The sequence below is a fragment of the Pseudomonas sp. xss_2 genome, from assembly GCF_043104195.1.
In the GTDB taxonomy this organism is placed as follows: domain Bacteria; phylum Pseudomonadota; class Gammaproteobacteria; order Pseudomonadales; family Pseudomonadaceae; genus Aquipseudomonas; species Aquipseudomonas urmiensis.
Map to the genome: position 1 here is coordinate 1 of NZ_JBICKL010000004.1, position 52,989 is coordinate 52,989.

Annotated in this window: 42 protein-coding genes and 1 pseudogene; 10 read left to right on the plus strand and 33 right to left on the minus strand. The window is 63.6% G+C overall.

The window, feature by feature from the left end; all coding sequences use genetic code 11:
- Positions 1 to 12: 12 nt before the first annotated feature.
- The 17 genes from urtD to cbiE form a co-directional block, all read right to left on the minus strand.
- Positions 13 to 870, minus strand: a complete 858-nt coding sequence (urtD, locus tag ACF8K2_RS00250) for an urea ABC transporter ATP-binding protein UrtD (protein ID WP_392462973.1) — start codon at positions 868 to 870, stop codon at positions 13 to 15.
- Positions 867 to 1,946, minus strand: coding sequence for an urea ABC transporter permease subunit UrtC (urtC, locus tag ACF8K2_RS00255; RefSeq protein WP_392462974.1), 1,080 nt, complete (start codon positions 1,944 to 1,946; stop codon positions 867 to 869). Before urtC ends, urtD begins: the two co-directional genes overlap by 4 nt.
- Positions 1,946 to 3,433, minus strand: a complete 1,488-nt coding sequence (urtB, locus tag ACF8K2_RS00260; RefSeq protein WP_392462975.1) for an urea ABC transporter permease subunit UrtB — start codon at positions 3,431 to 3,433, stop codon at positions 1,946 to 1,948. The genes urtC and urtB overlap by 1 nt, the downstream gene beginning before the upstream one ends.
- A gap of 138 nt (positions 3,434 to 3,571) precedes the next feature.
- Positions 3,572 to 4,837 (minus strand): urea ABC transporter substrate-binding protein, encoded by a 1,266-nt coding sequence (gene urtA / locus ACF8K2_RS00265; protein ID WP_186555559.1) that lies wholly within the window; start codon positions 4,835 to 4,837, stop codon positions 3,572 to 3,574.
- A gap of 198 nt (positions 4,838 to 5,035) precedes the next feature.
- Positions 5,036 to 6,448 carry a D-serine/D-alanine/glycine transporter gene (gene cycA, locus ACF8K2_RS00270; protein WP_186555558.1) on the minus strand — a complete coding sequence of 471 codons (1,413 nt, stop codon included), beginning with the start codon at positions 6,446 to 6,448 and terminating at the stop codon, positions 5,036 to 5,038.
- Positions 6,449 to 6,643: 195 nt separating this feature from the next.
- Entirely contained in the window at positions 6,644 to 8,008 is a 1,365-nt protein-coding gene (locus tag ACF8K2_RS00275; protein ID WP_392462976.1) for a PepSY-associated TM helix domain-containing protein, read from the minus strand.
- A gap of 57 nt (positions 8,009 to 8,065) precedes the next feature.
- Positions 8,066 to 10,132, minus strand: coding sequence for a TonB-dependent copper receptor (locus tag ACF8K2_RS00280; protein WP_392462977.1), 2,067 nt, complete (start codon positions 10,130 to 10,132; stop codon positions 8,066 to 8,068).
- Between the two features lie 66 nt (positions 10,133 to 10,198).
- Positions 10,199 to 10,636, minus strand: coding sequence for a DUF2946 domain-containing protein (locus tag ACF8K2_RS00285; RefSeq protein ID WP_186555555.1), 438 nt, complete (start codon positions 10,634 to 10,636; stop codon positions 10,199 to 10,201).
- 19 nt (positions 10,637 to 10,655) lie between these two features.
- Positions 10,656 to 11,138, minus strand: coding sequence for a copper chaperone PCu(A)C (locus ACF8K2_RS00290; RefSeq protein ID WP_186555554.1), 483 nt, complete (start codon positions 11,136 to 11,138; stop codon positions 10,656 to 10,658).
- 49 nt (positions 11,139 to 11,187) lie between these two features.
- Positions 11,188 to 11,577: a DUF2946 domain-containing protein gene (locus ACF8K2_RS00295; RefSeq protein WP_392462978.1), complete on the minus strand. Its 390-nt coding sequence runs from the start codon at positions 11,575 to 11,577 to the stop codon at positions 11,188 to 11,190.
- A gap of 246 nt (positions 11,578 to 11,823) precedes the next feature.
- Positions 11,824 to 12,675, minus strand: a complete 852-nt coding sequence (locus ACF8K2_RS00300) for an SPFH domain-containing protein (RefSeq protein WP_186555552.1) — start codon at positions 12,673 to 12,675, stop codon at positions 11,824 to 11,826.
- A 26-nt stretch (positions 12,676 to 12,701) separates the two neighbouring features.
- Entirely contained in the window at positions 12,702 to 13,139 is a 438-nt protein-coding gene (locus tag ACF8K2_RS00305) for an NfeD family protein (RefSeq protein WP_186555551.1), read from the minus strand.
- A gap of 125 nt (positions 13,140 to 13,264) precedes the next feature.
- Positions 13,265 to 13,672, minus strand: coding sequence for a tRNA(fMet)-specific endonuclease VapC (gene vapC / locus ACF8K2_RS00310; RefSeq protein WP_392462979.1), 408 nt, complete (start codon positions 13,670 to 13,672; stop codon positions 13,265 to 13,267).
- Positions 13,672 to 13,902, minus strand: coding sequence for a type II toxin-antitoxin system VapB family antitoxin (vapB, locus tag ACF8K2_RS00315; RefSeq protein ID WP_392462981.1), 231 nt, complete (start codon positions 13,900 to 13,902; stop codon positions 13,672 to 13,674). The genes vapC and vapB overlap by 1 nt, the downstream gene beginning before the upstream one ends.
- 89 nt (positions 13,903 to 13,991) lie before the next feature.
- Positions 13,992 to 14,711 carry a cobalt-precorrin-6A reductase gene (locus ACF8K2_RS00320; RefSeq protein ID WP_392462982.1) on the minus strand — a complete coding sequence of 240 codons (720 nt, stop codon included), beginning with the start codon at positions 14,709 to 14,711 and terminating at the stop codon, positions 13,992 to 13,994.
- A complete protein-coding gene (locus ACF8K2_RS00325; protein WP_186555549.1) occupies positions 14,708 to 15,802 on the minus strand; it encodes a cobalt-precorrin-5B (C(1))-methyltransferase in 1,095 nt (364 codons plus the stop codon). Before ACF8K2_RS00325 ends, ACF8K2_RS00320 begins: the two co-directional genes overlap by 4 nt.
- A complete protein-coding gene (cbiE, locus tag ACF8K2_RS00330; RefSeq protein ID WP_392462983.1) occupies positions 15,795 to 17,006 on the minus strand; it encodes a precorrin-6y C5,15-methyltransferase (decarboxylating) subunit CbiE in 1,212 nt (403 codons plus the stop codon). The genes ACF8K2_RS00325 and cbiE overlap by 8 nt, the downstream gene beginning before the upstream one ends.
- Positions 17,007 to 17,139: 133 nt before the next feature.
- Between cbiE and cobG the strand changes: the two genes are divergently transcribed.
- Genes cobG through cobJ form a run of 4 tightly spaced genes read left to right on the plus strand, consistent with a single transcriptional unit; the run spans position 17,140 to position 21,509 of the window.
- On the plus strand, positions 17,140 to 18,465 hold the full coding sequence (gene cobG / locus ACF8K2_RS00335) for a precorrin-3B synthase (RefSeq protein ID WP_392462984.1): 1,326 nt from the start codon (positions 17,140 to 17,142) through the stop codon (positions 18,463 to 18,465).
- Entirely contained in the window at positions 18,458 to 19,084 is a 627-nt protein-coding gene (locus ACF8K2_RS00340; protein ID WP_368972698.1) for a precorrin-8X methylmutase, read from the plus strand. The genes cobG and ACF8K2_RS00340 overlap by 8 nt, the downstream gene beginning before the upstream one ends.
- The gene (locus tag ACF8K2_RS00345; RefSeq protein WP_186555545.1) at positions 19,081 to 19,815 is read left to right on the plus strand and encodes a precorrin-2 C(20)-methyltransferase; all 735 of its coding nucleotides are present in this window, start codon (positions 19,081 to 19,083) and stop codon (positions 19,813 to 19,815) included. The genes ACF8K2_RS00340 and ACF8K2_RS00345 overlap by 4 nt, the downstream gene beginning before the upstream one ends.
- Complete coding sequence (gene cobJ, locus ACF8K2_RS00350) at positions 19,803 to 21,509, plus strand: precorrin-3B C(17)-methyltransferase (RefSeq protein ID WP_392462985.1); 1,707 nt, start codon at positions 19,803 to 19,805, stop codon at positions 21,507 to 21,509. The genes ACF8K2_RS00345 and cobJ overlap by 13 nt, the downstream gene beginning before the upstream one ends.
- Positions 21,510 to 21,515: 6 nt before the next feature.
- On the opposite strand, the gene ACF8K2_RS00355 is transcribed toward cobJ, so the two are convergent.
- The 9 genes from ACF8K2_RS00355 to ACF8K2_RS00395 form a co-directional block, all read right to left on the minus strand.
- Positions 21,516 to 22,112, minus strand: a complete 597-nt coding sequence (locus ACF8K2_RS00355; RefSeq protein ID WP_392462987.1) for a MarC family protein — start codon at positions 22,110 to 22,112, stop codon at positions 21,516 to 21,518.
- A 172-nt stretch (positions 22,113 to 22,284) separates the two neighbouring features.
- Positions 22,285 to 25,056, minus strand: a complete 2,772-nt coding sequence (locus ACF8K2_RS00360) for a response regulator (RefSeq protein WP_392462988.1) — start codon at positions 25,054 to 25,056, stop codon at positions 22,285 to 22,287.
- 138 nt (positions 25,057 to 25,194) lie between these two features.
- Complete coding sequence (purD, locus tag ACF8K2_RS00365; protein ID WP_186555541.1) at positions 25,195 to 26,487, minus strand: phosphoribosylamine--glycine ligase; 1,293 nt, start codon at positions 26,485 to 26,487, stop codon at positions 25,195 to 25,197.
- A gap of 182 nt (positions 26,488 to 26,669) precedes the next feature.
- The gene (gene purH / locus ACF8K2_RS00370) at positions 26,670 to 28,277 is read right to left on the minus strand and encodes a bifunctional phosphoribosylaminoimidazolecarboxamide formyltransferase/IMP cyclohydrolase (RefSeq protein ID WP_186555540.1); all 1,608 of its coding nucleotides are present in this window, start codon (positions 28,275 to 28,277) and stop codon (positions 26,670 to 26,672) included.
- 79 nt (positions 28,278 to 28,356) lie between these two features.
- Positions 28,357 to 28,677, minus strand: coding sequence for a DNA-binding transcriptional regulator Fis (fis, locus tag ACF8K2_RS00375; protein WP_101316071.1), 321 nt, complete (start codon positions 28,675 to 28,677; stop codon positions 28,357 to 28,359).
- Positions 28,674 to 29,687: a tRNA dihydrouridine synthase DusB gene (gene dusB, locus ACF8K2_RS00380; protein ID WP_186555539.1), complete on the minus strand. Its 1,014-nt coding sequence runs from the start codon at positions 29,685 to 29,687 to the stop codon at positions 28,674 to 28,676. Before dusB ends, fis begins: the two co-directional genes overlap by 4 nt.
- 175 nt (positions 29,688 to 29,862) lie before the next feature.
- Positions 29,863 to 31,209: a DUF3426 domain-containing protein gene (locus ACF8K2_RS00385; protein ID WP_392462989.1), complete on the minus strand. Its 1,347-nt coding sequence runs from the start codon at positions 31,207 to 31,209 to the stop codon at positions 29,863 to 29,865.
- Positions 31,210 to 31,236: 27 nt separating this feature from the next.
- The gene (prmA, locus tag ACF8K2_RS00390) at positions 31,237 to 32,130 is read right to left on the minus strand and encodes a 50S ribosomal protein L11 methyltransferase (RefSeq protein ID WP_392462990.1); all 894 of its coding nucleotides are present in this window, start codon (positions 32,128 to 32,130) and stop codon (positions 31,237 to 31,239) included.
- A gap of 191 nt (positions 32,131 to 32,321) precedes the next feature.
- The gene (locus ACF8K2_RS00395; RefSeq protein WP_186555536.1) at positions 32,322 to 32,720 is read right to left on the minus strand and encodes a ketosteroid isomerase-related protein; all 399 of its coding nucleotides are present in this window, start codon (positions 32,718 to 32,720) and stop codon (positions 32,322 to 32,324) included.
- A gap of 115 nt (positions 32,721 to 32,835) precedes the next feature.
- Here ACF8K2_RS00395 and ACF8K2_RS00400 point away from each other — a divergent pair, with 115 nt between their 5' ends.
- Positions 32,836 to 33,426: a GNAT family acetyltransferase gene (locus ACF8K2_RS00400; protein WP_392462991.1), complete on the plus strand. Its 591-nt coding sequence runs from the start codon at positions 32,836 to 32,838 to the stop codon at positions 33,424 to 33,426.
- Positions 33,427 to 33,575: 149 nt separating this feature from the next.
- Here ACF8K2_RS00400 and accC read toward each other — a convergent pair whose 3' ends face one another.
- From accC to ACF8K2_RS00430, 6 genes and pseudogenes are all read right to left on the minus strand, one after another.
- On the minus strand, positions 33,576 to 34,931 hold the full coding sequence (gene accC, locus ACF8K2_RS00405) for an acetyl-CoA carboxylase biotin carboxylase subunit (RefSeq protein ID WP_186555534.1): 1,356 nt from the start codon (positions 34,929 to 34,931) through the stop codon (positions 33,576 to 33,578).
- Between the two features lie 17 nt (positions 34,932 to 34,948).
- Positions 34,949 to 35,410, minus strand: a complete 462-nt coding sequence (accB, locus tag ACF8K2_RS00410; protein WP_186555533.1) for an acetyl-CoA carboxylase biotin carboxyl carrier protein — start codon at positions 35,408 to 35,410, stop codon at positions 34,949 to 34,951.
- A gap of 100 nt (positions 35,411 to 35,510) precedes the next feature.
- A complete protein-coding gene (gene aroQ / locus ACF8K2_RS00415; protein WP_011535870.1) occupies positions 35,511 to 35,963 on the minus strand; it encodes a type II 3-dehydroquinate dehydratase in 453 nt (150 codons plus the stop codon).
- Positions 35,964 to 36,141: 178 nt separating this feature from the next.
- Positions 36,142 to 37,917 carry a protein-disulfide reductase DsbD gene (locus ACF8K2_RS00420; RefSeq protein WP_392462992.1) on the minus strand — a complete coding sequence of 592 codons (1,776 nt, stop codon included), beginning with the start codon at positions 37,915 to 37,917 and terminating at the stop codon, positions 36,142 to 36,144.
- A 334-nt stretch (positions 37,918 to 38,251) separates the two neighbouring features.
- Positions 38,252 to 38,767 (minus strand): annotated as a pseudogene (locus tag ACF8K2_RS00425) (methyl-accepting chemotaxis protein); the annotation flags it as partial.
- Between the two features lie 1,609 nt (positions 38,768 to 40,376).
- Complete coding sequence (locus ACF8K2_RS00430) at positions 40,377 to 41,993, minus strand: diguanylate cyclase (protein WP_392462993.1); 1,617 nt, start codon at positions 41,991 to 41,993, stop codon at positions 40,377 to 40,379.
- Between the two features lie 249 nt (positions 41,994 to 42,242).
- Here ACF8K2_RS00430 and ACF8K2_RS00435 point away from each other — a divergent pair, with 249 nt between their 5' ends.
- The 4 genes from ACF8K2_RS00435 (at position 42,243) to speA (ending at position 46,478) form a co-directional block, all read left to right on the plus strand.
- Complete coding sequence (locus tag ACF8K2_RS00435; protein WP_186555529.1) at positions 42,243 to 43,310, plus strand: DUF2333 family protein; 1,068 nt, start codon at positions 42,243 to 42,245, stop codon at positions 43,308 to 43,310.
- Between the two features lie 2 nt (positions 43,311 to 43,312).
- Complete coding sequence (locus ACF8K2_RS00440; RefSeq protein WP_392462995.1) at positions 43,313 to 43,849, plus strand: NUDIX hydrolase; 537 nt, start codon at positions 43,313 to 43,315, stop codon at positions 43,847 to 43,849.
- Positions 43,850 to 44,039: 190 nt separating this feature from the next.
- A complete protein-coding gene (locus ACF8K2_RS00445) occupies positions 44,040 to 44,411 on the plus strand; it encodes a translation initiation factor Sui1 (RefSeq protein ID WP_186555527.1) in 372 nt (123 codons plus the stop codon).
- A gap of 153 nt (positions 44,412 to 44,564) precedes the next feature.
- Positions 44,565 to 46,478 carry an arginine decarboxylase gene (gene speA, locus ACF8K2_RS00450; protein ID WP_186555526.1) on the plus strand — a complete coding sequence of 638 codons (1,914 nt, stop codon included), beginning with the start codon at positions 44,565 to 44,567 and terminating at the stop codon, positions 46,476 to 46,478.
- A 75-nt stretch (positions 46,479 to 46,553) separates the two neighbouring features.
- Here speA and ACF8K2_RS00455 read toward each other — a convergent pair whose 3' ends face one another.
- On the minus strand, positions 46,554 to 47,891 hold the full coding sequence (locus ACF8K2_RS00455; RefSeq protein WP_392462996.1) for an MATE family efflux transporter: 1,338 nt from the start codon (positions 47,889 to 47,891) through the stop codon (positions 46,554 to 46,556).
- Positions 47,892 to 48,084: 193 nt separating this feature from the next.
- Here ACF8K2_RS00455 and ACF8K2_RS00460 point away from each other — a divergent pair, with 193 nt between their 5' ends.
- Positions 48,085 to 52,986, plus strand: a complete 4,902-nt coding sequence (locus ACF8K2_RS00460) for an alpha-2-macroglobulin (protein ID WP_392462997.1) — start codon at positions 48,085 to 48,087, stop codon at positions 52,984 to 52,986.
- Positions 52,987 to 52,989: the final 3 nt, after the last annotated feature.

Below are 52,989 nucleotides of genomic sequence, written 5' to 3' on the forward strand. Positions count from 1 at the left end.
AAATGAACGGCTTCAGCGGCCTAGATAAACCTCGATCACCCGCTCATCCGCCTGCACCTGCTCCAGCGATCCTTCGGCCAGCACACTGCCCTGGTGCAGCACGGTGACATGGTCGGCAATGCTGCCGACAAAGCCCATGTCATGCTCCACCACCATCAGCGAATGCTTGCCGGCCAGGCCTTTGAACAGCTCGGCAGTGAATTCGGTCTCGGCATCGGTCATGCCCGCCACCGGTTCGTCGAGCAGCAACAGCTGCGGCTCCTGCACCAGCAGCATGCCGATCTCGAGAAACTGCTTCTGGCCATGCGACAACAGCCCGGCCTGGCGCGCAGCCAACGGCAGCAGGCGCACGGTGCTGAGCACCTCGTCGATGCGCTCTCGCTGCTCGCCCGACAGCCGCGCAGCCAGGCTGGCCCACACCGACTTGTCGGTTTTCAGCGCCAGCTCGAGATTTTCGTAAACCGTCAGCGCTTCGAACACGGTCGGTTTCTGGAACTTACGGCCAATCCCGGCCTGGGCAATCTGGTACTCGCTCATGCGGGTCAGGTCGAGGGTGTCGCCGAAGAACGCCGTGCCGGTATCCGGCCGGGTCTTGCCGGTGATCACGTCCATCAGGGTGGTCTTGCCGGCGCCGTTAGGGCCGATGATGCAGCGCAGCTCGCCGACCCCGATGTACAGGTTCAGTGCATTGAGCGCCTTGAAACCATCGAAACTTACGCTGATGTCTTCCAGGCTCAACACAGTGCCGTGGCGCACCTCCAGGCCTTTGCCGCGGCGCTGGCCAAGGCCGATGGCATCGCGGCCAGCACCTAACTGATCGAACACCGGTTCGAGCATGAACTCGGGGTGTACTGGGGGCACGCCTTTCATGGCTGGCTCCTTTTCTTCAACAGGCCGACCACACCCTTGGGCAGGTACAGGGTGACGACAATGAACAGCGCACCGAGGAAGAACAGCCAAAACTCCGGGAAGGCCACGGTGAACCAACTCTTCATGCCATTGACCAGACCGGCGCCGAGTAGCGGCCCGATCAGCGTGCCACGCCCGCCCAACGCGACCCACACCGCGGCTTCGATGGAGTTGGTCGGCGACATCTCGCTGGGGTTGATGATGCCCACCTGCGGCACGTACAGCGCCCCGGCCAGGCCACACAGGACGGCGCTGAGCACCCACACCAGCAGCTTGAAACCGCGCGGGTCGTAGCCGCAGAACATCAGCCGGTTTTCCGCATCACGCAGCGCGGTGAGCAGCCGGCCAAACTTGCTCACGGTCAGCCGCCAGCACAGGAACAAGCTCGCCAGCAACAAGCCGACAGTGAGCAGGAACAACACCGCCCGGGTGCCTTGCGCGGCGATATCGAAGCCCAGGATGGTGCGAAAGCTTGTAAAGCCGTTGTTGCCGCCAAAGCCGGTCTCGTTACGGAAGAACAGCAGCATGCCGGCAAAGGTCAGCGCCTGGGTCATGATCGAGAAGTACACGCCCTTGATCCGCGAGCGGAAGGCGAACCAACCAAACACCAGCGCCAGCAGGCCCGGCGCCAGCACCACCAGGCACATGGCCCAGGCGAAGTGCTGGGTGCCGGCCCAGTACCAGGGCAGCTCGGTCCACGACAGGAAGGTCATGAAGGCCGGCAGGCTATCGCCTGCGGCCTGGCGCATCAGGTACATGCCCATGGCGTAGCCGCCCAGGGCGAAGAACAGCCCATGGCCGAGCGACAGCAGCCCGGCGTAGCCCCAGACCAGGTCCAGGGCCAGGGCGACGATGGCGTAGCAGAGGATCTTGCCGACCAGCGTCAGGGTATAGGCCGATACCTGCAGCGGGTGATCTGCCGGCAGCAGCGACAGCAGCGGCAGGGCCAGCAACAGCAGGACGACGGCGATGCCGATAGCCAGCGACAAGCGCGGCCCGGCCTTTTGCGTGGCGGTGACAAGCAGTGGCTGGTTCATCAGTCGATTACCCGTCCCTTGAGGGCGAACAGGCCTTGCGGACGCTTCTGGATGAACAGGATGATCAGCGCAAGGATGAGGATTTTGCCCAGTACCGCACCCATCTGCGGCTCCAGCAATTTGTTGGCGATGCCCAAGCCGAAAGCGGCCCACAGGCTACCGGCGAGTTGCCCGACACCGCCGAGCACCACCACCAGGAACGAGTCGATGATGTAGCTCTGGCCAAGATCCGGGCCGACGTTGCCGACCTGGCTCAGGGCCACCCCGCCAAGGCCAGCGATCCCCGAGCCGAGGCCGAAGGCAAGCATGTCTACCCGGCCTGTGGAGACGCCGCAGCAGGCGGCCATGTTGCGATTCTGGGTCACCGCACGCACGTTAAGGCCCAGACGGGTGCGATTGAGCAGCAGCCAGGTCAGCAGCACCACAGCCAGAGCGAAGCCGATGATCACCAGGCGGTTGTACGGCAAGACCAGGTTGGGCAGCACCTGGATGCCGCCCGACAGCCAGGCCGGGTTGGCCACTTCGACGTTCTGCGCGCCGAACAGCAGGCGGATCGCCTGGATCAGGATCAAGCTGATGCCCCAGGTCGCCAGCAGGGTTTCCAGCGGCCGCCCATACAGATGGCGGATCACCGTGCGCTCCAGCGCCATGCCGACCCCGGCACTGACGGCGAAGGCCACAGGCAGGGCGATCAGCGGGTAGAACTCGATGGCACCGGGCAGGTAGCGCTGCAGCAGCACCTGGACCATGTAGGTGCTGTAGGCGCCGAGCATGAGCATCTCGCCATGGGCCATGTTGATCACCCCGAGCAGGCCGAAGGTGATCGCCAGGCCCAGTGCCGCGAGCAACAGGATCGAACCTAGCGACAGGCCGCTGAAGGCCTGGCCGAGCAGCTCGCCGATCAGCAACTTGCGTTTGACCTGGGCCAGGCTGGTTTCAGCCGCGGTGCGTACGCCCGCATCGCTTTCGGCGCCAGGCTGCAGCAGCGCCTCCAGGCGCGTGCGGGCCAAGGGGTCGCCGGTTTCACCGAGCAAGCGCACCGCCGCCAGGCGTACGGCCGGTTCGCTGGCGCCCAGTTGCAGGTTGGCCAGGGCCAGGCCGAGGGCGGCGTGCACAGCGGCGTCGGCTTCGCTGGCGAAGCGTCGGTCGAGAAAGGCCATTTGCGCTGGTTGGGCGCTGCGTTGCAGCTCGCTGGCAGCGGCCAGGCGCACTCTCGCATCGTCGCTGAACAGTTGGTGGCTGGCCAAAGCGTTGTCGATCAGCCCACGCAGGCGGTTGTTCAGGCGCACTTTGCGGGTGTCGTCGGGCGCGATGCGGCCTTGCTTGAGCGAGCTGAGCAGGGCCAGCCGAGTGGGGGCTGGCTGCGCCGCCCAGTCCTGGAGCAGGCGCGCCTGCTCAGCGGGTTTGGCGCTGAGGAAGAATTCGCCTTCGCTGGCCTGGGTTGCCAGGGGCAGCAGCAGGAGCAGGGCGAGCAGAAGTCGATACATGGGGTATCCCTGGACGAGGGTGGTGTATTCATCGCGGGGCAAGCCCGCTCCCACGGAGATTGCACAGGTTTTCGAAACGTGCTCGTCACCTGTGGGAGCGGGCTTGCCCGCGAATGGCCGCGTAGCGGCCACAGCCAATCAGTTACCTTTCACGGCGTAATCTGGCCGCTTGTCATTCCCCGGAATGAACGGGCTCCAAGGCTGCGCCCGCAGTGGCTGCTCGGTCTCCCAGACCACGCTGAACTGCCCGTCATCCTGGATCTCGCCGATCATCACTGGCTTGTGCAGGTGGTGGTTGGTCTTGTCCATGGTCAAAGTGAAACCGGACGGTGCCTTGAAGCTCTGCCCTGCCAGCGCCTCGCGCACTTTGTCGACATCGGTCGATTTGGCCTTCTCGGCCGCCTGCGCCCACATATGGATACCGACGTAGGTGGCTTCCATCGGGTCGTTGGTCACGGCTTTGTCAGCGCCCGGCAGGTTCTTGGCCTTGGCATAGGCCTTCCAGTCGGCGACGAACTTCTGGTTGACCGGGTTATCCACCGACTCGAAGTAGTTCCACGCCGCCAGATGCCCCACCAATGGCTTGGTGTCGATGCCGCGCAGTTCCTCTTCGCCGACCGAGAACGCCACCACCGGCACGTCGGTCGCCTTCAGGCCCTGGTTGGCCAGCTCTTTGTAGAACGGCACGTTGGAGTCGCCGTTGACGGTGGAGATCACTGCCGTCTTGCCGCCTGCGGAGAACTTCTTGATGTTGGCGACGATGGTCTGGTAGTCGCTGTGGCCGAACGGCGTGTAGACCTCTTCGATGTCCTTGTCGGCCACGCCTTTGCTGTGCAGGAAGGCGCGCAGGATCTTGTTGGTGGTGCGCGGATAGACGTAGTCGGTGCCCAGCAGGAAGAAGCGCTGGGCACTGCCACCGTCTTCGCTCATCAGGTACTCGACCGCCGGGATCGCCTGCTGGTTGGGTGCCGCGCCGGTGTAGAACACGTTCGGCGACATCTCTTCACCCTCGTACTGCACCGGGTAGAACAGCAGGCCGTTGAGCTCTTCGAACACTGGCAGCACCGACTTGCGCGACACCGAGGTCCAGCAGCCGAACACCACTGCCACCTTGTCCTGGGTCAGCAACTGGCGGCTCTTTTCGGCGAACAGCGGCCAGTTGGACGCCGGATCGACCACCACCGGTTCGAGCAGCTTGCCATTGACCCCGCCCTTGGCATTGATCTGCTCGATGGTCATCAAGGCCATGTCCTTGAGCGAGGTCTCGGAAATCGCCATGGTCCCGGACAGCGAATGCAGGATGCCGACCTTGATGGTCTCGGCGGCCTGGATGCTCCAGCTAAGGCCCATCGCCGCAATCGATGCGCTGAGGGTAAAAGCCTTGATCAGACTGCGACGCTTCATGTGCTCTCTCCGTTGAGTTTTTTATGGTGTTGGCAACCCGGGAGAGGGCATGTGCAAGGGGTGTGCCCAGTTTTTGGACACGGCAAAGCCGCCGTTTTTCGGGGCTTGCAGAGGTGGGGGTAGAGAAATGAGGTCCAGCTTGGTGCCAGTAGGCCCAGCGTGCACAGGATTGGGGCCGCACAGCGGCCCCACAGGCTTTCAGTCTTGCGCGTTGCTGACAGCCGCACGCGGATGACGACGGCTACGCACGAACTGATAAGTCACCGCCAGGATCACGAACCACAACGGCGTCACGATCAACGCCTTGCGCGTGTCGTCTTCCAGGGCTAGCAGCACCAGGATGCCGGCGAAGAACACCAGGCACACGTAGCACATGAAGCGCCCGCCCGGCATCTTGTAGGTCGAAGCCTGGTGCAGCGCCGCGCGCTGGACGCGGTACTTCAGGTACGACAGCAGGATCAGCGTCCAGACGAACATGAACAGCAGCGCCGATACGGTCGTGACCAGGGTGAACGCCTCGACCACATCAGGGATCACGTAGATCAACACCGCCCCCAGCAGCAGGCAGGTGCACGAGAACAACAGACCATTGGCCGGTACCGCGCGACGCGAGAGTTTCTCGAACGCCTTGGGCGCATCGCCCTCCTGGGCCAAGCCGAACAGCATGCGGCTGGTCGAGAACACGCCGCTGTTGGCTGAAGAGGCCGCCGAGGTCAGCACCACGAAGTTGATGATGCTCGCCGCTGCCGGCAGGCCAGCCAGCACGAACAACTCAACGAACGGGCTCTTGCCCGGCACTACGTCGCGCCATGGCGTGACGGCCATGATCGCGATCAGCGCCAGCACGTAGAACACGATGATGCGGATCGGGATCGAGTTGATCGCCCGTGGCAGGGTGCGTTGCGGATCCTTGGCTTCGGCGGCAGTAGTGCCCACCAGCTCGATGCCGACGAAGGCGAACACGGCGATCTGGAAGCCGGCGAAGAAGCCCATCAGGCCATGCGGGAACATCCCGCCGTCGTTCCACAGGTTGGCCAGTTGCGCGGTGCGCCCGCTCGGCGATTCGAAGCCGGTGATGACCATGTACAGGCCAGTGGCGACCAGGCCGAGGATGGCGACGATCTTGATCATGGCGAACCAGAACTCAAGCTCGCCGAACATCTTCACGGTGACCAGGTTCAGCGACAGCAGCAGCGCCACGCAGGTCAGCGCCGGTATCCACTGGGGCAGGTCAGGGAACCAGAACTGTGAATAGGCGGCAATGGCGACGACGTCGGCGATACCCGTGACCACCCAGCAAAACCAGTAGGTCCAGCCGGTGAAGTAGCCGGCCCAAGGTCCGAGCAGGTCGGCCGAGAAGTCGATGAAGGATTTGTAGTTGAGGTTCGACAGCAGCAGCTCGCCCATCGCCCGCATGACGAAGAACAGCATGAAGCCGATGATCATGTAGACGAAGATGATCGACGGGCCGGCGAGGCTGATGGTCTTGCCCGAGCCCATGAACAGGCCGGTGCCGATCGCGCCGCCGATGGCGATCAATTGGATGTGGCGGTTGGTCAGGTTGCGTTGCAGGTGCTGGTCATCAGCAGGCGTGGAGGAGGTCCGGGTCATTGGCTGCATTCCATTGAGGGTCAGTCTTTTTGTGCGAGCCGAGTAGGCTAACACGCGCGTCCCAATTCGGGGCGCGACAGATCGACACGACATCTGTGCTGTTTGCCGGCCTCATCGCGGGGCAAGCGCGCTGCCACGAATTGCAAATGCTTCGTGGGAGCGGGCTTGCCCCGCGATGAGGCCATCAGTTCAGAATCAGGCCCGAGCCATCACCCTGCGCCGCACCACCAGGCTATCGACCACCCACATCATCAGCATCGACACCCCCACCAGCGGGAACGCCACGCCCAGCACCAGCATCACCACCGTCGCCGTCTTCCAGCGCGGCAGGTCATGACGCAACGGCGGTACCCCCAGCCCACCCGTCGGCCGGCGTTTCCACCACATCACCAGGCCACTGACCGAGCCCAGCAGAATCATCAGGCACACCAGCAAAATGATGATCTGGTTCAGCGCCCCGAACATCTTGCCCTCATGCAACATCACCCCAAGCTCGGTGGCCCGGGCGACTGGGCTGTAGTCCTGCCAGCGCACATCCGCCAGCACCTTGCCGGTGTACTGGTCGACATGCAGGGTGGCGTCGTTACGCGGATCATCAGCGAACACCGCCAGGGTGAACACGCCATCAGCAGTGGTCGGCAGGGTGATGCTGTAGCCAGGCTCGACCTGGCGATGGGTGGCGATGTCCTCAACCTGCTGCAGGCTGACCTGCGGCGCGGCCGGGGCGCTCGACATCATGTGATGGCCAGCATGTTCGGCATGCGCGCCGGACTGCGGCATGGGCGTGTTCTCCATCGCCCAAGGCACGGTCTGGCGATGCGCCTGGTTGAGCACGCGGGCTTGTTGGTCAGACGTGGGCACGTCATTCCACATGGCAGCCGGGAAGCGATTCCACAAATCGGCATACTGCTTGCCCCACAGGCCGGTCCAGGTCATGCCGCTGAGCAGCATCAACAGCAGCAGCGCCGAGCCCCAGAAGCCACTGACCGCATGCAGGTCGCGCCACAGCACCCGGCCGCGGGCAGACAGGCGTGGCCACAGCACACCGGCACTGTTGCGCCCGCGCGGCCACCACAGGTACAGCCCCGACACGACCAGGACGATGCCCCAGCCAGCCGCCAGCTCCACAAGGCGATCGCCCACGGTGCCGACCATCAGCTCGCCGTGCAGGGCGCGGGCCACGGCTTGCAGGTTCTGCTTTGCATCCTGCTCGCCGAGCACCTTGGCGCTGTACGGGTCGACGAACACGTTCAGCTCGCGTCCGCCGTCATGCACCACGAACTGCGCGCTGCGCTCGGCGTTGAGTGGGGGCAGGTATTGGGCCACATGCCCCTGCGGGTAGGCCTGGTGCACCTGGCTGAGCAGGGTGTCGGCGTCTTGGCGGTGATGACCGGCCTCGACCACCATCAGCTCGCGGTACATCAGCGGGTCGAGCTGTGGCTTGAACAGGTAGATGATCCCGGTGATCGCCAGCAGGATCATGAATGGCGCGACGAACAGCCCGGCGTAGAAATGCCAGCGCCAAGCCAGGTTATAGAAGGAAATGCGTGGTCCGCTCATGGAACCTCCCATCGGCAAGGTGAAAGGGCGCGTCCGTAGCCGCGCCCATTGTTGTTGTCAGAAGCTGATATCGACCTTGGTCCAGAAGGTCCGGCCTGGCTCGCTAACCGGCTGTGGATCGCTGGCCGGATAGCCGAACCCGGCGTTCCCGGCCAGGTTCAAGTGCTCGGCGTAGGCTTTGTCGAACAGGTTGTCGACGCCCGCGCTGAGCTTGAGGTTGTTGTTCACCTTGTAGGCACCATTGAGCGAGAACACCCCAAAGCCTGCGCTTTTTTCGTAGTCCTTGCCGACCACGTTGCCTTGGTTTTCGGCGATGCGGTTCTGCGCCGCTACCAGTCGCCACAACGCCCCGGTGCTCCACTTGTCCTGGCTGTAGGTCAGGCCCAGGCGGCTTTCCAGGGGCGGCATCTGTGGCAGCGCTTTGCCATCACTGCTGTTCTTGCCCCAAGCGTAGGCCAGGGTCGCGTCGGCTTTCCAGTTTTCCGACAGCTTGTAGGCTGCGCCAAGTTCGCCGCCCATGATCCGAGCGTCGATGTTCTGCGCCTGGGAGGTGCTCATGCCCATCATGCCGGTGCGGTAGTCGAACAGGATGTAGTCGCGGATCTGCCCGACATAGCCCGAGGCCCAGGCCTCCATGCGCTCGTCGCGGTACTGGATACCGAAATCGAGCTGGGTGGTCTTCTCCGGCTTGATGCCGTCAAAGGCATTGGCTGCACCGGCCGGGCCTTGCTTGGGCGAGAACAGCTCCCAGTAATCGGGGAAGCGCTGGGCATGGCCGAGGCCGATGTAAGTGGTTGCCGAAAGCGCCGCCAGATCATGCTCATAGCGCACGAAACCGCTGGGCAGGGTGTCGGCGCGGGTGTCGCCGCCGGTGGCGCTGGTCTGGCGGAAATCGCGGGCAGAGGCGCGGTCCAGGCGCGCACCGGTAATCAGACGGTCAGCGCCTGTGGCGTACCAGGTCAGTTCGCTGAACAGCCCATAGTTATGGAAGTCGGCATCCTTGGTCCATGACTGGCCCTTGTGCGCATCGACGCCCATGCCGCCGCGCTTGCGGTGCTCGTTGGTCTGGGCATCGATGCCGCTGATCAACTGCACATCGGCCCAGCGCCAAGTGGCCTTGATCCGCGCGCCCAGGGTGCGACGGTCGACGTTGCTGACCATCGGCATGCCCATCATGCCGCTGCCTGACGGTGTGCGCAGGCTGTAGTTGTCCATCACGTGGTCGGCGTAGTTGTAGTAGACCTGCGCCTCGATCTTGTCGAGCACCTCGCCGAGGTTGGATTTCTCGAAACGCAAGCCAAGGCTTTCGCGCTTGAACTGCGAGCCGTCCATGCCACGCCCGGCGTAGCGCGCCTCGCCATCGCCCTTGCCGGCGGTGAGTTCGAGCAGGGTGTCGGCGTCCGGGGTCCAGCCGAGGGTGACGTCGCCGTTCCACTTGTCCCAGCGCGAGGGCACGCTGTCGCCGTTGCCGTCTTGATAGTCGTCGGAGCGCGATTGGTTGCCGACAAAGCGCGCATAGGCCTGGCTGTTGCCGGCGGCTGCGTCGAGGACTTTGTCGAAGCGGCCGTTGGAACCGGCCAGCAGGCTGGCGTTGACCCGGCTGCCGAGCGTGCCGAAGCGTTCCGGCTCGCGTTCGAAGAGGATGGTCCCCGCCGAACCGCCCGGCCCCCAGATCACGCTTTGCGGGCCTTTGATCACGGTCAGGCGGTCGTAGGTTTCCGGCGAAATGTAGGAGGTCGGGGCGTCCATTCGGTTGGGGCAGGCGCCGAGCATCACGCCGCCGTTGGTGAGGATGTTCAGGCGCGAGCCGAACATGCCGCGCAACACCGGATCGCCATTGGTGCCACCGGAGCGAATCGCCGAGAAGCCCGGGATGGTCTTCAGGTAATCGGCGCCGTCGCTGGCCGGTACTGGCTGGCGTGGGTCCTTGGGGTTGGTGACGATGGTCAGCGGCGAGCTGGGCGCGACAGCGGTGATTACCGTCGGGCTGAGCTCGGCAGAATCGTGCTCATGGCCTTCGTGGCCGGGCTCGGCCGCCAGCGCCAGGGGGGCCAGCAGCGAGCCGCAGAGCACGGCGATGGTCCCGCGCAGGGACAGGGCAAAAACAGGGGTGCAGCCGGACATAATGATTCCAGTCGATCAGTCATGAGTGGGCGCGAAGCCTCCTGGCTCCGTGCGGTCAATAGGTGTTCAGACGTCGATCGACAAGAAGGGCGGGGCGCGACTGCGCGCACCAGGGAAGACGGCCTGACCGGCGTGGCCCTGGCGGGTAAGCGCATGCAGGGGTGGGGCGGGCGGGGTACTACTGGCGTTGAGCGGACTGAAGGTTTGCGGCAAGGCTGGGCAGTTGAACAGCAGGCTGCAATAGCCGCATTTTTCCCACAGCGCGTGCAGCTCGCCATCGCTGCCATGGCCATGGTGCCCGGCGTCGGCATGGCTGTGGCCGGCGGACATGCTCATGTCCATCGGCATATTCATGCCGGCGTGGTGATCCATCGGCATCGACTGGGAAACCAGTGGGCCGATGAAGATCATCCACATGGCGAACAGGCTCAGCCAGCCGCCACCGGCGCGCCTGCGATCAGGGCGGGTGGTACGGCGGATGGTCCGTTCGCGCAGCACGCTCATGGCGAGTGCCTGTCAGCGATCAGTGCGCGTGCTGGTGCTCTGGCTGGTCGGTCGGTGGTTGTTTCTGCACCGCGACCTGCACGGTGATGTCACCGGCCTTTTCGAAGTGCAGGGTCAGCGGGAAGCGTTTGCCGTCGCTGAGCAGGCTGCGGTCCTTGGGCTGCATGAGCATCACGTGGTAGGCGCTGGGGGCGAATACCAGGTCCTGGCCTGCCGGGATCGCCACGCTGGGCACCTGCTGCATTTTCATCAGGCCTTCGGCGGTCTTGGCGTGCTCGTGCAGTTGCGCATCATCGCTGATCGGGCTGGCGACGCTGAGCAGGCGATCATCCTGCTTGCCGTTGTTGTGCACGACGAAATAGGCCGCCACGTTGGGCGCGTTGGGCGGCAGTTCCAGCGACCACGGGTGGGCGATGTGCAGGTCGCCCTGGGAGTATTCATGGGCGTTGGCGAAGGCGCCGGGCAATAGCAGGGCGGCCAGGACGAGGGCTTGCTTGAGCATGGAATGAGATCTCCGATCTGTGCAGGTTCAGGGCGATAGCGTCGAGAACTCAGGCCAGCGGAGAGGCACGCGGGTTTAACGCCGGCCAGAGCTGGCGAGGCGTAGGTTGATAGCGGGCGAGGTTGGGTAGTTGGCCAATGCTCAGGTGCGCCGGGCTGTGCAACTGTGGCGGCTGGCCGGGTAGGGCCAGTAGCGGCGCTGCGCCCGAGCAGCACCAGCAGTGCTGCATGTTGGCGTGCGCGTCGCCTTGATCGCCGAGATCGATCTTGGCCAGGGCCTTTACATCGAGCTTGGCTTTGGCGCCCATGCTGGAACAGAAAGCCCCCCACAGCAGCTGCTCGGCCGCGGTCTTGGGCGCGGCCGACGACAGCGGCATGGCCAGCAAATTGAACAGCACTGCAAGGCAGGCTATCCAGGCGATGTGCCGACGTGGGGGCATGGAGAGATCCGGTCAGGAATCGTGGCGGGTATTGTACGGCGGAGTATAGGTAAAAATGCTGGGGTGCGGTGAAGTGCCGCAGGCATGAGGTGAGTGTTGCCGTATCGGCAGGCCCGATACCTTCCAGTCGGTGTCGTTTGCTTTGGGGCCGCAGCGTGGCCCTTCGCGGGTAAACCCGCTCCCACAGGTATCGCATTGATCTTGCGCTCGATGCTGTGCCTGTAGGAGCCGAGTTGTCGGGGTGTCTTAGGCCTTGCGCCCAAGCAACCCGCGCACGGTCTCTTGCAGATCCGCAGGCAACACCACAACCTTGGCGTTGTCGCTGCCGGCCAGATTCTCCATCGCGCCAATGTAGCGCTCACCGAGCAGGTACATGGCCGGGGTGGTCTCCGTCCCTACTGCATCGCGTACCAGCGAAATCGCCCGCGCCGACGCTTCTGCCAGGTTGATCTGCGCCTCGGCATCCAGCTTGGCCGATTGCAGGCGGGCTTCGGCTTCCAGAATCGCCGCCTGCTTGGCGCCTTCGGCACGGGTTACATCGGCTTTACGCTCACGCTCGGCAGCCGCCTGGCGCTCCATGGCCATCTGCATGTTCTCGGACGGCTTGATGTCCTGGATCTCTACCGAGCGCACGGTCACGCCCCAGTCTTCGGTCTGTTCGGACATCGCCTCGCGCAGGCGTGCCTTGATCTGCTCGCGGCTGGACAATGCTTCGTCCAAATCCATCGCGCCGACGATAGCCCGCAGCGAAGTCATGGTCAGGCTGGTCACGGCGAAGGAGAAATTCTGCACGCCGTAGGAGGCTTTTTGCGGGTCGACCACCTTGGCGAAGCACAGGGCGTTGGCGACGATCACCGCGTTGTCCTTGGTGATGATTTCCTGCTGCTGCACATCGAGGATGATGTCTTTGGTCGGCAGGCGGTAGGCGACCACGTCCATGTACGGGATGACGATATTCAGGCCGGGCTTGAGGGTGCTGTGGTAGCGCCCCAGGCGCTCGACGATCCACTCCTCGCCCTGAGGCACGATGCGCACCCCTTTGAACACGGTGATGAGAACGAACACGGCGAGGGTGCCGACGACGATAAGACTGGTCATGCTACGAACTTCCTTTTAGTACGGATTCAGGCCCGGCTGACCCGGGCGGTGTTGCCTTCGATGGCGGTCAGGCGCACGCGCTCGCCAGCGGCGATGTCGCTGTCAGCGATGCAGGTCCATTCTTCGTTGCCGAGGATCGGCTTCTGGAAGCGCACTCGGCCTTTCTGGAACTCAGAGACACTGGCGGTGAGCAAGCCGACTTCACCAATCACGCTATCGGCGGTCCAGCGCACATCGGCCTTCTTGCGCCGAAATAGCTTGAACCACAGAACGGTGGTGACAGAGGAAAACAGCACCCACAGCAGCACCTGCATATCCAACTGCAGGTTTGGCGCGAGCAGGGCAATCAGCGACACCAGCACGGCACCGATGCCGAACCAGAGAATGAAGAACGTGGGCAGGACCAGTTCGAGCAGGATCAGGGCCACGCCGAAGACGAGCCAGATCCACCATTGCATTTCCATATGGGTGGGCCTTCCAGGAGAGGAGGGCGGAGTTTACGGCAGATTGCAGGCACAGGGCCATCTGCTTGTACGGTATGAGGGGGCTGAAATCTCTGAATATTCCGTAGGGAGAAACCTGCGAAAAGCTAGATCGATGTCACCCAGTCTTCGACTCTGAGGCCCGGTACACGCTGAAACTCACGCAGATTGTTTGTCACCAAAATAAGCCCGCACGCTCGGGCGTGGCCCGCGATCATCTGGTCATAGGGCCCGATGGGTGTCCCAGCCTGAGCAAGTTCTGCGCGCAGTTGACCACTCTGTGCTGCCGCATGACTGTTGTAGTCGAGGACCTCCAAGCGTGCGGCGAAGCCCTCGACAACCGCCAGGTTACGTTCCGGGGCAGCAGATTTTTCCGCACCGTAGACCAGCTCCATCAATGTGACCGTGCTGATAGCCAGTTGGCCGTGATGGCGATTGAATGCATCGCGCACGGCTTGCGGCTTGTTCTTGATAGTGAAAATACAGATGTTGGTATCGAGCATGTACCTGAGCATCAGAATCCTTCGCGCTCCTGGTCGGCAGGTTGTTCTCGCTGGGCCATGAAATCTGCGCTCACGTCATCGCCCTCGAACCAGCTGTCCCAGGATTCACCGGCAGGAGAAATGATGCGGGTACGACCAATCGCGACGATGTCCACTCGGGTAATTTCTTCAGGAAGGGCTACAGATTTAGGCAAGCGAATGGCCTGACTACGATTGCTCTTGAAGACTGCACCTTGGTCCATATCGAGCCTCCATGGAAGCGCCAATGTATGTCTGAAGTTTATGGTCGGTTGGGTATATGTCAACGGGATATACGTTTCGGGTGCACCTGTCAAAGGGCTAGCGCCGTCAGCAACGATTCGATCTGGCTGAACTCGCGATCCACAGCCGGTAACACCGGCCGCTTGAGCACCAGCACAGGCACGCCCAGCTCGCGCGCCACCTCAAGCTTTGGTTCTGTGGCCACGCTGCCGCTGTTCTTACTGACCAGCACATCGATGCGCCGTCGTGCGAACAGTGCGCGTTCATCGGCAATCTGGAAAGGACCGCGGGCGCCGATGACCTCGCAGCGATCATTGCCAGGGCAGGCGTCGAGGGCGCGCAAGGTCCAGAACTGCTGCGCGGGGATTTCGTCCAGATGCTGCAAGGGCTCGCGGCCCAGGGTGAACAGCGGGCGCGCGAAGGGTTCGAGCGCTTGCATCAGCTCAGCCCAGTCCGCCACCTCACGCCAGTCATCACCGGGCTGCGCCTGCCACGCAGGGCGGCGCAAGGCCCAGCACGGGATGCCCGCCGTCTGCGCCGCGCGAGCTGCGTTGTGGCTGATCTGGGCGGCGTAGGGATGGGTGGCGTCGATCAGCAGCGTGATGCGCGCCTCTTGCAAATAGGCGGCAAGCCCTTGGGCACCGCCATAGCCGCCGACCCGCACCGTGCAGGCCAGGTCCTGCGGCACACGGCCGATGCCGGCCAGGCTATAGACGTGCTCGGGGCCCAGGCGCCGGGCGATTGCCAAGGCCTCGGTGACGCCGCCTAGCAGCAAGATGCGTTCGCTCATTGCACACCTGCCTGGCCAACGATACCGCCCTGGCGGTCGATGGCGAAGACTTCGACGTGCACCTGAGCCGGGACCACACTGCGGGCGAACGCCTGGGCATGGGCGCACACCGCGTCGCCCAGTTCGATCCCTGCTGCATGGGCCAGGGCCAACGCTTGCTGGCTGGTATTGGCGGCAATGATCGCCTCTTGCAGGGTTTGATCGGCGCCAATCTCCCGCGCCCAGCCGGCCAGTTGCGGCAGGTCGATACTCGAGTGGCGGCTGTGCAGGTCCATGTGCCCGGCGGCGAGCTTGCTGATCTTGCCAAAACCACCGCACAGGCTCAGACGCGCCACCGGCACTTTGCGCAGGTGCTTGAGTACCGCGCCGACGAAGTCGCCCATCTCGATCAGGGCGATCTCCGGCAGGTTGTAGACCCGGCGCATGGTGTCCTCGCTGGCATTGCCGGTGCAGGCAGCGATGTGCGTGTAGCCATTGGTGTGGGCGACATCGATGCCCTGGTGGATCGAGGCGATGTAGGCCGAGCAGGAGAACGGCCGGACGATCCCGCTGGTGCCGAGGATCGACAGGCCGCCGAGAATACCTAGTCGTGGGTTCATGGTTTTCAGCGCCAGTTGATCGCCATCGCGCACATTCACCGTAACCTCGAAACCGCCGCTGTAGGCGCAATCGCTGGCCAGCTGTTGCAGGTGCTCGGTGATCATCCGGCGAGGCACCGGGTTGATCGCCGGTTCCCCTACCGCCAGCACCAGCCCTGGGCGGGTGACAGTGCCGACGCCGATGCCGGCGACGAAACGGATGCCCGGTGCATCGAGCAGGCGCACCTGGCTGTAGAGCAGGGCGCCGTGGGTGACGTCGGGATCGTCGCCGGCATCTTTCAGGGTGCCGGCCTCGGCGCGCTCGCCATCGCGTCGACAGAACTCCAGGCGCATCTGTACTTGCTTGCCCTTGGGCAGGGTGATGGCTACGGCGTCATGGCGCTGCCCGGTCAACAGCAGCCGGGCAGCAGCCAAGCTGGTGGCGGTCGCGCAGCTGCCGGTGGTCAGGCCGCTGCGCAGAGGCGCGGGTTGTTCGCGGGTCTCTTCACGCATCGAGGGGTTTCACCACGTCGAGCAGGGTGATCGGCAAGGCCTGGCGCCAGGTATCGAAGCTGCCCAAGGGTTGCGTCTGGGCGACATGGATGCGGGTCAGCTCGCCGCCATGCTGCTGGCGAAACTGCGCCAGGGCCACTTCGCTTTGCAAGGTCACCGCGTTGGCCACCAGCCGGCCGCCGGGGCGCAGGCGCTCCCAGCACAGCGGCAACACGCCGTCGCGGGTGACGCCGCCGCCGATGAAAATGGCATCGGGCCGTTCCAGCTCGACCAAGGCTTGCGGAGCCTTGCCGCAGATCAGTTGCAGGCCAGGCACGCCGAGCGCGTCGCGGTTGTGTTCGATAAACTCTTGGCGGCCTTCGTCGGCCTCGATCGCCAATGCCCGGCAGCTGGGGTGGGCACGCATCCATTCGATGCCGATCGAGCCACAGCCAGCGCCGACATCCCACAGCAGCTCGCCGGGCTGCGGGGCCAGGCGGGCGAGGGTGATGGCGCGGACATCGCGCTTGGTCAGCTGGCCATCGTGACGAAAGGCGCTGTCGGGCAGTCCGCAGGCTGTCGACAAACGCGGTGCGTCGGGCGTTGCCAGGCACTCGATGGCCACCAGGTTGAGGGCGGCGCTGTGGGCATGCGGCCAGTCTTCAGCGGTGCCGCTGAGCTGACGCTCTTCAGGGCCGCCGAGGTGCTCGAGGACGTGCATCCGGCTTGGGCCAAAGCCGCGTTCGCGTAGCAGTGCGGCGATCTGCGCCGGGCTGTCGCCATCGTTGCTCAGCACCAGCAGGCGCACGCCGCTAAAGAGCTGGGCATTGATTGCGGCCAAAGGGCGGGCGACGATCGACAGAATGTGCACCTCCTGCAATGGCCAGCCGAGGCGGGCAGCGGCCAGGGCGCAGGAGGAGGGCGTACTGAGCACGCGCATGTGCTCGGCAGGAACCTGCCGCGCCAGGCTGGCACCGACGCCGTAGAACATCGGGTCGCCGCTGGCCAGGACGCACACCGGTTCGCCGCTTTGGGCCAGCACGGGCGCCAGTGAGAAGGGGCTCGGCCACTGCACGCGTTCGCCGTTCACACAGCGTGGCAGCAAGGCCAACTGGCGTGGGCTGCCGAAGATCCGCGAGGCGCCCAGCAGAGCACGCCGGGCGGGTTTGCCCAGGCCGCTGAAACCGTCTTCACCGATACCTACTACTGTCAGCCACGGGGCCATTAATTTCACTTCCATCATTTTGGGGCGCGAAGCTGCCCCTGAATTCCATACGATCTTCGACCGCCGGTTTTTCATGCCGCCGGACAAAGCAGGCATAATACCGCGCCTTCTACACTCAAGCGCACTTTGACGATTGCCGGATGCCCTCTTGAACCCGTCCCTGCCCCCCGCCATTTCGCCCCGCCCCTCGGCCTGCCCGGGGTTGTGGCGTATCGTTGCCGCGCGCGATGGCGGTATCTGCCGGATCAAGCTGCCCGGTGGTGTGCTGCTGGCCGACCAGGCCGATGCCGTCGCTGCGGCGGCAGAGCGATTTGCCGGCGGCGTGATCGAGGCGACCAACCGCGCCAACCTGCAGATTCGCGGCATTGGCGCGCAGCATCGCGAGCTGATCGAGCACCTGCTCGCAGCCGGCCTCGGCCCGCGTGAAGCCGCGGGCGACGATGTGCGCAACGTGATGCTCAGCCCATTGGCCGGCCTCGATCCGCTCATGCTCGTCGATACCCAGCCGCTCGCTGCGCAGATTTTGCAGATGCTCGAAAGCACCCCGCGTTTGCACCAGCTGTCGGCCAAGTTTGCCGTGCAGCTCGATGGCGGCGAAGGCCTGGCGATGCTTGAACACCCGCATGACCTGTGGCTCTCGGCGGTTGAGCTCGATGGCGAGCGTTGGCTGGCATTCGGCCTGGCAGGGTGCCCAAGCCGGGCACTGGGTGCGGTCCCTGTGCAGGCTGGGCTGGCGCTGACCCGTGCGGTACTGGAGCGCTTCCTCGACTTGGCCAGCCCTGAGCAATCGCGGATGCGCCAGTTGCTCGAAACCTGTCCGGCCGAGCGCTTCATCGCCGGACTGGGGCTTGAGATCCGTCGCGACGCCGCGGTGCTTGGCTGGCAGCGTTCAGCGATCCGCACGGGCTGGTTGGGCAGGCTGACGCAACGGCAGGGCCTGGCCCTGGGCATCGCCCCGCCCCTGGGCCGCTTGACCCCCGCCATGCTGCGCGGTGTTGCCCGTATTGCGCGCCAGGCAGGCGACGGTCAACTGCGCCTGAGCCCCTGGCAGAGCGCGGTACTGACCAATATCGACCCCGCGCAGATCGACGCCGCCCAAGCCGAGCTCAAAGTCCTCGGTCTGCTTTGCGATGCAGCGCAGCCCTTGGCGCGCCTCACCGCCTGCACCGGCTCCAGCGGCTGCGCCAAAGCCCAGGCCGACACCAAGAGCGATGCCCTCACCCTGGCCAGCGGGTTGCCTGCTGGCGCGCTGGCCAGTGTGCACCTGTCCGGCTGCAGCCGATCCTGCGCCGCGGCCCATGTTGCCCCGGCCACCCTGCTGGCCCGCGCGCCGGGCCGCTATGACCTTTATCTGCGCGATGCGCGCCTGCCGGGCTTCGGAGCCCTGCGCGCCAGCGACCTTACCTTGAAAGAAGCAGGCGCCATGCTCGACCTGCCCACGGAGCACCTTGATGATTGACTACATCCGCGATGGTCAGGAGATCTATCGCAATTCCTTCCGGATCATCCGTGAGGAAGCCAGGCTCGAGCGGATCCCCGCTGACCTGGAAAAACTCGCTGTACGGGTGATCCACGCCTGCGGCATGGTCGAGGCCATCGACGGCCTGCAATTCTCCGAAGGTGCGGGTACGGCGGGGCGTGAAGCCCTGGCCAAGGGCGCGCCAATCCTGTGCGACGCGCATATGGTCGCCGAAGGCATCACCCGCGCGCGGCTGCCGGCCAACAATCCGGTGATCTGCACCCTGCGTGACCCGAGCGTGCCCGACCTGGCCAAAGCACAGGGCAACACGCGCTCGGCGGTGGCCCTGGAACTGTGGCGGCCGCACCTGGAAGGCAGCGTGGTGGTGATTGGCAACGCGCCGACCGCACTGTTCTACCTGCTGGAAATGATCGATGCCGGCGCGCCGAAACCAGCACTGATCCTGGGCTTCCCGGTGGGCTTCGTCGGCGCCGCCGAATCCAAGGCCATGCTGGCTGCAGACAGCCGTGGGGTGCCGTTCGTGATCATGCAGGGCCGACTGGGTGGCAGCGCCATGGCGGCGGCGGCGGTCAACGCACTGGCCACGGAGGTCGAATGATGCAGGCGCGTGGACGTCTTCTCGGCCTGGGCGTAGGCCCTGGCGATCCTGAACTGATCACCGTCAAAGCCCTGCGCCTGCTGCGCGAGGCGCCGGTGGTGGCGTACTTCGTCGCCAAGGGCAAGCGCGGCAATGCCTTTGGCATCATCGAGGCGCACCTGCAAGCCGAGCAGACCCTGCTGCCGCTGGTGTACCCGGTAACCACCGAAGTGTTACCGGCGCCGTTGTCCTACGAGCAGGTGATCAGCGATTTCTACGATGAAGCCGGCCAACAAGTGGCCGCGCATCTGGATGCCGGCCGGGATGTGGCGGTGATCTGCGAGGGTGATCCGTTCTTCTATGGCTCGTACATGTACCTGCATGATCGCCTGGCCCAGCGTTATGAGGCCGAAGTGATCCCGGGCGTGTGTTCGATGCTCGGTGGTGCTTCGGTGCTGGGTGCGCCGCTGGTCTACCGCAACCAGACGCTGACCGTGCTGTCTGGCGTGCTGCCTGCCGAAGAACTCAAGCGCCGGCTGGCCGATGCCGATGCGGCGGTGGTGATGAAACTGGGGCGTAACTTGCCCAAGGTCCGCCAGGTGCTTGGCGAGCTCGGTCTGCAAGGGCGTGCGCTGTACGTTGAACGCGCGACCATGGCCAACCAGAAGATCGTCCCGCTGCAAGAGGTCGACCCGCAGTCTTCGCCATACTTCTCGCTGATCATCGTGCCGGGGGAAAAATGGCAGGGATGAACATGCGCAAGGCCCCCGCAATCGTCATCCTCGGCGCTGGCAGCCTGGCCACCGCGCAGCGGATCCAGCAGCTTTATCCACAGGCCACCCTTCACGGCCTGCGCGGTCGGGTCGAGGCGGTCGACAGCCTGTATGAATCCTTTGGCGAGACGCTGCGTGGCCTGTATCAGCAGGACACGCCGATCATTGCCCTGTGCGCGGCGGGTATCGTGATTCGCACCCTGGCTTGCCTGCTCAGCGAAAAGGACGTCGAGCCGCCCGTGCTGGCCGTGGCCGAAGATGGCAGTGCAGTGGTACCGCTGCTCGGCGGCCTGGGCGGGGTCAACCTCATGGCGCGGGAGATCGGCGAGGCGCTGGGTGTGGCGCCTGCCATCACCACCAGTGGTGAGCTGCGCTTCGGCACCTGCCTGCTCAACCCGCCAGAGGGTTACACCCTGGCCGATCTGGAGCAGGGCAAGCGGTTCGTTTCTGATCTGCTGGCCGGCCAGAGCGTGCGCATCGAAGGCGATGCGCCGTGGCTGGCGCACGCGCAGCTGCCGGCTGATGCTCACGCGCAGCGCACTATCCATGTGGGCTACCAAGCCCGCCCGGACCATCGCGATGAGCTGCTGATCCACTCGCGCTCGGTGCTGGTGGCGGTCAGCGCCACCCAGGCGGACCTTACCACTGAAGTGCGCGCGGCGCTGGCCGAAGCCAACATCGCCGAGCAAGCTTTGGCCTGCTTGCTGGCCAGTGAGCAGGATATGGCTGCCCCCGCGCTGCACCAAGCTGCGCGCGCCCTGGACGTACCGCTGCGTTTCGCGGCGCCAGCCGGCAGCCTGCAGAGCATGGTCGCGCACGTCTTGCCTGAGGCGCAGACGCTGGCAGTTTCAAACGTGGTAATCGCCGCGACCCCAGCACCCATCGAGGTCGCCAAGCTCGGGCGAGCACGGGGCCGGCTGGCGGTGATTGGCCTCGGCCCAGGCGCGGCCGAGCTGATGGTGCCGGCGGTCAAGGCCGAGCTGGCGCGGGCCGAGGATGTGCTGGGTTATGAAACCTATGTGCGCATGGCTGGCCCGTTCCGCGCTGATCAGGTGCTGCACTGCACCGATAACCGCGAAGAAATGCAGCGTGCCCGGCATGCGTTCGAGCTGGCCGCTTCCGGGCGTTCGGTGGTGGTGGTGTCGTCGGGTGATCCGGGCGTGTTCGCCATGGCTGCGGCGGTGCTTGAAGCGCTGCACGAGTCCAGCGATCCGGCCTGGCATCGGGTCGATCTGGAGATTCTCCCAGGCGTCTCGGCATCGCTGGCCACCGCCGCGCAAGCGGGAGCGCCGTTGGGCCACGATTTTTGCGTGATGTCGCTGTCCGACAACCTCAAGCCCTGGTCGATCATCGAGAAGCGTCTGGACCTGGCCGCTCAGGCCGATCTGGTCTTGGCGTTCTACAACCCGATCTCCAAGTCCAGGCCGACCCAACTGGGTGTGGCCCTGGATATCGTCCGTCGCCATCGCCAGGGGCAGACGCCGGTAGTGCTGGGGCGCGACATTGGCCGGCCAGGGCAGACGCTACGGGTGGTGACCCTCGCCGAGCTGCAGCCGGAAATGGTCGACATGCGCACCATGGTGCTGATCGGCTCGTCGCTGACCTGTACCTTCGGGCGTGACGGTGGTGGTGAGTGGGTGTACACCCCGCGCTGGTATGGCGAAAAACCCTGATGGGGTTCAGGACATCAGGTAACCTTTGATCCCGGTGAAAATGATCTGCGCCGCCAGGGCGCAGACGAACAGCCCCATCAGCCGGCTGACGATCTGCAAGCCCTGGTCGCCGAGGATCCGCTCGATGCGGTGGGACAAATAGAGCACCAGGCCGACGGTGAAGCTGGCCAGGGTAATGCTGACGATGGCCAGCAGCTTGTCGTCCCAGTGCGGCTGGCCGACGCCCATCACCAGCAGCGCGCCGATGGTACCGGGGCCGACGGTCAGGGGGATTGTCAGCGGTACGATGGTCACATCCTGCTGGACGTTATCGGCCTGCACCGCCGGCTTGCCTTGAGCCATGCCCAGCGCCGAGATGAACAGCACGCTGCCAGCGCCGATGCGAAAGGCGTCGGCGGTGATGCCGAACACGCCGAAAATCACCCGCCCGAACAAGTACAGCAGGACGCTGGCGATCAACACGGCAATGGCCACGCGCCAGGCCAGCTGCTTGCGCTCTTTGCTGGAGTGACCGCGGGTCAGGCTGATGAAGCAGGACAGCACGAAGAACGGGCTGTAGAGCACGAGCATTTTCAGGTAGACGCTGAACAACTCATGGAGCATGGCCGAGGTCCATGGCGGGGGAGGGTGCGAGGAAGTGTATCAGCTGTGAAGGCCTGAGCGCGTTGAGCAGTGCGGGCGCTATCGCGGGGCAAGCTCGCTCCCACGCAGACGCAGGGTGACTACAAGGTCCTCGTGGGAGCGGGCTTGCCCCGCGATAGAGCCCACATTGTCATCATGAGGTATGCAGTGTGTCGGACTTGGCCTCACGCTGGCCCGCCCAATACTGGATCAGCTCGCGCAACTGCGACAATTCCACCGGCTTGGCCATATGCCCATCCATCCCGGCCAGGCGCGCGCGTTCCTTGTGCTCGTTGAGAATGTGCGCGGTAAGGGCCACCACCGGCGTGCGCTGGCGCTGATTCTCGGCCTCCCAGGCACGCAACTGCTGGGTCGCGGAGAAACCATCGAGTACCGGCATTTCACAGTCCATCAGCACCAGGTCATAGCGCCGTGCCTTCATCGCGCGCAGGGCTTCTTCGCCATTACTGGCGGTGTCCGGCTCCAGGTTGAGCTTGCCGAGCATGCCGCGGATGACCTTGGTCGAAATGCTGTTGTCCTCGGCCACCAGCACATGGAAATCGACCGGCAGTTCCACCGCTGGCGTAGGTGCGGCGAACACTGCTGGGATCGCCTGTTCGCGCCCCCGCTGGGCCAGCTCTTCGGCCAGGGTGGTTTTCAAGGTATAGCCGGCCACCGGCTTGGCCAGGATGCGTTTGACGCCGGCGTTGCGGGCAATCACTTTGCTCGGCGCATTGCTGATACCGGTGAGCATCACCACCAGGATGTCGTGGTTAAGGCTTGGGTCTTCCTTGATCTTCGCCGCCAACTGCATACCCGTCATGCCGGGCATGTTCTGGTCCAACAGCACCGCATCGAAGTAGTCGCGCAAATGCGCCTTGGTGCGCAGCAGGGCAAGCGCTTCCTTGCCCGAGGGCACGGCACTGACATTCATGCCCCAAGCGCTGCACTGCTGCACCAGCACCTTGCGGCAAGTGTCGTTGTCGTCCACCACCAACACCCGCGCATCGCGCAGCGGGCCGTCGAGGTCGGCCGGTGGTTGCTCCAGGCGCGAGGGGTCAAGTGGCAAGGTCAGCCACAGGGTGTTGCCCATGTTGCTGCTGCTCTTGATGCCGAACTCGCCCTGCATCAGGCCGATCAGCTGCTTGGCAATCACCAGGCCCAGGTGGCCACCGAGCTTGTTGCTGGAAAGGAACTGGTGGCTGTGCAATTCGGCCTGCAGCAGCGCTTCGCGCTCGGCTTGGGGCATGGCTGTACCGCTATCCTGCACGGCAATGCGCAGGCGTGGCTGGTCGGCACGTTGGTCGAGCGCCACCACCAGCAGGATCTCGCCTTGCTCGGTGTTTTTCAGGGCATTTTCCAGCAGGCTCGAAAGGGCCTGGCGCAGCCGCGTCGGGTCGCCGCTGATAACCCGAGGGACTTGCGGCTGGGTAAAGCTGATCAGCTCGATATTCTGTTGTTCGGCCTTGGCCCGGAAGATGTTCAGGCAATCTTCGATCAGTGCATTGAGGTCGAACTGCACATCGTCCAGCTCGATCTGCCGCGACTCCAGCTTGGAGATGTCGAGGATCTCGTTGATCAGCGTCAGCAGCTCGTTGCCGGCGCTGTGGATGGTCTGCACGTAGTCGCGTTGCTTGACCGACAGCGGCGTGCCGAGCAGCAGTTCGGTCATGCCCAGCACACCGTTCATCGGGGTGCGAATCTCGTGGCTGATCTTGGCCAGGAATTCGGCCTTGGCGTTGATCTCGGCATCGCTGGCGGCCAGTGCGCGGCTGGCGCGGAAGCGCTCCTCGCTGATCTTGCGCAGGCGCTCGCTGACCGCCAGGTTGAGCAGCAGGCCACTGGTTACCGTCAAGGCCATGAGGATGCACAGCAACCAGGGCGTCGAGGTTCGGGTCAGGCCCAGCAGGGCCGGCAGCAGCACCAGGCCGCCCAGGTTGAACACCAGCATCGCCAGGGCAAACAGGCGCGCCGGGCCGTAGCCTTTGTACCAGTGATAGCTGCTGACCAGCAGCATGCTCACGCTGCCCACGGCGAGCAGGGCGTAGGTCATCAGGTTCAGCGGCAAGGTGTCGACGAACAGCAGCACCAGGCCGCTGACGGCAGCCACCAGCATCTCGCCTTGCAGTAGCCGGTTAAGCCGCGGCGAGCCACAGGGGCTGAAGAAGTGCTGGGTGAAATACAAGCCGGCCAGGCCCGCCATCACCAGGGTCAAATAGGCGGCTGGGGTCTGGGCGCTATGCCACAGGTGCCACCAGGGCCCGCTGAGGTTGAGCAGGATCAACCCACTGAGCAGCATCAGGCCGTGATACAGCGCCAGGATCAGGGTGGTACTGGAGCGGCTGTAGAAGAAGCGAATCAGGTTGTGCAGGATCAGCATCACCAGCCCGCCGAACAGCAGGCCGAACAACAAGGGGCGGGTCTGGTCGGTCGCGGCCGAGGCGGCGGTCTCCAGGCTGATCGCGGGACGCAGTTGATGTTCCGAGACCAGGCGCAGGTAGATATCCAGCGGCTGGCTGCTATTGGGTAGCGGTAACACGTGATCACTGCCGCGCAGGGTCGGGCTGGCATCGCCGGCCTGTTGCCCGTGTTGCAGTTGACGCAGCAGCTTTTCGCCGTCCAGTGCGTAGAGGTCTAGGCGCGACAGGTCTGGGGCGAATACCCGCAGCAGGCGTTCTTGCTCACCGGGCTCCAGGCGATAGTGCAGCCAGAGCGCTTGATCGGCGGCGGAGGCTTGTAGCTCGTTGAGCTGCAAGGGACTGAATTGGTTGCGGTAGCGGTCCGAGCGCACATCGCTCAATTGCAGGTTGGCCTGTTCGTCGAGCAGCACCGTCCAACCACCGCCTTGATCGGCCGAAGCCGGGAGCAGGCAGAGCAAGGTCAGCAGGCTGACGATAAGGGCAGTGGCAATCCGAAGCCGACGCACGACGAAATCCCTTCTTAGCTAATGTGCCGGATAACAACTATGCGCGGCGCGCCAAGGCGAAGGCAAGGCCCATCGGGGCCTTGTCGACGAGCCGAAGGCCGTGCGCCAGGGGCTTCACGGCCATTCGGTAATGCAATGTTACTGTTGCTCACCGCGCTCGCGGGCAATGGCCCGGTAGCCGATGTCGCTGCGATGGAAACTACCGTCCCAGCTGACTTCCTTGGTCAGGCGATAGGCTTGCTGTTGCGCAGCCTCGACAGTCTGGCCCAGGGCAGTGGCGCACAACACGCGGCCGCCGTTGGTCACGACTTGGCCATCCTTCAGCGCGGTGCCAGCGTGGAACACTTTGCCTTCCAGCTTGGCGGCAGCGTCCAGGCCGCTGATCACAGCGCCTTTAGCGTAGTCGCCCGGGTAGCCACCGGCAGCCAGCACCACGCCCAGGCTCGGGCGCGGATCCCATTGTGCTTCGACCTTGTCCAGGGCCTTGGCGAACGCTGCTTCGATCAGCAGCACCAGGCTCGACTCCAGGCGCAGCATGACTGGCTGGGTTTCTGGGTCGCCGAAGCGGCAGTTGAACTCGATGACCTTGGGGTTGCCCGCCTTGTCGATCATCAGGCCGGCGTAGAGGAAGCCGGTGTAGACATTGCCTTCTTCGGCCATGCCGCGCACGGTCGGCCAGATCACCTGGTCCATGACCCGCTGGTGCACATCGGCAGTGACCACTGGCGCCGGGGAGTAGGCACCCATGCCGCCGGTGTTCGGGCCGCTATCGGCATCGCCAACGCGCTTGTGGTCCTGGCTGGTGGCCATTGGCAGCACGTTGTGGCCGTCGACCATGACGATGAAACTGGCTTCTTCGCCATCGAGGAATTCTTCGATGACGACGCGCGAACCGGCTTCACCGAAGGCATTGCCGGCGAGCATGTCGCGTACAGCGTCTTCGGCTTCCTGCAGGGTCATGGCGACGATCACGCCTTTACCGGCGGCCAGGCCGTCGGCCTTGATCACGATCGGTGCGCCTTTTTCCTTCAGGTAAGCCAGGGCTGGCTCGATCTCGGTGAAGTTCTGGTAGTCGGCGGTGGGGATCTTGTGGCGCGCCAGGAAGTCCTTGGTGAAGGCCTTCGAGCCTTCCAGCTGGGCGGCGCCGGCGGTTGGGCCGAAGCAATCCAGGTTGCGGCTGCGGAACAGGTCGACGACACCAGCGACCAGTGGCGCTTCCGGGCCGACGATGGTCAGTTGGACATTCTTTTCGGCGAAGTCGGCCAGTTGCTCCAGGGCAGTGACCTGGATGTCGACGTTCTCGCACTTGGCTTCGGTGGCGGTGCCAGCGTTGCCGGGAGCGACGAAGACTTTCTCAACGCGTGGGTCCTGGGCGACTTTCCAGGCCAGGGCGTGCTCACGGCCGCCGTTGCCGATGATCAAAACTTTCATGTCAAAACCTCGAATTCTTTCGGACGGGAGGCAAAGCCTCACGCTGTACGAGGTCGCAATGGAGCAGGTAGATGCAAGGCGGGGACGGTTGCGCTGAGCGCAGTTGCCTTCTGGCAATGAGCATCAGCGGAACCGGCCCCAACGCAGCAGATGCCTGCTTCAGTGCGGCCGATTGTCGTAAATCAGTGGCGGAAGTGGCGCATGCCGGTAAATACCATCGCGATGCCAGCTTCGTCGGCAGCGGCGATGACTTCAGCATCACGCATCGAACCCCCTGGCTGGATAACCGCGGTGATACCGACTTTAGCTGCATTGTCGATGCCATCACGGAACGGGAAGAACGCGTCCGAGGCCATGACCGCACCCTGCACCTGCAGGCCAGCATGCTCGGCCTTGATTGCAGCGATACGGGCCGAGTTGACGCGGCTCATCTGGCCGGCGCCGACGCCGATGGTCTGGCGCTGCTTGGCGTAGACGATGGCGTTGGATTTGACGAACTTGGCCACTTTCCAGGCGAAGATCAGGTCGTGGATTTCTTGCTCGCTCGGCGCGCGCTGGGTGACGATCTTCAGGTCGTCAGCGCCAATCATGCCGATATCGCGGCTCTGTACCAGCAGGCCGCCGTTGACGCGCTTGAAGTCCCAACCGGCAGCACGCTCGGCTGGCCACTCGCCGCACTCGAGCAGACGCACGTTCTGCTTGGCCGCGACCACGTCACGGGCAGCTTGGGAGATTTTCGGCGCGATGATCACTTCGACGAACTGACGCTCGACGATGGCTTTGGCGGTCTCGCCATCGAGCTCGCGGTTGAAGGCGATGATGCCGCCGAAAGCCGACTCGGTGTCGGTGGCGTAGGCCAGCTCGTAGGCTTGGCGGATGCCGCCTTCGTTTTCCGGGACCACGGCAACGCCGCACGGGTTGGCGTGCTTGACGATCACACAGGCCGGCTTGACGAAGCTCTTCACGCATTCCAGCGCGGCATCGGTGTCGGCGACGTTGTTGAACGACAGCTCTTTGCCCTGCAACTGAACGGCAGTCGAGATGCTCGCCTCGCCCTTGTTCGCTTCAACGTAGAACGCCGCGCTCTGGTGCGGGTTCTCGCCGTAGCGCATTTCCTGGGCTTTGACGAACTGGCTGTTGAAGGTGCGCGGGAAGGCGCTGCGCTCTTGCGTCGACAGGGTGTCTTTGGCCTGGTCGATGGTGCCCATGTAGTTGGCGATCATGCCGTCGTAGGCGGCAGTGTGCTCGAATGCCTTGAGCATCAGGTCGAAGCGCTGGGCGTAGGTCAGGCCACCGGCCTTGAGGCTTTCGAGTACTTGGCTGTAGTCGCTGGCGTTGACCACGATGGCCACGTCTTTGTGGTTCTTGGCCGCCGAGCGGACCATGGTCGGGCCGCCGATGTCGATGTTCTCGATCGCGGTCGGCAGGTCGCAGCCTGGCTTGGCGATGGTGGCTTCGAACGGGTACAGGTTGACCGCAACCAGGTCGATCGGCTTGATGCCGTGCTCGTTCATGATGGCGTCGTCAGTGCCGCGACGGCCGAGGATGCCGCCGTGGATTTTCGGGTGCAGGGTCTTGACCCGGCCGTCCATCATTTCGGCGAAGCCGGTGTAGTCGGCCACTTCCACCGCGTCGACGCCGTTGTCCTTGAGCAGCTTGTAGGTGCCACCGGTGGACAGGATCTCGACACCGAGCTGTTGCAGCTCACGAGCGAATTCGAGGATACCGGTCTTGTCGGAGACGCTGATCAGGGCGCGGCGGATCGGCAGGCGGGTAGTCTGGTCGGTCATTTCGGATTCCATAACGCGGTGGAGTCAGCAAAAAAGGCGCCTCCTTCGGGAGCCGCCTTTTCTGATTGGGATTCTGGCTTTACAACAAGTCGTACTGCTTGAGCTTCTTGCGCAGGGTGCCTCGGTTGAGTCCGAGCATCTCGCTGGCCTTGGTCTGGTTACCCTTGACGTAGTTCATCACACTTTCGAGCAGCGGCGCCTCGACCTCCGAGAGCACCAGGTTGTACACGTCCGTGACGGAAGCGCCTTCGAGGTGGGCGAAGTAGTTATGCAGCGCCTTCTCGACGCTGTCGCGAAGGGTCTGGCCCTCTTCGCTTGGCGTATTGAGGTGCTGTTTGAGGTTGGCGTTGTCGCTCACGGGCGTTGTTCCACTCACTAAAGTCTCGGTCATCATCGTCATGCGGCCACCCCTTGTTCGTCCTTTGTTTCAAGGCTCTGTCGACATTCGCGAAAGAACTCGCGAACGTTGGCGCACTGCGCTTGTGTCTCATCCAAAGCGTTGAACCGGGAGCGAAACTCCTTGCCGCCGGGTCGTGTTGCCAGGTACCAGCCAACGTGCTTGCGGGCGATACGTACGCCCATCACATCGCCATAGAAGGCATGCAACGCGGCCAGGTGCTCCAGCAGAATGCGTTCCACCTCGTCCAGCTCGGGAGCTGGCAGGTGTTGGCCGGTCCGCAGGTAATGCTCGATCTCGCGGAAGATCCACGGCCGCCCTTGGGCGGCACGGCCGATCAGCAGGCCGTCGGCACCGGTGGCGTCGAGCACCAGTCGGGCCTTTTCTGGCGAGGTTACATCGCCGTTGGCAAAAACCGGGATCGACACCGCCTGCTTGATCGCAGCGATGGTGTCGTACTCGGCTTCGCCGGTATACAGGTCGGCGCGTGTGCGGCCATGCACCGCAAGCGCCTGGATGCCAGCCTGCTCGGCGATCTTCGCCACGTTCAGGCCGTTCTTGTTCGCCCGGTCCCAACCGGTACGAATCTTCAGCGTCACCGGGACCTCCACTGCGCCGACCACGGCATGGAGGATCTCGCTGACCAAGGCTTCATCTCTCAATAAAGCAGAGCCTGCGGCCTTGTTGCAGACTTTTTTTGCCGGGCAGCCCATGTTGATATCGATGATCTGGGCGCCCGCCTCGACATTGGCCAGGGCCGCCGCTGCCATCATCTGCGCATCACCGCCGGCGATCTGTACCGAGCGTGGCTCGGGATCGCCTTCATGGATGCGGCGCAGACGCGACTTGCGGCTGTCCCACAGGCTCATGTCGCTGCTGACCATTTCCGAGACCACCATGCCTGCGCCGAGGCGTTGGCAAAGTGTGCGGAAAGGTTGGTCCGTAACCCCGGCCATGGGCGCAAGGATCAGGTTGTTTCGCAGTGTATAAGGGCCGATGCGTACCGCCGACATAGGTGTTCCCTGTTGTGGGGCCGAATCATTGGAGTTCGAAAAAGGGTTGGCATAATACCCGCTCTCGATGACCGGATAAAGATGAATCTGGATAAAATCTGAACAGCTGCGGCCTTATGCCCCTGGGTTTGGGACAGCCCTCCGGCGCCGGTAAACCGGCGACCGGGTGGGGTGGTTATTCCGGAGAGCGGAAGCTGAGGCTGTAGTTCACCGCCTTCGGGCCTGGGTCGAGGATATCCAGGGCGATGTGGATGGGCGTCTGGCTAGGCATTTCGCCGCGACCGGCCAATTCGCCGGAGAGGTATTCGCTGGGTTTGAAGCGACGGCTGGCAATCAATTGACCGTTGAGGTCGGCGAAGCGCAGCTCCAGCAGCGGGAAGGGCTGGGAGAATGGCGCGCGGTTGTAAATGATTGCATCGACGATCAGGGCACCTTTGAAGTCCGGGTGGCTGCGTACTACCAGGTTACTGCTCTTGATCCGGGCGATATCGACCCGGGTGGGCACTTGGCAGCCCACCAGCGGACACAGCTGCTGGAACCACGGGCGGTACTGATCCTGACGGGCCATCTCGTCGAAATGAAACCACACATACTGGAACGCCAGCAGCCCGGCAGCGAGCAAGGTCAGGGTGCCCCACAGCAGGCGCTTGGCCCAATTGGCCTTGGGCTTTTGCCAGTCCAGTTGCAACGGGTCGTCGACCACATCGATCAACGGCTCTTTGCGCCGCGTGGCGCGGGCACTGAGGCCGGGTTCGATGCGTTCGTTGCGTTCGTTGTGGGCTGGGTCGAGGTCGTCGTCGGCATGGGCCGAGAGGTGCTCGCTGCGCATTTCGTCGTCGAGCGCGGATATGCCTTTTTCCGTCAGCTCGTCGTCATCGCGCGCGGCCAGCCGGTCGTGCTGATGTAGCTCAGGCTCAGGCTCGTCCAGGGCAATTGTCGGTTGTTGACGAGCCGGTTCGTCGTCGGCTTCCAGGTCCAGGCTCAGGGTTGGCTCGGTGCGCTCGCCGGGGGCCGGTTCCAGGTCCAGCGGTTGTGCCTCGATCAACGGCGGCTGTGGCTCGAGCAGCGCCGGGAGCTCTTGCGCGGGCTCGTCGGTGGCATTGCCGAACGGCTGGTCGTGGTGTTCGTCCAGGCTGTGATCGTCACGCCGGGCTTGCAGCGCATCGTTGCGGGCTTCGGCCTGGCCTTCTACCGGCTGGTCACGGCGCTCCAGATGAGCCAGCGCCTGGTCCAGGTCGAGGTCATCCAGGGCTTGCGAGGTGGCCGCCCAGTTGTCGGCGGTTGGCGCGTCGACAGGCGCCGGTGCTGGCGCTGCGACAGCTTCTGGCGTCGGCGCGACGGCCGTCGCCGGAGCGGGCTGGGCAGTGCCGGCGCGGTTCTGCTCAAGCAACTGCTTGGCGGCGTTGAACACCTGTAGGCACTGGCCGCAACGAACCACCCCACGGGCCACGCTCAACTGATGATGAGTGACGCGAAAGCTGGTCTGGCAATGCGGGCACTGGGTGACGAAACTGTCGGTCATGCGGCAATCCGGGGGTTGTGCAAGGAATTATTCTAGGCCGGCCGAACGACGGCGACCACTGATGCGCACCCAACCGTCGCGTTCAGCGATCGGATCCAGGTCGAAGTCCTTGGCGTAGGCTGCGGCGACTTCCTCACCTTGTTCGGCGAGGATCCCCGACAACGCCAGCAGGCCACCGGGGCGAACCAGCCCGGACAATTGCGAGGCCAGCGACACCAATGGGCCTGCGAGAATGTTGGCGACCAGCACGTCGGCCTGCATGGCCGGCATGTGTTCCGGCAGGTACAGCGGGAAGCGCTCTGCGCCTATGCCATTGCGCCCGGCGTTGTCGCGCGAAGCTTCCAGCGCCTGTACGTCGATGTCGGTGCCGACCGCTTCGCGGGCGCCGAGCAGCAGCGCGGCGATGGCCAGAATGCCCGAGCCGCAACCGAAGTCCAGCACCTGGCTGTCCTGGAGCTGTTGGCCATCGAGCCATTCCAGGCACAGTGCGGTGGTCGGGTGGGTGCCGGTGCCGAAGGCCAGGCCCGGATCGAGCAGCAGGTTCACTGCATCTTTTTCCGGTGCTTCATGCCAGCTCGGCACGATCCACAGACGACGGCCGAAGCGCATCGGCTGGAAGTTGTCCATCCAGCTGCGTTCCCAGTCCTGGTCCTCGATCACCTCGGCGTGGTGCTCGGGCAGTTCGGCGTTGGTCAGCAGGCGCAGGTGGGCGAATACCTGCTCAGGCTCGGCATCGGCTTCGAACAAGGCCAAAAGGTGGGTGTGCGACCACAGCGGGGTGGTGTTGAGGTCCGGCTCGAAGATCGGCTGGTCCTCGGCGTCCATGAAAGTCACCGAGACAGCACCCACTTCCAGCAGGGCATCTTCGTAGGTTTCGGCTTGTTCTGGGCTGATGGCCAGGCGTACTTGCAGCCAGGGCATGGCGGGTACCTTTGATGAATCGAGTTGGGGGCAGCACTGGGCTGCGCGAAGGGGTGCAGTTTACTTGAGTGCGTGGGGTTTGTGCGATTTGCTGCTAGTGGCAGAGTGGATGATGGCGCACCAGGCAGATGGCGTTTTTGCTCTGGCGCGCGTTGAATCAACAGCGCACGGGCTACAGCGCGGGGCAGGGCTCACACCACCTGCTCGAGCCAATCATTGAGGTTGGAGTAATGACTTATCCGGGCAATCTTGCCGCAGTGGATATAGAAGAACGCCCCGGCCGATAGCACATAGGTCTGCCCTTTGGCCGGGGGCAACCCAGGGGCATCGGCAAGATACGCCCCATGCACGGTAAATTCGGCCGCTGCGCGAGTGCCTTCGGTATTTTCCATGACCACCAGATCGGCCAAGCGCTCGCTATAGCAGCGGTTGAAGTTGTCCAAGAACGCGGCAAACGCTCGCTTGCCCATCTGCCGCTCGCCTTGGTTGATGTCATGGATCACATCTTCGCTGAGCAGGGCGAGCAAGGCTGGCAGGTCCTTGGCGTTGAGGGCGCGGTAGTAGGCGTTGACCAGTTCAGTAGCGGTCATGGCAATGTTCCTGTCGTGTTCGGGAAAGGAGGGGGCATGCAAGCGATGATAGGGTCTTGACTCAGGCCCGGCTTAGCCGAGTACGTCATCCACATCGACAAAACGACCGCCCCGCATGGAAATCCGCCTGCTGCACGGCGCCGCGATTGCGCCTTACATCGATGACCTCGCTCGCCTGCGCCTGACGGTGTTTCGCGAATTTCCCTACCTCTATGATGGCACCCTGGAGTCTGAGGCCGACTACCTGGCCATTTACGCCCGCTCTGGGCGTAGTCTGGTGGTCCTGGCCCTGGACGATAGCAAGCTGGTTGGTGCCTCGCTTGGCCTGCCGCTGGTCGATGGATCGAGCCAGTTGCAGCAGCCGTTCCTGGCGCAGGGGCGCGATCCGGCAAGCGTTTATTACTTTGCTGAGTCGGTGTTGCTACCCGCCTATCGAGGCAGGGGCCTGGGGGTGCGCTTTTTCATCGAACGCGAGTCTTATGCGCACAAGCTGGCTGAATTCGACTATTGCGCGTTCTGCACGGTGGAGCGCCCGAATGGTCATCCACTAAGGCCGACGGACTACAAGCCACTGCACGGGTTCTGGCGCAACCGGGGGTTTCTTGACGAGCCATCCTTGCGCAGCTCACACGCCTGGCGCGATCTGGATGAGCAGGAGGAATCGTCCAAGATCATGTCGTTCTGGCTCAAGCCGCTGCCGCTCTGAGCGCCAGACGGCCCGGCAGCTGCGCAGGGCGCAGCACTTGCTCGCTCTAAGAGGCTACAAGTTCGAGGGGACGCCGTGTAACCACGGCGATAGCTCAAAAAAAACCCCGGCACCAGGCCGGGGTTCTTCACAACAGCATTAGCTCAAGATCAATCCTGGTTAGCCAGTTTGTGCTCGAGGTAATGGATGTTGACGCCACCTTTGCAGAAACCTTCATCACGCACCAGGTCGCGGTGCAGTGGGATGTTGGTCTTGATGCCGTCGACGACGATCTCGTCCAGGGCATTGCGCATGCGCGCCATGGCCTCGTCGCGATCCTTGCCGTAGGTGATCAGCTTGCCGATCAGCGAGTCATAGTTCGGCGGAACCGAATAGCCGCTGTACAGGTGCGAATCGACCCGCACGCCATTGCCACCTGGGGCATGGAAGTGCTTGACGGTACCTGGGCTTGGGATGAACTTCTTCGGGTCTTCGGCGTTGATCCGGCACTCCAGCGAGTGACCGCGGATCACCACGTCTTCCTGGGTGAACGACAGCTTGTTGCCAGCGGCGATGCTGAGCATCTCCTTGACGATGTCGATACCGGTGACCATCTCCGAAACCGGGTGCTCCACCTGAACACGGGTGTTCATCTCGATGAAGTAGAAACGACCGTTCTCGTAGAGGAACTCGAAGGTGCCAGCGCCACGGTAGCCGATCTCGATGCAGGCATCGACGCAACGCTTGAAGACTTCCTGGCGGGCCTGCTCATCGATGCCTGGGGCCGGAGCCTCTTCCAGCACCTTCTGGTGACGGCGCTGCAAGGAGCAGTCGCGATCGCCCAGGTGGATGGCATTGCCTTGGCCGTCGGACAGCACCTGAACTTCCACGTGACGTGGGTTGGTCAGGAACTTCTCCAGGTAGACCATCGGGTTGCCGAAGGCTGCACCGGCTTCGGTACGGGTCAGTTTGGCCGAGGAGATCAGATCCTCTTCCTTGTGCACCACGCGCATACCGCGACCACCACCGCCACCGGCGGCCTTGATGATCACCGGATAACCGACTTCGCGAGCGATCGCCAGGGCGGTTTCTTCGTCTTCCGGCAGTGGGCCGTCAGAACCCGGAACGGTTGGCACGCCGGTCTTGATCATCGCGTCCTTGGCCGAAACCTTGTCGCCCATCAGGCGAATGGTATCGGCTTTCGGGCCGATGAAGGCGAAACCGGATTTCTCCACTTGCTCGGCGAAGTCGGCGTTTTCCGCGAGGAAGCCGTAGCCAGGGTGGATTGCGGTAGCGCCTGTCACTTCGGCAGCGGCGATGATCGCCGGGATGTGCAGGTAGGAGTCTTTGGACGAAGCAGGACCAATGCAGACCGACTCGTCTGCCAGGCCCAGGTGCATCAGTTCACGGTCGGCCGTGGAGTGCACGGCGACGGTCTTGATGCCCAGCTCTTTGCAGGCACGCAGGATCCGCAGGGCAATTTCCCCACGGTTGGCGATCAGGACTTTTTCCAGCTTCCCAGACATCGTTGGCTCTCCGCGAATCAAACGATGGTGAACAGCGGCTGGTCGAACTCAACCGGCTGACCGTCTTCTACCAGGATGGCGTCGATGACACCGCCGATTTCGGCTTCGATGTGGTTCATCATCTTCATCGCTTCGACGATGCACAGGGTGTCGCCCTTCTTGATGCTCTGACCGACTTCAGCGAAGTTCGGCGAGGTCGGCGAAGGCTTGCGGTAGAAGGTACCTACCATCGGCGAACGGACCACGGTGCCTTTCAGTGCGGGTGCGGCGGCAGCGGCTTCAGCAACCGGTGCGGCTGCAACTGGAGCGGCGGCGACGGGCGCTGCGTGCATCGGTTGTGGAGCGAAGTACTGCTGGGCAGCTGGGGTCTTGCTGTGACGGCTGATGCGAACGGACTCTTCGCCTTCCTTGATCTCCAGTTCGTCGATGCCGGACTCTTCCAGCAGTTCGATCAGCTTTTTGACTTTACGGATATCCATTAATCAGCAACTCCCAAGGTTCGGTCGGGGACGTAATTTGAAAACGTGTCGAAAACGTTTCTCTATGACCTCGGCCCCAAGGGGCCAAGGCCTTGTGTCATCAGGGCTGTGCGTTGGCAGCCAGGTGTTCCAGCGCAGACTCCAGGGCCAACCGGTAACCGGTGGCGCCCAAGCCGCAGATCACCCCTACAGCAACATCGGAAAAGTAGGAGTGATGACGGAACGGTTCACGCTTGTGCACGTTGGACAGGTGCACTTCGATGAATGGGATGCTCACTGCCAGCAATGCGTCACGTAATGCGACGCTGGTGTGGGTGAAAGCAGCCGGATTGATCAGGATGAAGTCGACGCCTTCGTTACGCGCGGCGTGGATACGGTCGATCAGTTCGTATTCGGCATTGCTCTGCAGGTACTGCAGATGGTGGCCTGCGGCGCGGGCACGCTGCTCCAGGTCCTGGTTGATCTGGGCGAGGGTGGCGGCACCATAGTGACCTGGCTCGCGGGTACCGAGCAGGTTGAGGTTGGGGCCATGCAGCACCAGTAGGGTTGCCATCTGCGGGTTCCTTGGTCTTGTAGGGCAATTCGACATGCGCGGCGACTATGCCGCAAAGCGACCACGAGTGTCCAGTTCCCTGCAATAGCCAGCACGATGTCCGAGATTCGCGCAAAGTATGTGACCAAATGATTAATTTTGGTCACCTATACAGAGAAAAGTCCCAGTCAGCGGGAAGTTATAGACCGAGTTTGCCGCGCACGCGCGTGAGAATGTCTGCAAATTCGCCGGCGTTTATTTCGCCAATGACCCGATCGCTGGTCATTTCGCTGCCGTTCGCGGCAAAGAACAGCAGTGCTGGCGGGCCGAACAGCTGGTAACGGTCGAGCAGGCCGCGCTGCTCGGCGTTGCTTTCGGTGATATCGAAACGCAGCAATTTGAAGGTGCCCAGCTGAGCTTGCACCTGGGGTGCGCTGAGCACTTCGTGCTCGATCACCTTGCAGCTGATGCACCAGTCGGCGTACCAGTCGAGCAGCACCGGCTGGCCTGCCGCCTTGGCCTGAGCCAAGGCCGCATCCAGCGCTGCGGGGGTGGTGATGGTCTGCCAGGCATCGGTCTTGCTCACCGATGTGCCTGCGCTTGTCGCCACTGCGGCGTGCGGCAGTGGCCGCAACGGATCGCCCTGGCCGCTCAAGGCGCCGTACCAGCAGGCCAGCGCATACACCAGCAGGGCCAGGCCCAGCAGTTGCGCCAGGCGTTCCCGGGGCGTCTTGGTGACAAACTCCAGCGCGCCAAGGAACAGCGCTACGCCTGCCGCCAGCAGACCAATCAGCAGCAGCGTCACTGGGCCTGGCAAGACTCGGCTGAGCAGACCGATCGCCAGGCCCAGCAGCAGTACGCCAATCGCGTTCTTGACGGTATTGAGCCAAGCACCGCTCTTGGGTAGCCAGGCTGCACCGCCGGTCGCCACCAGCAACAGTGGCGCACCCATGCCCAGGCCCAGGGCGAACAGCTTCAACGCGCCGCCCAGCGCATCACCACTGGCGCTGATATACAGCAGGGCGCCGGCCAGCGGCGCCGAGACGCAAGGCGAAACCAGCAGGCTGGAGAGTACCCCGAGCACCGCCGCGCCCAGCAGCGAGCCACCTTTGGTGCGGTTGGCGACGCTGTCCAGGCGATTGCTCAAGGCTTGCGGCAGCTTGAGCTCGAATAAGCCGAACATGGCCAGGGCGAAGATCACGAAAAACAGCGCAAACGGCACTAGTACCCAGGCCGATTGCAGGCGCGCCTGCAGGTTCAGGCTGGCACCGAAGACGCCCATCAGCGCACCGAGCACGGCGAAGCAGGCGGCCATCGGCAGCACATAGGCCAGCGACAGGCTCAAGCCACGCCATCCGCCAACCTGACCGCGCAGGACCACCCCAGAGAGGATCGGCAGCATCGGCAGTACGCAGGGGGTGAAGGTCAGGCCGACACCGGCTAGGAAGAATAGCAACAACGATTTCCAATTCCAGCCGGCGTCTGATGAGCCTGGGACTACGCCACCCTCGCCAGTGATCGGCAGTCGCGCGGTTTCCGGCGGATAGCACAAACCCTTGTCGGCGCAGCCCTGGTAGCCCACCAGCAGGGTGAAGGCACGTTGATCGGCGGCTGGGCGTGGGAGGGTGATGTCGAGGACGCCGTGATACACCTCGACATCGCCGAAGAATTCGTCGTGCTTGGCCTCGCCAGGCGGGATCTGCGCTGCGCCCAGGGCGATGTCGGCCGGCTCGCTGCGGAACTGGAAGCGGTGGCGATAGAGGTAGTAGCCGTCGCTGGCAACGAAACGCAGCTTGATGGTGTGCGCGTCGCTACTGACCAGGCTGAGCTTGAAGGCCTCGTGCACCGGCAGGAAGTCGGCGCTGTTGCTCAGCGAAGACGCGCCGAGGGTGGCGCTGGGGCGGTTATCGAGCAGGCCGCTGGCGAAGGCGGGGCTTGCCAGCAGCAGGAACAGCAGGAAAAACAGGCGGCGCATGGCGGACTCGCGAGGTGGAACGTGGGGGCATGATAGCGGAGTTGCTGTTGATTGGGGTTGTACCAGGCTGTGGCGCGACACATGGCCGCTGGAATTGTGCTGCCTGCACCATCGCTATCGCGGGGCAAGCCCGCTCCCACGTGTAACCCCTTGCAAGGCGCTATCGCGGGGCAAGCCCACGTGTAACCCCTTGCAAGGCGCTATCGCGGGGCAAGCCCACGTGTAACCCCTTGCAAGGCGCTATCGCGGGGCAAGCCCACGTGTAACTCCTGGCAAGGCGCTCGGCGTGGGAGCGGGCTTGCCCCGCGATAGCGTCGGTACGGGCGATGCCCACTCAGAGCCTGAACGCCCGCACTGCGCTATTGAGCTGCCCACCCAGCTTGAGCAGTTGCTCACCCTGCTCGCGGCCTTCGCCAATGCGCTGCAGATTGTCTTCGCCCAGCTCATGGATTCGCTCACTGTGATCCCTGATTTCGCTCACCGCCCCTGTCTGCTGGGCGGTGACATCGGCAATTCGCACGGCGGTATCGGAGATGGTCCGAATCGCACTGACAATCTCATCCAAGGCGCCGTCGGCAGCCTGCGCCTGGCTTGCGGTCGCCTCGGCATGCTCAAGCTGGATGCGCATGCCATTGACCGATTCGCGCGCAGCCTGTTGCAGCCGGTCGATCAGCGCCTGGATCTCACCGGTAGCGCCGGTGGTGCGCTGAGCCAGTGAGCGCACCTCGTCGGCCACCACGGCAAAGCCGCGGCCCATCTCGCCCGCTCTAGCGGCTTCGATGGCGGCGTTGAGGGCCAGCAGATTGGTTTGTTCGGCAATCGAGCGAATCACTGTCAGGACGCCGCCGATGGTCGCCGACTCTTCGGCCAGTTGCTCGATCATCTGCGCATTGCCCTGCACTTCATCGACCAAGGCACGTAACCCGGAAAGGCTTTGGCCAATCACCGCCTGGCCATGCTCGACGGCGCGCCCGGCATCGTGGCTGGCATCGGCCGCGGAGCTGGCGTCGCCCGCCACCTGTTGAATGGTCGCCTCCAGCTCGCCCAGGGCATCGCGGATCTGCGCAGTGTCGCCGGCCTGGCGCTCGGCGCCATCGTGCAGGGCGCTGCTCATGCTGGCCAGGGCATGGCTGCTGCCGGCCACTTGCTCGGCATTGGCGCGCAGGGTGCCGACCAGTTCGACCAGGTACAGGCGCAGGCGGTTGAGCGACTCCTGGATATCGTGCAGTTCACGGTTGGTCTTGCCCAATGCAATGGCTTGGCCGAAGTCGCCCTCGGCCCAGCGTGACAGCGCTGGCGCCAGGTGGGTCAGGGTGCGGGTGAGGCGGCGCTGGAGGGTGTCGATGAGCAGTGCGATCAGTAGGATCAGGCCGATCATCAGGCCTTGGATGATGCGCACCTCGCTGGCGATCTGGCCATGTTGCGCACGTACCTGCGGCTCTAGGGCGGCGATGGCCTGTTGCACCGCATCCAGACGTTCGCCGGTGCTGGTGGCCAAGGCTGCGCGGCGCTGGATCTGTTCACGGGTGCGTTGCAGTTCGCCAGGATAACGACTGAGCAGGCTTTGTAGCTCGCGCTTGAGGCCTACGGCAACGTCTTCCTGTTGCTCGCTGGCCTGGGTTTGCAGGCCCATCAGCGCGGCGAAGTCGTCGGCGTTGGACTCGGCGGCGCGGGTCACCCCGAGCAGCGGTAGGGCGTCGATCGCCTCGGCCTGGGTGCGGATCAGCTGCAGTTCGCGCTCGACTTCGTCGGCCAGCTCTGCTCGGCCACTGCTGACCAGCTTGTCGCGTGCCAGTGACAAGCGCCCCAGGTGTACGGCGGCGTCAAGCACGGGAGCAAGATAGCGAGGGGCATCGCTGCTGCCGCTGTCACGGGCGTAGCTTGCCAGTTGTTCGAGGTTGGCCCCCAGCTCACGTTCGGCTTGCAGCAGCAGGGCTTGCGGATCGCCTGCAAGCTTGCCGGCGGCAAGGAGCTCGTTAGTGGTGAAGGCCTGCAAGTTATCCAGGCTCGGCCGCAGTTGTTCTGCCAGTGGCTGCGGCCATTGGGCTAGCGCCTGGTGCAATTGTTGATTGGCTTCGGTGGCGGCTGCGTGGCGCAGGGCGTCGCCACTGGCCAGATACGCCTGGATGTTAAGTGCGGCTTGGTTCTGGAACTGCTGCGACAGGCCCAGGTAGCGCTCCATCAGTTGATAGGGGCGCTCGAGGGCACGTTGCGACCACCACAAGGTTGCGCCCAGGGCAATGCACACGGTTACCAGCAAGAGGGTATTGAAATTGGTCAGCCACTTCAGGCGCATGGCGCGAACTTCCGGCGGGAGTGGAGAGGTAGGTGCCTGAAGTTATTGCGATTTTGTGACGCGGTGATGACGGCGGAGGGTTGGCGCCCTAAAAAAGTGGCTATTTGCCTTTATCTCGGCGCTGACCGGTTTGTTGGGGCACCAAAGCGCTAAGGCGAAGGCGCTACGGCTCTACTCGCACCACACAGTTACGCCCGGCATGTTTGGCTCGGTACAGCGCCTCGTCTGCGGCACTGGCCATGGTCAGCGCATCATGCTGTTCATCCAGTTGCACCACCCCGGCGCTGAAAGTGCAACGTAGGTCCTGCGGCTGGGCCGGATAGAGAATCTCGGAGAACCGCCGACGAATTTCGTCGAGCACCTTATGCGCTGCCGCCAGGTGGGTATTGGGCATGACAATGGCGAACTCTTCACCGCCATAGCGGCCGATATAGTCGGTCTTGCGCAACCGTTGCTTGAGAAATAACGCCAGGCTCTTGATCACCCGATCGCCCATGGGGTGGCCGTGGCGGTCGTTGATCTTCTTGAAATGGTCGATATCGAGCATGGCAAAGCTCAGCGGCAGTTCTTCGCGGCGGGCGCGAAAGCTGCAGTCCTCCAGCAGCTGGAGAATGTGGGTGTGGTTGTACAACCCAGTCAGGCTGTCACGAACCATCCGCGCCTTGAGATGGCGCGCACGGGCGGCGCGGTTGCGCACGGTGGTGATCAGGTGGCGCGAGCGGATCGGCTTGGTCAGGAAGTCATCGCCGCCCTCGCTCATGGCATCGAGCTGCTTGTCCAGGTCATCCTCGGCCGACAGGTAGATGATCGGCACACTGACATAGCGGTCGTTGTGGCGTATCACTTTAGCCAGCTCAGTGCCGGTGCAATCGGGCATGTACATATCGAGGATGATCAGGTCGGGCTGAAAATCGGCAAGCTCGGCCATGGTGCGGATCGGTTCGGTGAGCGTGCGAGTGATCATTCCGGCGCCGTTGAGCAGGCGTTCGGTGTGCATGGCTTGGGCGCGCGAATCGTCGATGATCAGCACCCGAAACGGGTCGTACTGGGCGGCGCTGGTCAGCAGTTCGACTTTCTCCAGCAGGCTGGAGGCTTCCAGGGTGCCGGTGAGAAATTCCTGGCCACCGGCGCGCACCGCGGCCAGGCGGGTAGGGGTGTCGGTTTCGTGCAGGCTGAAAAACAGCAGCGGGATGTGCTGCTCCAGGCCCTGCTGGGCCTTGGCCGCTAGCTGCAAGCCGCAACCTGGGCCGCTGAAGTCGACGTCCATCACGATCGCCGCAGGCAGCCGTTCATTCATCGACGAGCAGAACGCCTCGGCGCTGAACAAGGCCTGCACGCCCAGGCCAAAGAATTCCAGCTGCTGGGCCAGGCGCTCGGCGCGATCGTGATCTTGCAGCAGGATATATACCGGCTTGCGCAGGGGTGGCAGCGGCACGTTATCGAGCTGATCACCTTTGCGCAGGCCGGTGCGCGACAGGCGCTGCATCAAGCGGTTGAGCTCAGCGATCGACTCGGAGTTGAGTCGCGCACTGTTGGCTTCGATGGCGCGCAAGGTCTGCCCGATCGCCACCGACAGGCTGCCATGCTCGGGCTGTTCGAAGCGCTCGGCGTACCGTTGCAGGCGCAGGTTGGCCTCGCTCAGCTCGCCCAGGTCGCTCGCCGACCACTCGCCACGTTGCAGGCGCTGCCAGATCTCGAGGATCTGTCGGGCCTGGTGGATGACCCGCTGGGCGAAGTGCTGCTTGAGGCGCTCGTGGCTGGGCTCTGCTGGCTGGGTCATGTCCTGACTACTTATAGATTGGGAATATGCAGGTGCGATGATGGCTCTATGCTAGCACCGCTTTTCCGACAAGCGAGTGCTTCGTGTCAACAAAGCGTTCAAGTCTGCTTATTCAGTTGCTGACCGATTGGTCGCTTATGCGTAAGGCGGTGTCTGCTTTATAGTGCTGCGACGCGGGCTTGCCGTGGCACCCTGGGGCAGACCTGAGGTCCAAGCCCTCAACCGTCGTGACAAATTAAGGACAAAGCCATGCTGGACTGGAAAAACCGCGAGGCAAAAGCTGAGCCCCGCGAGCGGGCCGACACCCGTGGCGCCGCTACCCGTAGCTACCTTGGTGGCCTTTGGAGCCGTGCCCTGGGCACCCTGATCGGGCTGTACCTGCTGGTATGCATCGGCCTGGGTTGGTACTGGAGCCAGGAGCCGGAGTTGTTCCCGGTGCAGCAAAATGCCCAGGCCGCCTCCGAGCGCACTGGCCACAAGATGGTTGTCGGCTACACCACCATCGAAACCCTCAAGACTGTCGCCGGCACGCTGCTCGACAAGCCCGGTGGCTACATTTCCAACGACCGTTTCCCACCTGGCTTGTGGATGGACAACATGCCGAGCTGGGAATACGGCGTGCTGGTCCAGGTGCGTGACCTGTCGCGTGCGCTGCGCAAGGACTTCGCCCGTTCGCAGTCGCAGTCCACCGAGGATGCTGACCTGGCCAAGGCCGAGCCGCGCTTCAACTTCGACAACAAGAGCTGGATCCTGCCGTCGAGCGAATCGGAGTTCGAAGAAGGCATCAAGTCGCTGAACCGCTATCAGGCGCGCCTGGCCGCTGGTGACCAGGGCGCGATCTTCTACACCCGTGCCGACAACCTGAACAACTGGCTGGGCGACGTCGCCACGCGTCTGGGCTCGCTGTCCCAGCGCCTGTCGGCTAGTGTTGGCCGGGTCAAGCTCAACAGCACCCTGAAGACCGAAACGGTGGTTGCCGGCCAAGCGCCGCAGCTCGATGAGGAGCTGGTCGAGACGCCGTGGCTGCAAATCGACAACGTGTTCTACGAAGCCCGTGGCCAGGCCTGGGCGCTGTCGCACCTGCTGCGTGCGATCGAGGTCGACTTTGCCGACGTGCTGGCGAAGAAGAACGCCACGGTCAGCGTGCGCCAGATCATTCGTGAGCTGGAAGCCTCGCAGGAAGCGCTGTGGAGCCCGATGGTGCTCAATGGCAGTGGCTTTGGCATGTGGGCCAACCACTCGTTGGTGATGGCCAACTATATTTCCCGCGCCAACGCCGCTGTGATCGACCTGCGTCAGCTGCTGTCGCAAGGCTGAGTATGCCCATCACCCCAGCCGAGGCCGCCCACCGCGCGGCCTCCGACCTTGAGCAGATTGCCTGGGTCGATGCCGCCGACCAACTGCTCGGGGCACTGCCCCGGGCCGAGTTGCGCGAGCGTGGCTTGATCGGTCGTGGCACCTTCATTCTGCTGTTCAACAGTGCCGGCGAGCTGTGCATCAACCGCCGTTCGTTGAGTAAAGCCGTGTATCCGGGGTATTGGGACGTGGCGGCGGGTGGCATGGTCGCGGCCGATGAGAGCTATGCCGAGTCGGCGGCCAGGGAGCTTGAAGAAGAGCTCGGCGTTTGCGGCGTCGAGTTGCGGTTTCACGAGAAGTTCTTCTTTGACCAGCCGGGTAACCGGCTCTGGTGCGCGGTGTTCTCGGCGGTCTGGGATGGCCCGCTGCGGCTGCAACCGGAAGAAGTCATCGAAGCCCGCTTTGCCAGCCTCGAGCAGGTCGAGATCGATCAGCGGCAGCTGGCGTATTGCCCGGATTCTCTGGCCGCGTTGCAGCGCTACCGGCAGCGCTTGGCCTGACGTCGCGAATGCTTCGTAAAATGGCGCATTCCAGTACTTAGCAACCGGCGCATTTATCGTTACACTGCGCGCCCTTTTCGGGCTGTCGCAAGATCTGCGTCAGTAGCGCCGCCCCTGCCAGAGTGGGGCTTCGCGGTCGGTTCCAGGCAATGGCGTCGACCAGTTTTTGTCCTCAGCAAGAGGAACAAAAGTGGCCAAGAAAGCTTCTTCCTTCTCCGCCCTTGGCGGTCTCGTGTATTCCACCGATGCCGGTCGGCATTGCCCAGCGTGCGGCAAGCCGGCGGATGCCTGCATCTGCAAGCAGCACGTCATCCCCGAAGGTGACGGAATCGCCCGCGTGCGCCGCGAAAGCAAAGGCCGTGGCGGCAAGACCGTGACTACGGTCAGCGGCGTTCCGCTGGCCCTCGAACAGCTCAAGGAGCTGGCCACCAACCTCAAGCGTCGCTGTGGCACGGGCGGAGCGCTGAAGGATGGGGTCATCGAGATTCAGGGCGATCACGTCGAGCTGCTGCTCGGCGAGTTGACCAAGCTGGGCTTCAAGGCGAAAAAATCCGGCGGTTGATCCGCCTGGACGCATTTTTCCCCAGGGCTTTCTAAACTCGTTTCCGTAGTCAGGGTCTATCCCTGGACATGGACGAACCGTCATTTTCAGTTTCTACACTGCCAGCGCCCTTTCGGTAGGGCAGTGTCTTCGACTTTTCTACAGGGGACTTGAATGTCCGTACGACGCACACGCAAAGACGATGGTAGCCAGTGGACCGTGGCCGATAGCCGCAGTGTTTATGGCATCCGCCATTGGGGCGCAGGGTATTTCGCCATCAATGAAGCCGGGCGCGTCGAAGTGCGCCCCAATGGCCCCAACAGCGCCCCGATCGACCTGTTCGAGCAGGTCGACGAGCTGCGCCAGAGCGGTTTGTCGCTGCCGCTGCTGGTGCGCTTCCCTGACATTCTGCAGGACCGCGTGCGCCAGCTGACCGGCGCCTTCGACGCCAACATCGCGCGCCTGGAGTACCAGAGCCAGTACACCGCCCTGTACCCGATCAAGGTCAACCAGCAAGAAGCGGTGGTGGAAAACATCATCGCCACCCAGAACGTCTCGATTGGCCTGGAGGCCGGCTCCAAGCCCGAGCTGCTGGCCGTGCTGGCGCTGGCACCCAAAGGCGGCACCATCGTCTGCAACGGTTACAAGGACCGCGAGTTCATTCGCCTGGCGCTGATGGGTCAGAAGCTTGGCCACAACGTGTTCATCGTCATCGAGAAAGAATCCGAAGTCGCCCTGGTGATCGAGGAAGCCGCTGAGCTGAAGGTCAAGCCGCAAGTGGGCCTGCGCGTGCGCCTGTCGTCGCTGGCGTCGAGCAAGTGGGCCGATACCGGTGGCGAGAAGTCCAAGTTCGGTCTGTCTGCGGCCCAGCTGATCTCGGTAGTCGAGCGCTTCCGTGGCGCCGGCCTGGACCAGGGCATTCGCCTGCTGCACTTCCACATGGGCTCGCAGATCGCCAACCTGGCGGACTACCAGCACGGCTTCAAGGAAGCTATCCGCTACTACGGCGAGCTGCGCGCCTTGGGCCTGCCGGTCGATCACATCGACGTCGGTGGCGGCCTGGGGGTCGACTACGACGGCACTCACTCGCGCAACGCCAGCTCGATCAACTACGACATCGACGATTACGCCGCAGTCGTGGTGGGCATGCTCAAGGAGTTCTGCGATGCCCAAGGCCTGCCGCACCCGCACATCTTCTCGGAAAGCGGCCGCGCCCTGACTGCGCACCACGCGATGCTGGTGGTGCAGGTCACCGACGTCGAGAAGCACAACGACGAAGTGCCGACCATCGAAAACAAGGAAAGCCTGCCGGAGACCGTGCAGTGGCTGGTCGACCTGCTCGGCCCGACCGATATCGAAATGGTGACCGAGACCTACTGGCGCGCTACCCACTACATGGGTGACGTGGCCGCGCAGTATGCCGACGGCAAGATCAGCCTGGCCGAGAAAGCCTTGGCCGAGCAGTGCTACTTCGCTGTGTGCCGCCGCCTGCACAACTCACTCAAGGCTCGCCAACGTTCGCATCGCCAAGTGCTCGATGAGCTCAACGACAAGCTGGCGGACAAGTACATCTGCAACTTCTCTGTGTTCCAGAGCCTGCCGGACACCTGGGCGATTGGCCAGGTACTGCCGATTCTGCCGCTGCATCGCCTCAACGAAGAGCCGCTGCGCCGCGCCGTGCTGCAGGATCTGACCTGCGACTCGGATGGCAAGATCAACCAGTACGTCGATGAGCAGAGCATCGAGACCAGCCTGCCGGTGCATGGCATCAACGAAGGTGAAGACTACCTCTTGGGGATCTTCCTGGTCGGTGCATACCAGGAGATCCTGGGCGACATGCATAACCTGTTTGGTGACACCGATTCGGTGAACATCTACCAGAATGCCGATGGCAGCGTGTACCACGCCGGGATCGAGACCCATGACACCATCGAAGACATGCTGCGCTACGTGCACTTGTCGCCGGAGGAGTTGATGACGCATTACCGTGACAAGGTCGCCAGCGCCAAGATCACTGCGCGTGAGCGTACCCAGTATCTGGATGCGTTGCGCCTTGGCTTGACCCGCTCTTCCTACCTGTCGTCGTAAGCTTCAATGGCTTGGGTTTAATCCAGATCCTTGGGGCCGCAAGGCGGCCCCAAGATCTTGAGAACATCACTGCACTCAGGGCACCCACTGCCCCTGCCGCTCCAACCGCCACCCCAACCACCCCAGCGTCACCGCCCGCAACCCCATGAAGCCGAGAAACGCCAACCACAATCCATGGTTGCCGAACCCGCTCGCCATCCACGCCAATGGGCAAGCCAGCACTACGCTGAGCAGCATCGCATTGCGCATTTCTTGCGCTCTGGTCGCTCCAATGAACAAGCCATCGAGCAAATAACTCCACACCGCCACCAGCGGCAGCAACGCCAGATAGGGCAAGAACGGATACGCCGCCGCACGTACGCTTTGGATATCTGTCTGCAAGTCGATGAACAGATGCCCGCCAAGCAGGAACAACAGCGCGAAGCCAATACTCACGATCAGCGACCAGCCCCCCGCCACCACCAGCGAGCGGCGCAGGGTCTGGCGATCACGCGCGCCGATGGCGTGGCCGCATAACGCCTCGACCGCATGGGCCAGGCCATCCAGGGCATAAGCCGTCAGCATCAGCCCATTGAGCAGCAAGGCATTGGCCGCCACTGTCGCCTCGCCCAAGCGCGCGCCTTGTACCGTCAGCAGCAGGAACACCAGCTGCAAGGCCAGGCTGCGCAAAAAGATATCGCGATTGACCGCCAGCAACGGCCGCCAGGCCTGCCAACGCTTCAACGCCGCCCAGGCGATCTGCCCTGGGTAGGCGCGCAACGCCGGGTGGGTAAGGGCCAGGCCCAGCAGCGCAGCACTCCACTCAGCGATCACCGAGGCCCGCGCCGAACCGACCACGCCCCAGTCCAGGCCAAGGACGAACCACAGGTTCAGGGCAATGTTCAGCAGGTTGGTGGTGAGCAGGATGGCCAGCGGCGCACGGGCGTTCTGAGTACCGAGGAACCAGCCGACCAGGGCGTAGCTGGCCAAGGCTGCCGGCAAACCCAGCAAGCGCGTGTGGAAAAAATCTTCGGTGGATTGATGCAGCGCCGCGCTCGGCTGCATGGCGTGCAACGCCAGTTGGCTGAAGGGCAAGGCAAGCAGGCCGATGACGATGGCAAAGCCCAGCGCCAGCAGCAACCCTTGTACCAGCACCTGGCGCAACGCTGCACCGTCGGCGCGCCCTGCAGCCTGGGCGGCGAAGCCGGTGGAGCCCATGCGCAGGAAGCCCATCAGCCCGACCATGAAGGTGAACAGGGTGGCGCCCACCGCCACCGCGCCGAGCTGGTGAGCATGCGGCAGATGGCCGATGACGGTGCTGTCGACCAGCGCGACCAGGGGCACCGAAATGTTGGACAGGATCATCGGCGCGGCCAGGCCCCAGACTTTGCGGTGGCTAGGACGATCGCGCCAGTCGGCAGTGAGAGAACGCATGCGAATTCCTGGAGATGGAGCTATTTGTAAGACTACTTCGGGGGGCGGAGCATTTGCCCGACGGCATTGTAGCGGCCAGGCAACCAAACTGCGCGAACGCGGTCTCACTTGCCGCTCCATACCGGGTACGGCGCTCGCGGTTGCGCTATAGTTGGTGCCCTTACGAACACGCTGCCGAAGAGTCCCCTCTCTCATGCTCAACAAAGGATTGTTGCTGGCCTGCGCGCTGGCCCTGCTCAGTGCCTGTGATTCCTCCTCCAAGGACACCCCTGCACCCGCGGAAAAACCGCCGGCCACTGCGCCTGCCGAAGCTAAACCGGCCAAGCGCGAAGACCCCGCCGTTCTCGCAAAACGCTATGCCGGTCGCGAGCTGACAGTGCTGGATGTTTCGGAAACCCAGGTCGATGGCGCCAGTGCGTTGTCGATCAGCTTTTCCGCACCGCTGGATGCCAGCCAGGACTTCGCCGCCAAGGTGCACCTGGTCGATACCGTCAAAGGCAAGGTCGATGGCGCCTGGGAGCTCTCGGACAACCAAATGGAGCTGCGCCTGCGCCACCTCGAGCCGCAGCGCAAGCTGGTCCTGACCGTCGACAAGGGCCTGCTGGCAGTCAATGGCAACGCGCTGGCCAGCGAATCGGTCAGCCGCCTGGAAACCCGCGACATGCAGCCGACCATCGGCTTCGCCAGCCGTGGCTCGTTGCTGCCCACCCGCTTGGCCGAAGGCCTGCCGGTGATCGCCCTGAACGTCGACAAGGTCGATGTCGAGTTCTTCCGCATCAAGCCGGAAATGCTCTCGACCTTCCTGGTCAACTGGGGCCGTAACAGCAGCTTGTACTACTACCAGTCCAAGGAAACGTTGCAGATGGCCGAGCTGGTGTACAGCGGCCGCTTCGACCTCAACCCTGCGCGCAACACCCGTGAAACCGTGTTGCTGCCCATCGCCGGGATCAAGCCACTGCAAGACCCAGGCGTGTACCTGGCCGTGATGCGTGCCTCCGGCACCTACGACTACTCGCAGCCGGCGACCCTGTTCACCCTCAGTGACATTGGCGTCTCCGCGCACCGTTACCGCGACCGTCTGGACGTATTCGCCCAGGCCCTGGAAGGCGGCAAGGCGCTCAACGCGGTCAACCTCGAACTGCACGATGACAAGGGCAAGCTGTTGGCCCAGGCCAAGACCGACAGCGACGGCCATGCGCAACTGCCGATCACGGCCAAGGCCGACACCCTGATCGCCACCCAGGGTGTCCACACCACCTTGCTGCGTCTGAACACCGCTGCCCTGGACCTGGCTGAATTCGATATCACCGGCCCTCAAGCCAACCCGCTGCAGTTCTTCATCTTTGGCCCGCGCGACTTGTATCGCCCGGGTGAAACCGTGTTGCTCAATGGCCTGTTGCGCGATCAGGACGGCAAGCCCATCAAGGCCCAGCCGGTGAGCGTGGAAGTGCGCCGACCGGATGAGCAGGTCAGCCGCAAATTCGTCTGGGAGGCCGGTGCCAATGGCCTTTATCAATATCAGCTGCAATTGGCCACTGAGGCGCCTACCGGTCGCTGGCAACTGCTGCTGGACGTGGGCGGTGGTCGCAAGCAAGTGTATGAGTTCCTCGTCGAGGATTTTTTGCCCGAGCGTCTGGCGCTGGAGCTCAAGGGCAGCAGCACGCCGCTGAGCCCTGAGCAAACCGCACACATCCAGGTCAACGGCCGCTACCTCTATGGCGCGCCTGCTGCCGGCAACCGCCTGAGCGGCCAGGCCTATGTGCGTCCGCTGCGTGAGGCGGTGCCGGCGTTGCCGGGTTATCAGTTCGGTTCGGTCACCGAGACCGAGCTCAATCAGGATCTGGAGCTGGACGAAGTCACCCTCGACCAGGCCGGCAAGGCAACTGTGGACATCGAGAGCCGCTGGGCCGAGGCCCGTTCGCCCCTGCAACTGACTGTGCAGGCCAGCCTGCAAGAGTCGGGTGGTCGGCCGATTACCCGCCGTCTCGAGCAACCGATCTGGCCCGCCGAACGCCTGCCGGGCCTGCGCGGGCTGTTCGAGGGGGAAGAAACCGACAGCGACGGCCCAGTCGAATTCGAAGTGCTGGTGGCCGACCGCAACGGTAAAAAGCTCGCAGTCGATAACCTCAAGGTGCGCCTGATTCGCGAGCGTCGTGACTACTACTGGAACTACTCGGACAGCGACGGCTGGAGCTACAACTACAACGAGAAGTTCCTGACCCAGAGCGAGGAGACCGTCAGCGTCAAGGCCGGCTCCACGGCCAAGCTCAACTTCCTGGTCGAGTGGGGCCCGTACCGGGTCGAGGTGGAAGATCCGCAGACTGGCCTGCTGTCCAGCGCACGCTTCTGGGCTGGCTACCGTGCCCAGGACAACGCCGAAGGCGGCGCGGTGCGTCCCGACCAGGTCAAGCTGGCGCTGGACAAGAAATCCTACGCCGATGGCGCCACTGCCCAGGTTACCGTCACCCCACCGGCCGCCGGCAGTGGTTACCTGATGGTCGAATCCAGCGACGGTCCGCTGTGGTGGCAGGAGATCGATGTGCCTGCCGAGGGCAAGACCTTCGACGTCAAGCTCGATAGCAAGTGGGCGCGCCACGATCTGTATATCAGCGCCCTGGTGATCCGCCCCGGTGAGCGCAAGGCCAATGCCACGCCCAAGCGCGCGGTTGGCGTACTGCACCTGCCGCTCGATCGCGCCGAGCGCAAGCTGGCGGTGACCTTGCAAGCGCCGGAGAAGATGCGCCCCAAGCAGCCGCTAACGGTCAAGTTCAAAGCCGCCAATGCCGATGGCAGCGTTCCCAAGCACGTGCATGTGCTGCTGTCGGCGGTGGATGTCGGCATCCTCAATATCACCGACTTCAAGACCCCAGACCCGTTCGCCAGCCTGTTCGGCCGCAAGGCCTATGGTGCTGACCAATTGGACATCTACGGCCAGCTGATCGAAGCCGGCCAAGGCCGTCTGGCGAGTTTGGCGTTCGGTGGCGATGCGGGCATGGCCAAGGGCGGCAAGCGCCCCAATACCACGGTGACCATCGTCGCTCAGCAGAGCCTGCCAGTGACCCTCAACGACAAGGGTGAAGGCGAGGCCACTGTCGACATCCCCGATTTCAACGGTGAGCTGCGGCTGATGGCCCAGGCCTGGAGCGACGAGCACTTCGGCATGGCCGAAGGCAAGACGGTGGTCGCCGCGCCGCTGATCGCCGAGTTGTCGGCGCCGCGCTTCCTGGCCGGCGGCGACCGCACCAACCTGGCGCTGGATTTGGCCAACCTGTCCGGTCGCGCCCAGCAACTGACTGTGCAACTGAGCACCGAAGGTCAGCTTGGCCTGGTTGCCGCCAATCAGCAAAACATCACCTTGGCCGAAGGCCAGCGCAGCACCTTGATGATTCCGGTTCAAGCCCAGGGTGGCCTGGGCCAGGGCAAGGTCCATGTGCAGGTCAATGGCTTGCAACTGCCAGGCGAGCCTGCCATGGCCTTCGAGCGTGAATGGACCTTGGGCATTCGCCCGGCCTACCCGGCGATGCTCAAGCACTACCGGGTGGCACTCAAGGATCAACCCTGGAGCTTGCCGGAGAGTGATCTGGCCGAGTTCGAACCAGCGGGCCTGGAAGCCAGCCTCGCCCTGTCGAGCCGCCCGCCACTGAACCTCGCCGAGCAGATCCGTGCGCTTGAGGCGTATCCCTATGGCTGCCTGGAACAGACCACCAGCGGCCTGTATCCGTCGCTCTACGCCGACGCCGAAAGCCTCAAGCGCCTGGGCATCAAGGGCGAGCCGGCCGATGTGCGCAAACGCAAGATCGAGATGGGTATCGAGCACCTTTTGGGCATGCAGCGCTACAACGGCAGCTTCGGCCTGTGGAGTTCGGACAGCGAGGAAGAGTACTGGCTGACCGCCTATGTCACCGACTTCCTGCTGCGCGCTCGCGAGCAAGGTTATGGCGTGCCGGCCGAAGCTTTGAAGAAAGCCAACGAGCGCCTGCTGCGTTATCTGCAAGAGCGCAACTTGATCGAAGTGAACTACAGCCAGAATTCCGAGCACACCCGCTTCGCGGTACAGGCCTACGCCGCGCTGGTGCTGGCCCGCAGTCAGCAGGCGCCATTGGGTGCCTTGCGCAGCCTGTTCGAGCGCCGCAGCGATGCCCGCTCAGGTCTGCCCCTCGTGCAACTGGCGGTGGCGCTGGACAAGATGGGCGACAAGCCGCGTTCGCAGCAGGCCTTGCAGGCCGGCCTGGGCATTGGTCGCAGCGACGGCTGGATGGCCGACTATGGCAGCGCGGTGCGCGATCAGGCGCTGATCCTGGCGTTGCTGCAGGAGAACAACCTGGCCAGTAACCAGGTCGACCAACGTCTGTTCGCCTTGTCCGATGAGTTGGCGGCCAATCGCTGGCTGTCGACCCAAGAGCGCAACGCGCTGTACCTGGCTGGCCGTGGTCTGCTGGGTAAACCCGAAGGCAAATGGCAGGCGCGTCTGGACAGTGCCGGTGAGATTCGTGAGCTGGATAACGCGGAATCTGGCATGAAGCTCGAAGGCCCTCTGCTGGCATCGCCATTGTCGGTGCAGAACCAAGGCAGCGAGACCCTCTACCAGCAACTGACCCTGTCCGGGTATCCGCGCCAGGCGCCTGCGCCAAGTGGCAATGGCATGGAGATTCGTCGCGAGTACCTGGGCATGAACGGCCAGTACCTTGATCTGCGTAATCTGCGCAGCGGTGATCTGGTCCTGGTGCATCTGGCGCTCAAGGCGCACAGCCAGGTGCCGGATGCGCTGGTCGTCGACCTGCTGCCTGCGGGCTTGGAGCTTGAGAACCAGAACCTGGCCCAGAGCGCGGCCAGCCTGGAAAACGCCAGCAGCGCGGTGAAGCAGTGGCGCGAGTCGATGCAGAACGCCAACGTGGTGCATCAGGAATACCGTGATGACCGCTACGTAGCGGCGCTCAAGCTCGATAGCTACGGCACCACGCACCTGTTGTACCTGGCGCGTGCGGTTACCCCGGGCACCTATCGGGTGCCGCCACCGCAGGTCGAGTCGATGTACCGGCCGAACGTGCAGGCGGTGGGCGAAAGCCAGGGTGAGTTGGTGGTCAAGGCGCGCTAGGGG

Excerpts from the sequence above, each read along its gene's own strand:
- urtD (WP_392462973.1), bottom strand. The coding sequence starts at position 870 with ATGAAAGGCGTGCCCCCAGTACACCCCGAGTTCATGCTCGAACCGGTG.
- urtC (WP_392462974.1), bottom strand. The coding sequence starts at position 1,946 with ATGAACCAGCCACTGCTTGTCACCGCCACGCAAAAGGCCGGGCCGCGC.
- urtB (WP_392462975.1), bottom strand. The coding sequence starts at position 3,433 with ATGTATCGACTTCTGCTCGCCCTGCTCCTGCTGCTGCCCCTGGCAACC.
- urtA (WP_186555559.1), bottom strand. The coding sequence starts at position 4,837 with ATGAAGCGTCGCAGTCTGATCAAGGCTTTTACCCTCAGCGCATCGATT.
- cycA (WP_186555558.1), bottom strand. The coding sequence starts at position 6,448 with ATGACCCGGACCTCCTCCACGCCTGCTGATGACCAGCACCTGCAACGC.
- ACF8K2_RS00275 (WP_392462976.1), bottom strand. The coding sequence starts at position 8,008 with ATGAGCGGACCACGCATTTCCTTCTATAACCTGGCTTGGCGCTGGCAT.
- ACF8K2_RS00280 (WP_392462977.1), bottom strand. The coding sequence starts at position 10,132 with ATGTCCGGCTGCACCCCTGTTTTTGCCCTGTCCCTGCGCGGGACCATC.
- ACF8K2_RS00285 (WP_186555555.1), bottom strand. The coding sequence starts at position 10,636 with ATGAGCGTGCTGCGCGAACGGACCATCCGCCGTACCACCCGCCCTGAT.
- ACF8K2_RS00290 (WP_186555554.1), bottom strand. The coding sequence starts at position 11,138 with ATGCTCAAGCAAGCCCTCGTCCTGGCCGCCCTGCTATTGCCCGGCGCC.
- ACF8K2_RS00295 (WP_392462978.1), bottom strand. The coding sequence starts at position 11,577 with ATGCCCCCACGTCGGCACATCGCCTGGATAGCCTGCCTTGCAGTGCTG.
- ACF8K2_RS00300 (WP_186555552.1), bottom strand. The coding sequence starts at position 12,675 with ATGACCAGTCTTATCGTCGTCGGCACCCTCGCCGTGTTCGTTCTCATC.
- ACF8K2_RS00305 (WP_186555551.1), bottom strand. The coding sequence starts at position 13,139 with ATGGAAATGCAATGGTGGATCTGGCTCGTCTTCGGCGTGGCCCTGATC.
- vapC (WP_392462979.1), bottom strand. The coding sequence starts at position 13,672 with ATGCTCAGGTACATGCTCGATACCAACATCTGTATTTTCACTATCAAG.
- vapB (WP_392462981.1), bottom strand. The coding sequence starts at position 13,902 with ATGGACCAAGGTGCAGTCTTCAAGAGCAATCGTAGTCAGGCCATTCGC.
- ACF8K2_RS00320 (WP_392462982.1), bottom strand. The coding sequence starts at position 14,711 with ATGAGCGAACGCATCTTGCTGCTAGGCGGCGTCACCGAGGCCTTGGCA.
- ACF8K2_RS00325 (WP_186555549.1), bottom strand. The coding sequence starts at position 15,802 with ATGCGTGAAGAGACCCGCGAACAACCCGCGCCTCTGCGCAGCGGCCTG.
- cbiE (WP_392462983.1), bottom strand. The coding sequence starts at position 17,006 with ATGGCCCCGTGGCTGACAGTAGTAGGTATCGGTGAAGACGGTTTCAGC.
- ACF8K2_RS00340 (WP_368972698.1), top strand. The coding sequence starts at position 18,458 with ATGATTGACTACATCCGCGATGGTCAGGAGATCTATCGCAATTCCTTC.
- ACF8K2_RS00345 (WP_186555545.1), top strand. The coding sequence starts at position 19,081 with ATGATGCAGGCGCGTGGACGTCTTCTCGGCCTGGGCGTAGGCCCTGGC.
- cobJ (WP_392462985.1), top strand. The coding sequence starts at position 19,803 with ATGGCAGGGATGAACATGCGCAAGGCCCCCGCAATCGTCATCCTCGGC.
- ACF8K2_RS00355 (WP_392462987.1), bottom strand. The coding sequence starts at position 22,112 with ATGCTCCATGAGTTGTTCAGCGTCTACCTGAAAATGCTCGTGCTCTAC.
- purD (WP_186555541.1), bottom strand. The coding sequence starts at position 26,487 with ATGAAAGTTTTGATCATCGGCAACGGCGGCCGTGAGCACGCCCTGGCC.
- purH (WP_186555540.1), bottom strand. The coding sequence starts at position 28,277 with ATGACCGACCAGACTACCCGCCTGCCGATCCGCCGCGCCCTGATCAGC.
- fis (WP_101316071.1), bottom strand. The coding sequence starts at position 28,677 with ATGACGATGATGACCGAGACTTTAGTGAGTGGAACAACGCCCGTGAGC.
- dusB (WP_186555539.1), bottom strand. The coding sequence starts at position 29,687 with ATGTCGGCGGTACGCATCGGCCCTTATACACTGCGAAACAACCTGATC.
- ACF8K2_RS00385 (WP_392462989.1), bottom strand. The coding sequence starts at position 31,209 with ATGACCGACAGTTTCGTCACCCAGTGCCCGCATTGCCAGACCAGCTTT.
- prmA (WP_392462990.1), bottom strand. The coding sequence starts at position 32,130 with ATGCCCTGGCTGCAAGTACGCCTGGCCATCAGCCCAGAACAAGCCGAA.
- ACF8K2_RS00395 (WP_186555536.1), bottom strand. The coding sequence starts at position 32,720 with ATGACCGCTACTGAACTGGTCAACGCCTACTACCGCGCCCTCAACGCC.
- ACF8K2_RS00400 (WP_392462991.1), top strand. The coding sequence starts at position 32,836 with ATGGAAATCCGCCTGCTGCACGGCGCCGCGATTGCGCCTTACATCGAT.
- accC (WP_186555534.1), bottom strand. The coding sequence starts at position 34,931 with ATGTCTGGGAAGCTGGAAAAAGTCCTGATCGCCAACCGTGGGGAAATT.
- accB (WP_186555533.1), bottom strand. The coding sequence starts at position 35,410 with ATGGATATCCGTAAAGTCAAAAAGCTGATCGAACTGCTGGAAGAGTCC.
- aroQ (WP_011535870.1), bottom strand. The coding sequence starts at position 35,963 with ATGGCAACCCTACTGGTGCTGCATGGCCCCAACCTCAACCTGCTCGGT.
- ACF8K2_RS00420 (WP_392462992.1), bottom strand. The coding sequence starts at position 37,917 with ATGCGCCGCCTGTTTTTCCTGCTGTTCCTGCTGCTGGCAAGCCCCGCC.
- ACF8K2_RS00430 (WP_392462993.1), bottom strand. The coding sequence starts at position 41,993 with ATGACCCAGCCAGCAGAGCCCAGCCACGAGCGCCTCAAGCAGCACTTC.
- ACF8K2_RS00435 (WP_186555529.1), top strand. The coding sequence starts at position 42,243 with ATGCTGGACTGGAAAAACCGCGAGGCAAAAGCTGAGCCCCGCGAGCGG.
- ACF8K2_RS00440 (WP_392462995.1), top strand. The coding sequence starts at position 43,313 with ATGCCCATCACCCCAGCCGAGGCCGCCCACCGCGCGGCCTCCGACCTT.
- speA (WP_186555526.1), top strand. The coding sequence starts at position 44,565 with ATGTCCGTACGACGCACACGCAAAGACGATGGTAGCCAGTGGACCGTG.
- ACF8K2_RS00455 (WP_392462996.1), bottom strand. The coding sequence starts at position 47,891 with ATGCGTTCTCTCACTGCCGACTGGCGCGATCGTCCTAGCCACCGCAAA.
- ACF8K2_RS00460 (WP_392462997.1), top strand. The coding sequence starts at position 48,085 with ATGCTCAACAAAGGATTGTTGCTGGCCTGCGCGCTGGCCCTGCTCAGT.